Annotated in this window: 55 protein-coding genes (2 of these 55 cut by a window edge); 33 read left to right on the forward strand and 22 right to left on the reverse strand. The window is 72.8% G+C overall.

From position 1 onward, the window contains the following. From IO33_RS0125165 to IO33_RS0125180, 4 genes are all read left to right on the forward strand, one after another. Positions 1-1,058, forward strand: the 3' portion of a protein-coding gene (locus IO33_RS0125165) for a bifunctional transcriptional activator/DNA repair enzyme AdaA (protein WP_031168852.1). Its footprint begins 310 nt before the window's first position; the window shows 1,058 of its 1,368 coding nt (coding positions 311-1,368); its start codon lies off the left edge, out of view; it ends in the stop codon at positions 1,056-1,058. A 41-nt stretch (positions 1,059-1,099) separates the two neighbouring features. Continuing rightward, the gene (locus tag IO33_RS0125170) at positions 1,100-1,948 is read left to right on the forward strand and encodes an isocitrate lyase/PEP mutase family protein (RefSeq protein WP_031168854.1); all 849 of its coding nucleotides are present in this window, start codon (positions 1,100-1,102) and stop codon (positions 1,946-1,948) included. Positions 1,949-2,113: 165 nt separating this feature from the next. Then, a complete protein-coding gene (locus tag IO33_RS44485) occupies positions 2,114-2,734 on the forward strand; it encodes a lamin tail domain-containing protein (RefSeq protein ID WP_063765784.1) in 621 nt (206 codons plus the stop codon). A gap of 170 nt (positions 2,735-2,904) precedes the next feature. Further along, complete coding sequence (locus IO33_RS0125180) at positions 2,905-7,089, forward strand: bifunctional nitrate reductase/sulfite reductase flavoprotein subunit alpha (protein ID WP_031168858.1); 4,185 nt, start codon at positions 2,905-2,907, stop codon at positions 7,087-7,089. A gap of 180 nt (positions 7,090-7,269) precedes the next feature. Here IO33_RS0125180 and IO33_RS0125185 read toward each other — a convergent pair whose 3' ends face one another. Further along, positions 7,270-8,781, reverse strand: coding sequence for an MFS transporter (locus tag IO33_RS0125185; RefSeq protein ID WP_031168860.1), 1,512 nt, complete (start codon positions 8,779-8,781; stop codon positions 7,270-7,272). A 166-nt stretch (positions 8,782-8,947) separates the two neighbouring features. Here IO33_RS0125185 and proP point away from each other — a divergent pair, with 166 nt between their 5' ends. Continuing rightward, positions 8,948-10,444: a glycine betaine/L-proline transporter ProP gene (gene proP / locus IO33_RS0125190; RefSeq protein WP_031168863.1), complete on the forward strand. Its 1,497-nt coding sequence runs from the start codon at positions 8,948-8,950 to the stop codon at positions 10,442-10,444. 47 nt (positions 10,445-10,491) lie between these two features. Here the strand turns inward: proP and IO33_RS0125195 are convergent, their stop codons facing one another. Next, positions 10,492-11,079, reverse strand: a complete 588-nt coding sequence (locus tag IO33_RS0125195) for a TetR/AcrR family transcriptional regulator (RefSeq protein WP_031168865.1) — start codon at positions 11,077-11,079, stop codon at positions 10,492-10,494. 87 nt (positions 11,080-11,166) lie between these two features. On the opposite strand from IO33_RS0125195, the gene IO33_RS0125200 reads away from it, so the two are divergent. From IO33_RS0125200 to IO33_RS0125225, 6 genes are all read left to right on the forward strand, one after another. Then, positions 11,167-11,595: a nuclear transport factor 2 family protein gene (locus tag IO33_RS0125200; RefSeq protein WP_031168867.1), complete on the forward strand. Its 429-nt coding sequence runs from the start codon at positions 11,167-11,169 to the stop codon at positions 11,593-11,595. Beyond that, positions 11,592-12,443 carry an NAD(P)H-binding protein gene (locus tag IO33_RS0125205; protein ID WP_031168870.1) on the forward strand — a complete coding sequence of 284 codons (852 nt, stop codon included), beginning with the start codon at positions 11,592-11,594 and terminating at the stop codon, positions 12,441-12,443. The genes IO33_RS0125200 and IO33_RS0125205 overlap by 4 nt, the downstream gene beginning before the upstream one ends. A gap of 93 nt (positions 12,444-12,536) precedes the next feature. Next, positions 12,537-13,241: a response regulator transcription factor gene (locus tag IO33_RS0125210; protein ID WP_031168872.1), complete on the forward strand. Its 705-nt coding sequence runs from the start codon at positions 12,537-12,539 to the stop codon at positions 13,239-13,241. Then, entirely contained in the window at positions 13,238-14,695 is a 1,458-nt protein-coding gene (locus tag IO33_RS0125215) for a sensor histidine kinase (RefSeq protein WP_031168874.1), read from the forward strand. Before IO33_RS0125210 ends, IO33_RS0125215 begins: the two co-directional genes overlap by 4 nt. A 57-nt stretch (positions 14,696-14,752) precedes the next feature. Then, on the forward strand, positions 14,753-15,157 hold the full coding sequence (locus IO33_RS0125220) for a hypothetical protein (protein ID WP_031168876.1): 405 nt from the start codon (positions 14,753-14,755) through the stop codon (positions 15,155-15,157). Next, a complete protein-coding gene (locus tag IO33_RS0125225; protein ID WP_157857900.1) occupies positions 15,157-15,393 on the forward strand; it encodes a hypothetical protein in 237 nt (78 codons plus the stop codon). The genes IO33_RS0125220 and IO33_RS0125225 overlap by 1 nt, the downstream gene beginning before the upstream one ends. Before the next feature lie 140 nt (positions 15,394-15,533). Here IO33_RS0125225 and IO33_RS0125230 read toward each other — a convergent pair whose 3' ends face one another. Further along, positions 15,534-16,112: a TetR/AcrR family transcriptional regulator gene (locus tag IO33_RS0125230; protein WP_031168881.1), complete on the reverse strand. Its 579-nt coding sequence runs from the start codon at positions 16,110-16,112 to the stop codon at positions 15,534-15,536. 218 nt (positions 16,113-16,330) lie between these two features. Between IO33_RS0125230 and IO33_RS0125235 the strand changes: the two genes are divergently transcribed. The 7 genes from IO33_RS0125235 to IO33_RS0125265 all read left to right on the forward strand — a co-directional run bounded on the left by IO33_RS0125235 (position 16,331) and on the right by IO33_RS0125265 (position 23,512). Continuing rightward, complete coding sequence (locus IO33_RS0125235; protein WP_031168883.1) at positions 16,331-16,912, forward strand: (2Fe-2S)-binding protein; 582 nt, start codon at positions 16,331-16,333, stop codon at positions 16,910-16,912. Continuing rightward, a complete protein-coding gene (locus tag IO33_RS0125240) occupies positions 16,909-17,901 on the forward strand; it encodes an FAD binding domain-containing protein (protein WP_031168886.1) in 993 nt (330 codons plus the stop codon). The genes IO33_RS0125235 and IO33_RS0125240 overlap by 4 nt, the downstream gene beginning before the upstream one ends. Then, positions 17,898-20,036: a xanthine dehydrogenase family protein molybdopterin-binding subunit gene (locus IO33_RS0125245; protein WP_031168887.1), complete on the forward strand. Its 2,139-nt coding sequence runs from the start codon at positions 17,898-17,900 to the stop codon at positions 20,034-20,036. Before IO33_RS0125240 ends, IO33_RS0125245 begins: the two co-directional genes overlap by 4 nt. After that, complete coding sequence (locus tag IO33_RS0125250; RefSeq protein WP_031168889.1) at positions 20,029-21,204, forward strand: XdhC family protein; 1,176 nt, start codon at positions 20,029-20,031, stop codon at positions 21,202-21,204. The genes IO33_RS0125245 and IO33_RS0125250 overlap by 8 nt, the downstream gene beginning before the upstream one ends. Positions 21,205-21,305: 101 nt before the next feature. Continuing rightward, positions 21,306-22,538, forward strand: a complete 1,233-nt coding sequence (locus IO33_RS0125255) for an FAD-dependent oxidoreductase (RefSeq protein ID WP_031168891.1) — start codon at positions 21,306-21,308, stop codon at positions 22,536-22,538. 87 nt (positions 22,539-22,625) lie between these two features. Beyond that, complete coding sequence (locus IO33_RS0125260) at positions 22,626-23,093, forward strand: MarR family winged helix-turn-helix transcriptional regulator (RefSeq protein ID WP_051926941.1); 468 nt, start codon at positions 22,626-22,628, stop codon at positions 23,091-23,093. Then, the gene (locus IO33_RS0125265) at positions 23,090-23,512 is read left to right on the forward strand and encodes an SRPBCC family protein (protein WP_051926942.1); all 423 of its coding nucleotides are present in this window, start codon (positions 23,090-23,092) and stop codon (positions 23,510-23,512) included. Before IO33_RS0125260 ends, IO33_RS0125265 begins: the two co-directional genes overlap by 4 nt. Here IO33_RS0125265 and IO33_RS0125270 read toward each other — a convergent pair. From IO33_RS0125270 to IO33_RS0125300, 7 genes are all read right to left on the reverse strand, one after another. Next, positions 23,502-24,935, reverse strand: coding sequence for an aminobutyraldehyde dehydrogenase (locus IO33_RS0125270; RefSeq protein WP_031168898.1), 1,434 nt, complete (start codon positions 24,933-24,935; stop codon positions 23,502-23,504). The genes IO33_RS0125265 and IO33_RS0125270 overlap by 11 nt on opposite strands. After that, on the reverse strand, positions 24,928-26,241 hold the full coding sequence (locus IO33_RS0125275; RefSeq protein ID WP_031168900.1) for a flavin monoamine oxidase family protein: 1,314 nt from the start codon (positions 26,239-26,241) through the stop codon (positions 24,928-24,930). Before IO33_RS0125275 ends, IO33_RS0125270 begins: the two co-directional genes overlap by 8 nt. Before the next feature lie 25 nt (positions 26,242-26,266). Beyond that, positions 26,267-27,337, reverse strand: coding sequence for an ABC transporter ATP-binding protein (locus tag IO33_RS0125280; protein WP_031168902.1), 1,071 nt, complete (start codon positions 27,335-27,337; stop codon positions 26,267-26,269). A 3-nt stretch (positions 27,338-27,340) separates the two neighbouring features. After that, a complete protein-coding gene (locus IO33_RS0125285; protein WP_078963883.1) occupies positions 27,341-28,222 on the reverse strand; it encodes an ABC transporter permease in 882 nt (293 codons plus the stop codon). Next, a complete protein-coding gene (locus IO33_RS0125290; RefSeq protein WP_031168906.1) occupies positions 28,219-29,112 on the reverse strand; it encodes an ABC transporter permease in 894 nt (297 codons plus the stop codon). The genes IO33_RS0125285 and IO33_RS0125290 overlap by 4 nt, the downstream gene beginning before the upstream one ends. A gap of 1 nt (position 29,113) precedes the next feature. After that, on the reverse strand, positions 29,114-30,238 hold the full coding sequence (locus tag IO33_RS0125295; protein WP_245235882.1) for a polyamine ABC transporter substrate-binding protein: 1,125 nt from the start codon (positions 30,236-30,238) through the stop codon (positions 29,114-29,116). A gap of 172 nt (positions 30,239-30,410) precedes the next feature. Further along, positions 30,411-31,586, reverse strand: coding sequence for an aromatic ring-hydroxylating oxygenase subunit alpha (locus tag IO33_RS0125300; protein WP_051926943.1), 1,176 nt, complete (start codon positions 31,584-31,586; stop codon positions 30,411-30,413). Positions 31,587-32,055: 469 nt separating this feature from the next. Between IO33_RS0125300 and IO33_RS0125305 the strand changes: the two genes are divergently transcribed. Genes IO33_RS0125305 through IO33_RS0125340 form a run of 8 tightly spaced genes read left to right on the forward strand, consistent with a single transcriptional unit; the run spans position 32,056 to position 40,064 of the window. Continuing rightward, complete coding sequence (locus tag IO33_RS0125305) at positions 32,056-32,484, forward strand: hypothetical protein (RefSeq protein WP_031168909.1); 429 nt, start codon at positions 32,056-32,058, stop codon at positions 32,482-32,484. Beyond that, positions 32,481-33,737: an NADH-ubiquinone oxidoreductase-F iron-sulfur binding region domain-containing protein gene (locus IO33_RS0125310; protein WP_051926944.1), complete on the forward strand. Its 1,257-nt coding sequence runs from the start codon at positions 32,481-32,483 to the stop codon at positions 33,735-33,737. The genes IO33_RS0125305 and IO33_RS0125310 overlap by 4 nt, the downstream gene beginning before the upstream one ends. 58 nt (positions 33,738-33,795) lie before the next feature. Beyond that, a complete protein-coding gene (locus IO33_RS0125315; RefSeq protein WP_031168912.1) occupies positions 33,796-33,987 on the forward strand; it encodes a ferredoxin in 192 nt (63 codons plus the stop codon). A 1-nt stretch (position 33,988) separates the two neighbouring features. Next, positions 33,989-36,043, forward strand: coding sequence for an acetate--CoA ligase family protein (locus IO33_RS0125320; protein WP_031168913.1), 2,055 nt, complete (start codon positions 33,989-33,991; stop codon positions 36,041-36,043). Positions 36,044-36,077: 34 nt separating this feature from the next. Then, on the forward strand, positions 36,078-37,250 hold the full coding sequence (locus tag IO33_RS0125325) for an acyl-CoA dehydrogenase family protein (protein ID WP_031168914.1): 1,173 nt from the start codon (positions 36,078-36,080) through the stop codon (positions 37,248-37,250). Positions 37,251-37,282: 32 nt separating this feature from the next. Next, positions 37,283-38,455, forward strand: a complete 1,173-nt coding sequence (locus IO33_RS0125330; protein ID WP_031168916.1) for an acyl-CoA dehydrogenase family protein — start codon at positions 37,283-37,285, stop codon at positions 38,453-38,455. 35 nt (positions 38,456-38,490) lie between these two features. Further along, positions 38,491-39,405: a 3-hydroxybutyryl-CoA dehydrogenase gene (locus IO33_RS0125335; protein ID WP_078963884.1), complete on the forward strand. Its 915-nt coding sequence runs from the start codon at positions 38,491-38,493 to the stop codon at positions 39,403-39,405. Positions 39,406-39,452: 47 nt separating this feature from the next. Then, positions 39,453-40,064, forward strand: a complete 612-nt coding sequence (locus IO33_RS0125340) for a TetR/AcrR family transcriptional regulator (RefSeq protein WP_031168920.1) — start codon at positions 39,453-39,455, stop codon at positions 40,062-40,064. 461 nt (positions 40,065-40,525) lie between these two features. Here IO33_RS0125340 and IO33_RS0125350 read toward each other — a convergent pair whose 3' ends face one another. The 3 genes from IO33_RS0125350 to IO33_RS0125360 form a co-directional block, all read right to left on the reverse strand. After that, on the reverse strand, positions 40,526-40,741 hold the full coding sequence (locus IO33_RS0125350; RefSeq protein WP_031168922.1) for a hypothetical protein: 216 nt from the start codon (positions 40,739-40,741) through the stop codon (positions 40,526-40,528). Positions 40,742-40,846: 105 nt separating this feature from the next. Beyond that, positions 40,847-41,089 carry a hypothetical protein gene (locus IO33_RS0125355; RefSeq protein ID WP_209438916.1) on the reverse strand — a complete coding sequence of 81 codons (243 nt, stop codon included), beginning with the start codon at positions 41,087-41,089 and terminating at the stop codon, positions 40,847-40,849. Positions 41,090-41,200: 111 nt separating this feature from the next. After that, on the reverse strand, positions 41,201-41,845 hold the full coding sequence (locus IO33_RS0125360) for a TetR/AcrR family transcriptional regulator (protein ID WP_063765778.1): 645 nt from the start codon (positions 41,843-41,845) through the stop codon (positions 41,201-41,203). A 131-nt stretch (positions 41,846-41,976) separates the two neighbouring features. Between IO33_RS0125360 and IO33_RS0125365 the strand changes: the two genes are divergently transcribed. From IO33_RS0125365 to IO33_RS52685, 3 genes are all read left to right on the forward strand, one after another. Then, on the forward strand, positions 41,977-42,387 hold the full coding sequence (locus tag IO33_RS0125365; protein WP_245235883.1) for a nuclear transport factor 2 family protein: 411 nt from the start codon (positions 41,977-41,979) through the stop codon (positions 42,385-42,387). A 63-nt stretch (positions 42,388-42,450) separates the two neighbouring features. Then, positions 42,451-43,203, forward strand: coding sequence for a hypothetical protein (locus tag IO33_RS0125370; protein ID WP_031168931.1), 753 nt, complete (start codon positions 42,451-42,453; stop codon positions 43,201-43,203). A 133-nt stretch (positions 43,204-43,336) separates the two neighbouring features. After that, a complete protein-coding gene (locus IO33_RS52685) occupies positions 43,337-43,876 on the forward strand; it encodes a hypothetical protein (RefSeq protein WP_245235884.1) in 540 nt (179 codons plus the stop codon). 201 nt (positions 43,877-44,077) lie between these two features. Here the strand turns inward: IO33_RS52685 and IO33_RS51295 are convergent, their stop codons facing one another. The 4 genes from IO33_RS51295 to IO33_RS51755 all read right to left on the reverse strand — a co-directional run bounded on the left by IO33_RS51295 (position 44,078) and on the right by IO33_RS51755 (position 48,192). Continuing rightward, positions 44,078-44,233 (reverse strand): DUF6131 family protein, encoded by a 156-nt coding sequence (locus tag IO33_RS51295; protein WP_167349468.1) that lies wholly within the window; start codon positions 44,231-44,233, stop codon positions 44,078-44,080. Between the two features lie 154 nt (positions 44,234-44,387). Then, on the reverse strand, positions 44,388-46,823 hold the full coding sequence (locus tag IO33_RS0125385; RefSeq protein ID WP_031168935.1) for a SpoIIE family protein phosphatase: 2,436 nt from the start codon (positions 46,821-46,823) through the stop codon (positions 44,388-44,390). A 161-nt stretch (positions 46,824-46,984) separates the two neighbouring features. Further along, the gene (locus IO33_RS0125390) at positions 46,985-47,200 is read right to left on the reverse strand and encodes a DUF4177 domain-containing protein (protein ID WP_031168938.1); all 216 of its coding nucleotides are present in this window, start codon (positions 47,198-47,200) and stop codon (positions 46,985-46,987) included. A 137-nt stretch (positions 47,201-47,337) separates the two neighbouring features. Continuing rightward, positions 47,338-48,192, reverse strand: a complete 855-nt coding sequence (locus IO33_RS51755; protein WP_051926946.1) for a mannosyltransferase YkcB-related protein — start codon at positions 48,190-48,192, stop codon at positions 47,338-47,340. A gap of 105 nt (positions 48,193-48,297) precedes the next feature. Here IO33_RS51755 and IO33_RS52690 point away from each other — a divergent pair, with 105 nt between their 5' ends. Then, positions 48,298-48,645: a hypothetical protein gene (locus IO33_RS52690; protein ID WP_051926947.1), complete on the forward strand. Its 348-nt coding sequence runs from the start codon at positions 48,298-48,300 to the stop codon at positions 48,643-48,645. 136 nt (positions 48,646-48,781) lie between these two features. Here IO33_RS52690 and IO33_RS52695 read toward each other — a convergent pair whose 3' ends face one another. The 5 genes from IO33_RS52695 to IO33_RS53585 form a co-directional block, all read right to left on the reverse strand. Next, positions 48,782-49,186, reverse strand: a complete 405-nt coding sequence (locus tag IO33_RS52695; protein ID WP_051926948.1) for a glycosyltransferase family 39 protein — start codon at positions 49,184-49,186, stop codon at positions 48,782-48,784. Next, positions 49,162-50,100, reverse strand: coding sequence for a serine hydrolase (locus IO33_RS0125400; RefSeq protein WP_157857901.1), 939 nt, complete (start codon positions 50,098-50,100; stop codon positions 49,162-49,164). The genes IO33_RS52695 and IO33_RS0125400 overlap by 25 nt, the downstream gene beginning before the upstream one ends. 91 nt (positions 50,101-50,191) lie before the next feature. Beyond that, entirely contained in the window at positions 50,192-51,973 is a 1,782-nt protein-coding gene (locus tag IO33_RS0125405) for a glycoside hydrolase family 15 protein (RefSeq protein ID WP_031168942.1), read from the reverse strand. Between the two features lie 104 nt (positions 51,974-52,077). After that, complete coding sequence (locus tag IO33_RS0125410) at positions 52,078-52,923, reverse strand: lipocalin-like domain-containing protein (RefSeq protein WP_031168945.1); 846 nt, start codon at positions 52,921-52,923, stop codon at positions 52,078-52,080. Positions 52,924-53,103: 180 nt separating this feature from the next. Then, positions 53,104-54,138 (reverse strand): Lrp/AsnC family transcriptional regulator, encoded by a 1,035-nt coding sequence (locus IO33_RS53585; protein WP_031168947.1) that lies wholly within the window; start codon positions 54,136-54,138, stop codon positions 53,104-53,106. 114 nt (positions 54,139-54,252) lie between these two features. Between IO33_RS53585 and IO33_RS0125420 the strand changes: the two genes are divergently transcribed. From IO33_RS0125420 to IO33_RS0125430, 3 genes are all read left to right on the forward strand, one after another. Then, the gene (locus IO33_RS0125420) at positions 54,253-55,413 is read left to right on the forward strand and encodes a lactate 2-monooxygenase (RefSeq protein ID WP_031168949.1); all 1,161 of its coding nucleotides are present in this window, start codon (positions 54,253-54,255) and stop codon (positions 55,411-55,413) included. Between the two features lie 205 nt (positions 55,414-55,618). Further along, the gene (locus tag IO33_RS0125425) at positions 55,619-56,338 is read left to right on the forward strand and encodes an FAD binding domain-containing protein (RefSeq protein WP_031168951.1); all 720 of its coding nucleotides are present in this window, start codon (positions 55,619-55,621) and stop codon (positions 56,336-56,338) included. 345 nt (positions 56,339-56,683) lie between these two features. Next, positions 56,684-56,775, forward strand: partial view of a carboxylate-amine ligase gene (locus IO33_RS0125430; protein WP_063765779.1) — the 5' end (the start) only. Its footprint extends 1,090 nt past the window's final position; the window shows 92 of its 1,182 coding nt (coding positions 1-92); the start codon lies at positions 56,684-56,686; its stop codon lies off the right edge, out of view.

Genomic DNA, 56,775 nt, shown 5'->3' on the forward strand with positions numbered 1-56,775 from the left:
GGGTGACCCCGGACCAGCTCGCCCGCTCGCGCCGCGCGCACTTCGCGCGCCGCCTGCTGGACGACACGGATCTGCCGGTGGCCGACGTGGCGTTCGCCTCCGGATTCGGCAGCGTACGGCAGTTCAACCGGGACATGCGGTTGGTGTTCCGGGCCGCGCCGCTGGAACTGCGCAGCCGGCGGCGGCGCGCGGACCGGCTCGTGGCGGACGGCGGGCTGGTGATGCGGCTGCCGTTCGCACCGCCACTGCACTGGCCGGCACTGCTCGCGGCCCTGGCCGAACGGGCCGTACCCGGCGTGGAGTCGGTGCGGGAGGACGGGTACCGGCGCACCATCAGCCTGGACGGCGAGGCCGGGCTGCTGGAGGTGCGCCCCGGCGGAGCGGACCATCTGCTGCTGCGGGCCCATCTGCCGTTCTGGGAAGGGCTGATCCATGTCGTCGAACGGGCCGGCCGGATCTTCGGCGTGGCCGCGGACATCGCCCCGGCGCAGACCGCCCTCGCCGGTGACCCGCTGATCGGCCCGCTGATCGCGGCCCGACCGGGGCTGCGGGTGCCCGGCGCCTGGGGAGCCTTCGAGATCGCCGTGGACGCCGTGCTCGCCCAGTACGCCGCCCGGCCACGGGCGCGGGAGCAGATGGCCGCGTTGGTCGGGGCCGCCGGACAGCCGGTTCCCGGGCTCGGCCACGGCCTGACCCACCTCTTCCCGTCCGCCGCGACAGTGGCCGCGGCCGACCTGCGGAGCGCCGGAATCCCGCGGGACACGGCGGACACGCTCGGCGCCCTGGCCCGCGCCGCCGCACAGGACGAGACGCTGCTCGACGGCGCCTCGCCCCTGGCGGACTTCGTGCGTGCCGTGGGATCCGTCCCCGGCGTCACCGAGGACACCGCACACCGGATCGCGCTGCGACTGGGCTACGACGACGCCTTCCCGGCCGTAGCGCGCATCACACGGACACCGGGCGAGGACAGCGCCGGGGCCGCCGCCGCGTGGCGCCCCTGGCGTGCCTTCGCCGCGACCCACTTGGCCGTGGCGCAGCTGCCCACGGTGCCCGCCTGACCGAACCGACCCGACAGCCATCCGTACCGAAGGGATCGAACATGCAGACCGCCCAGAGAGAACGGGCCGACGTCCTGCGTGCATTGCACGCACCCTCCGAGGGGCGCGCACTGGTGCTGCCCAACGCGTGGGACGCCGCGAGCGCGGCGCTCATCGCCCAGGCGGGTGCCCGGGCGATCGCGACGACCAGCGGAGGCGTCGCCTGGTCGGCCGGACGACCCGACGGCCACGGCCTGACACGGGAGGAGATGGCCGCGGCCGTACGGCGGATCGCCGACGCGGTCGACGTGCCGGTGAGCGCCGACATCGAGGGCGGTTACGGACCCGCCGCCGACGACGTCGCGGCCACCGTCCGCGCGGTGATCGCGGCCGGCGCGGTCGGTGTCAACCTTGAGGACTCGCAGGCTCCGGGCGGTCCGCTGTACGAGGTGCCCGCCCAGGCCTCACGCGTGCGCGCGGCCCGTGCCGCCGCGGAGGAAGCGGGGTTGGCCGGTCTGTGGATCAACGCACGCACGGATGTGTTCCTGTTCGGCATCGGCGCCGCGCAGGACCGCGTGGAACATGTGCTGACCCGGGCCGCGGTCTACGCCGAGGCGGGCGCCGACAGCCTGTTCGTCCCCGGCCTCGTCGACCTGGACACGGTGGCCGAACTGGTCCGCCGCAGCCCCCTGCCGGTCAACGTCATGACGGGTCCGGGCGCGCCACCGGTGAAGGCGTTCGAGGCGGTCGGCGTCCGCCGCGTCAGCGTGGGCACGGCGCTCGCCCAGACGGCGTACGGCACCGTCCAGCGGGCCGCCGCCGAACTGCTGGACGCGGGCACCTACGACGCGATGACGGGGGCGGCCGACTTCGGCACCGTGAACAACGCCGTCACCGGACGTACCGGCTGATCCTCCTGGTTCAGGTGCCAAATGGCGATTTCATGCGACGGTTAAGGATTGCTGCGGGATTCGTAATGCCGTGCGCGCTTCCCGCGGATCAGCGGGCAGGGGCTGCAGGGTGTGGGAGTGCGGCCGACCGGCCGCCTGTGCGCAATCCCTGTGAAGGGGGACCTCGTGTCCGCTTCTTCTTCCGTCCGTCGTACGACCGCCGTCGCAGCCGCTGCCACCGCCCTGGTGGGTGCCGTGACGCTCCCGGCAGCGGCTGCCGGACACCGGCCGGTCCGTCCGCACGCCGTGGTGTTCATCAGCGGCGTGCAGCACGACCGGCTGGTCCGCAACGACCGTTCCCCCCGCTCGCTGAACGAGCAGTGGGTGGACATCACGAACGACTCCCGCCGGCCCGTGAGCCTGGACAACTGGACGCTGACCGACCGGGACGGCCACGTCTACACCTTCTCTCACACGCGGCTCGCCGGCCGGGCCACCGTCCGCGTGCACACCGGTGCCGGGCGGGACACCAGGACGGACCTCTACCAGGACCGCCGCACCCGTGTGTGGGACGTCAACTCCGACACCGCCACCCTGCGCGACGCCCGCGGCCGCTTCGTCGACTCCGTGTCCTGGGGCCACGACCGCCACGATGGGACCACCGACCGCCGCGACGCAGCCGCCCGGCACCAGGCCGACCCTCACCGCGGCCTCGACGGCCGCCGCCACGGTCTCGACGGTCACCGTGGCCTCGACGGTCACCACCACGCTCTCGACGGTCACCACGACCGCGGCCACCGCCACTGACCCGCCCGCCCGCACCCCCGCGAGCCCAGCCCCTGCTCACACCCGCCTTCCGTGCCCTGTGCGGTGCGCTTAACCCCTGATGATCAGGGTCGGAGACACCCACGTAACGAGCGATTCGTACGGTCACAGAAGGCGGGAACAGGTCGAGCACAGTAAGAGGGGAGGCGCCCGTGGCCGCGCCGGGCTCGCGGAGCGAGGGCACGACGAGGGTGCGGACGGTCTGCTCGTACTGCGGGGTGGGCTGCGGCCTGGTCCTCGACGTCGGCAGGGGGCCGGACGGGCGGCGTACGGTCCTGAAGGCGTCCGGGGACAAGCAGCACCCGGCGAACTTCGGCAGGCTGTGCACCAAGGGCGCGACCACCGCGGACATGCTCGCCGCGCCGGGCCGGCTGACCACGGCCCTGGTCCGGCCCGAGAGGGGCGAGGAACCGGTCCCGACGGGCGTGGACACGGCGGTCACCGAGACGGCCCGGCGGCTGCGGGCGATCGTCGACGAACACGGGCCGGACGCGATCGCCTTCTACGTCTCCGGTCAGATGAGCCTTGAGGCGCAGTACCTGGCGAACAAGCTGGCCAAGGGGTTCGTGCGGACCAACCAGATCGAGTCGAACTCGCGGTTGTGCATGGCCGCCGCGGGGACCGGTTACAAGCTGTCGCTCGGGGCCGACGGGCCTCCGGGGTCGTACCAGGACCTCGACAAGGCGGATCTCTTCTTCGTGATCGGCTCCAACATGGCCGACTGTCACCCGATCCTCTTCCTGCGCATGATGGACCGGGTGAAGTCGGCGGGGGCCAGGCTGATCGTCGTCGACCCCCGCCGCACCGCCACCGCCGAGAAGGCCGACCTCTTCTTGCAGATCAAGCCGGGCACCGATCTGGCCCTGCTGAACGGGCTGTTGCACCTGCTGCACGAGAACGGCCACACGGACGCCGACTTCGTCGCCCGCCACACCGAGGGCTGGGACGAGATGCCCGCCTTCCTCGCCGACTACCCGCCCGCCGCCGTCGCCGAGATCACCGGCCTCGCCGAGGACGACATCCGCGAGGCGGCCCGGCTGATCGGCGAGGCGGGGGAGTGGACCAGTTGCTGGACCATGGGCCTCAACCAGTCCACGCACGGCACCTGGAACACCAACGCCCTGGTCAATCTGCATCTCGCCACCGGCGCCATCTGCCGGCCCGGCAGCGGGCCCTTCTCCCTCACCGGCCAGCCCAACGCCATGGGCGGCCGCGAGATGGGCTACATGGGACCCGGGCTGCCGGGCCAGCGCTCGGTGCTCGTCGGCGAGGAGCGGGCGTTCGTGGAGGAGCTGTGGGAGCTGGAGCCCGGCAGCATCCGCGCGGACGGGGTCGGCAAGGGCACGATCGAGATGTTCCGCAGGATGGCCGACGGCGACATCAAGGCCTGCTGGATCATCTGCACCAACCCCGTCGCCTCCGTCGCCAACCGCAGGACGGTCATCGAGGGTCTGGAGGCGGCCGAGTTCGTCGTCACCCAGGACGTCTTCGCGGAGACGGAGACGAACGCGTACGCCGACGTGGTCCTGCCCGGCGCGCTGTGGACCGAGACCGAGGGCGTCCTGATCAACAGCGAACGCAACCTCACCCTGGCCCGGCCGGCCGCGGATCCGCCCGGCGAGGCGACGGCGGACTGGCGGATCATCGCCGCCGTGGCCCGCGCGATGGGCTACGACAAGGGCTTCTCGTACGGCAGCGCCGAGGAGGTCTTCGAGGAGATCAAGCGTGCCTGGAACCCGGCGACCGGCTGGGACCTGCGCGGTGTGAGCTACGAGCGGCTGCGCAAGACGCCCGTGCAGTGGCCGGCGGCCGGCGCCGACGGCCCCGACCGCAACCCCGTCCGGTACGTCGGTGAGGACGGCTCGCCGGCCTTCCCGACGGCAAGCGGACGCGCGGTCTTCCACGCCCGCCCGCACATCCCGCCGGCGGAGATGCCCGACGACGACTACCCGTACGTCCTCAACACCGGCCGCCTCCAGCACCAGTGGCACACCCTGACCAAGACGGCCAAGGTGGCCAAGCTCAACAAGCTCGCCCCCGGCCCCTTCGTGGAGGTGCACCCGCAGGACGCGGCCCGGCTCGGACTCACCGACGGGGACTCGGTGGAGGTCGCCTCACGGCGCGGACGTGCCGTGCTGCCGGCGGTCGTCACGGACCGGGTGCGGCCGGGCTGCTGTTTCGCGCCGTTCCACTGGAACGACCTGTTCGGTGAGTATCTGAGCGTCAACGCGGTGACCAGCGACGCCGTCGACCCGCTGTCGTTCCAGCCCGAGTTCAAGGTGTGCGCGGTGTCGCTGACCAAGGTGGCCACTCCGGTGACGGTACGGGCACCGGCCCTGGCGGGCGCCGTGGTCACGACGCCGGCGGCGGAGGGCCCCACCGCGTCACCCGCCGCCCTTCCCGCCCCGTCGGCTCTCCCCCCGTCCGCCGCCGGCCCGTTCGGCCTGGAACCCGCCCCGCCACCGGTCCTGGCCGCGCACGAACGCCGCTATCTGACCGGCTTCCTCGCCGGCATCCCCGCCGGTTTCCCCGGCGTACCGGTGCTGCCGCCGGACGCCCCGTTCAGCCCGGAGCACGCCCTGTGGGTGAACGGCGTACTGGCCGGGATGTACTCCAGGACCGAGGCGCCGCATCCCACCGCGCACGGCCATGCCGCATCCCCGCGATCGTCCGCTGCGTCCCCGGACGCCACGCGCCGCCAGGTCGTGATCCTCTGGGCGTCACAGACCGGGAACGCGGAGGAGTTCGCGGCCACCGCGGTGGAGCGCCTCAGCGCTGACGGCCATCCCGCCGCCCTCCTGCCCATGGAGGAGGCGGACCCGGCCGCGCTGCCGCCCGACGCCGACCTGCTGCTGATCACGAGCACCTTCGGCGACGGCGACGCCCCGGACAACGGCGCCGGATTCTGGGACGCCCTCGCCGCGCCCGAGGCACCCCGCCTGGAGGGCAGGCGCTACGCCGTCCTGGCCTTCGGCGACTCCTCCTACGACGACTTCTGCGGCCACGGCCGGCGTCTCGACCGGCGCTTGGAGGAGCTGGAGGCGGTACGGCTGGCACCGCGCACCGACTGCGAACCGGACTACGAGACCGCCGCCGGGGCCTGGCTGGAGCAGATAAGCACCGCGTTGGAGCCCACGAAGCCACCGCCCCCCGCCCCTGCCCCCGCCCCTGCCGCCGCCCCGGCCCCCGCGTCCGCCACGCCGCCCCGGCCGAACCGTCCCGCCCCCGTCACCGCCCGCCTCACCGGCAACCGCCTGCTCAGCATGCCCGGCGCGGGCAAGGAAGTCCGGCGCTTCACCTTCGACACCCGTGACAGTGACACGCCGCTCGCCTACGAGGCCGGGGACGCCCTGGCGGTGCACCCGGTCAACCGGCCGGAGCTCGTGGCGGAGTGGCTGGCCGTCACCGGCCTGGACGCGGACGCGAGCGTGCGGACCAGGAGCGCGGGGGACGTGCCGTTCGCCGAGGCCCTGCTGCGCCACCTGGACATCACCCGCATCACTCCCGACCTGCTGCGCTTCGTCGCCGGCCGCGCCCGTGACCCGCGCGAGCTGCGGAAGCTGCTGCGGCCGGACAACAAGGGCGAGCTGGCGCAGTGGTCCTGGGGACGCCAGGCCGTCGACGTGGCCACCGAGTTCGGCATCCGTGCCGCGGCCCAGGACTGGGCCGACGTGCTGGGCCGGCTGCAACCCCGCCTGTACTCCATATCCTCCAGCCCGCTGACGGACCCCCACCTGGTGTCGCTGACGGTTTCCGTCATCCGCTACGAGAACCTGGCCGGCCGCCCCCGCCAGGGCGTGTGCTCGCCCTTCCTCGCCGACGCCGAGCCGGGCACACCGGTGCCGGTCCGTGTCCAGCGGGCCCCGCACTTCCGCCCGCCCGCCGACCCGGCCACACCCGCGGTGATGGTGGGCCCCGGTACCGGTGTCGCGCCCTTCATCGGATTCCTGGAGGAACGCCGGGCCCGCGGCCACCGCGCCCCGAACTGGCTGTTCTTCGGCGAACAGCACCGCGCGACGGACTTCTACTACGAGGAGGAGCTGACCGGGTTCCTGGCCGAGCGCACGCTCACCCGCCTGGACACCGCCTTCTCCCGTGACCAGCGCGCCAAGGTCTACGTCCAGGACCGCATGCGCGAACACGGTCCGCTGCTGTGGTCCTGGCTCAAGGACGGCGCCCACTTCTACGTCTGCGGCGACGCCTCCCGCATGGCCAAGGACGTGGACCGGGCCCTGCGGGACATCGCCGTCGTCCACGGCGGCCTGGACGAGGCGGAGGCGGCGGCCTACGTCAAGCAACTCGCCGCCGACAAGCGCTATGCGCGGGACGTGTACTGACCACGGCCGGCCCCCGGTCACCGGGCGCGCCTGCGTGATCGCTTCGGAGGCCCGCAGGGCGACGTCCGCCGCCTCGCGGAGATCGGCCGGTACGGCACGGACCTGGACGCCCGCCGCACGCAGCGGTGCGCCGCGTGTTCCGCGAGCGGCCTGTCGCCGTCCAGGCGATCCGGAGGGGGCTCAGGTCTGCCGGGCGTGTACCGGGTCGTTGGCGACCTCGTCGGGACACTTCCGGTGCCGTGAACGCGCGTGCCGGTCGCGCTGCCGGTCGAACGTCGCCAGAGCCAGCGACGCCGCCATGCCGACGAGGGCGGCGCCCAGCGCGGTGACGAGGGCGGCGCGGTAGTCGCCGCCGTTGCCGAGCACCAGGTAGAAGAGGCCGGGCAGCGCGGCCGTCCCCACCGCCGCACCGAGCCGCTGCCCGGTCTGCAGGGCGCCGCCCGCCGCGCCCGCCATGCGCACCGGCACATCCTGCAGGGTCATGGTGATGTTGGGGGAGACGACGAAGCCGCCGCCGATGCCGCCGAGGAACAGGACGGGGGCGGCCACCCACCAAGCGGTGCCGAGCGGTGCGAAGCGGAGCAGCAGCGCGGTTCCGCCCAGGCCGGCGATCACCGCCGTGAGCCCGCACACGGTGAGCAGGCGGCCGAACCGGTCCACCAGCCGGCCCGCGACCACGGCCGCGCTCGCCGAGCCGAGGGCGAACGGGGTCACCGCGAGGCCGGAGCGGAGCGGGGAGTAGCCGAGGCCGTGCTGGTAGAAGAGGGCGAAGACCAGCCAGACGCCGCTGAAGCCGATGAAGTACAGCGTGCCCACGCCGGCGCCTACGGCGTAGCCGCGCACGGTGGTGAACAGGCGCGGGTCGAGCAGCGGCTGCGTACCGCGGGCGACGAGGCGGCGCTGCCACCAGGTGAAGACGGCGAGCACCGCGCCGCCGACGGGGAACAGCCACCACAGACCGCCGAGGCCGCCGGAGTCCGCCTGGACCAGCGGGTACATCAGTGCCAGCACGCCGAGACCGAGCAGCAGCACGCCGGGTACGTCCACCCGGCCCCGCCCGGACCGCCGGGTGCGCGGCAGCAGACGACGGCCGAGGAGGACGGCGAGGATGCCGATGGGGACGTTGACGTAGAAGATCCACCGCCAGCCCTGCTCGCCGGAGGCGAGGGCCAGGACGGCGCCGCCGGTCAGGGGCCCGGCGGCGGACGAGATGCCCACGGTGGTGCCGAAGAATCCGAAGGCCCGGCCGCGTTCGGCGCCCCGGAACATCTGCTGGATCAGCGCGGAGTTCTGGGGCGCCATGAAGCCGGCCGCCAGGCCCTGGGCGAGGCGGGCCGCCACCAGCAGCGTGATGTCGGGGGCCGCTCCGCACGCCGCGCTGAAGACCACGAAGCCGCCGAGGGCGAGCAGGAAGATACGGCGCCGGTCCAGGGCGTCGCCGAGCCGGCCGGCGGTGACCAGCGCGAGGGCGAAGGTGAGGGCGTATCCGGAGACCACCCACTGGACCTGTGCCGGGGAGGCGTGCAGGTCCCGTTGGACGGTGGGCAGGGCGACCGCCACGATCGTGACGTCCAGCAGGCTCATGAAGCCGGCCACCAGGGTCACCCACAGGGCCCGCCACCGTTGCGGATCCGGTGCGGACCCGTCCTGTCGGGTGTCCGGGCCCCGACCGCTCGCGGCTGACGCTGTCACAGGGGCTCCTCTCACCGGGCCGGCCCCCGGATCACCGGGACCGTACCCGGTCGAACCAAGTTCCCGTGCCGAGGCGTGACCACACCTCCCGGACCGCGAGGGGACGTTTGATCACGCGAGAACTGTGCAGGCGTGAGGAACACGACCGACGAAAGGACATTCCGTCATGGCGGCGACCGACCCGGACGAGTCGGTGGATCCCGCGGCGGTCCGGCGCCACCGGGTGCTGTTCCGCGCGATCGAGAAGCGACGCCACCCGAAGCTGCGCCGCAGCGACATCACCGTGACCGACGAGGCGGCGGTCAGACGCGCCACGAAGGCCGCCGCGCTCGGCAACGCGATGGAGTGGTACGACTTCGGCATCTACAGCTATCTCGCCTCGACCATCGGGAAGGTCTTCTTTCCCTCGGGGAGCGAGACCGCCCAGCTGCTCAGCTCGTTCGCCACCTTCGCGGTGGCCTTCCTCGTACGCCCCGTCGGCGGCATGGTCTTCGGGCCGCTCGGCGACAAGGTCGGCCGCAAGGCCATCCTCTCCGTCACCATGATCATGATGGCGGTGGGCACCTTCGCCATCGGCCTCATCCCCTCGCACACCGCCATCGGCCTCTGGGCCCCCGGCCTGCTGATCTTCTTCCGGCTGGTGCAGGGGTTCTCGACCGGTGGGGAGTACGGGGGTGCCTCGACGTTCATCGCGGAGTACGCGCCCGACAAGCGGCGCGGCTTCTTCGGCAGCTTCCTGGAGCTCGGCACGCTCGCCGGATACGCCGGAGCCTCCGGTCTCGTCGTCCTCCTCAGCGGCTTCCTCGGCGAGGACCAGATGCTGCAGTGGGGGTGGCGGATCCCCTTCCTGGTCGCGGCCCCGCTCGGCTTCATCGGCCTCTACCTGCGGCTCAAGCTGGACGAGACGCCCGCCTTCCAGAAGCTGGAAGGCGGTCACGTCAAGGCGAGTGAGGCCGCCGACCCGGTGGAGACCTCGGCCACCGCCGACCTCGGCAGGATATTCACCCGCCACTGGCGGCCGCTGCTGCTCTGCCTCGCGCTCGTCGCCGCGTACAACATCACCGACTACATGCTGCTGTCGTACATGCCGACGTACCTGTCCGACGAACTCGGCTACGGGACCGACCACGGACTGCTGATCCTGCTCATCGTGATGGTCCTCCAGATGTGTGTCATCAACCAGGTCGGCCGGCTCTCGGACCGTTTCGGGCGCAAGCCGCTGCTGATGACGGGGATGCTCGGCTTCCTCCTCCTGTCCGTGCCGTCCTTCCTGCTCATCCGGCAGGGCGGCGTCCTCCTCGTCACCCTCGGCCTGCTGCTGATGGGGCTCTCCCTGGTGGCGATGCTCGGCACGATGTCGGCGGCGCTCCCGGCGATCTTCCCCACCCAGGTCCGCTACGGCTCCCTGTCGGTCGCCTACAACCTCTCCACGTCGCTCTTCGGCGGCACGACTCCGCTGGTGATCACCGCCCTGATCGGCGCCTTCGGCACCACTCTCATGCCGGCCTACTACGCCACGGCCGCCGCCGTGGTCGGCGTGGTCGCCGTCCTGTGCATGCGGGAGACCGCCAACCGGCCGCTGGCCGGCTCCCCGCCCTCCGTCGAGACGGAGGAGGAGGCCGCCGAACTCGTACAGGTCCAGTTCCCCGGCCCCAGATTCTGACCCTGAGTGGACACGCCGTGCGGGACGGTGCGACACGCGCCGGCCGGTCATGCCGCGTCGGTGCCCAGGAGTCTGGCGGTGAACCCGGCGAGCCGGTCCCGCAGCTCCTCCCGGGCCAGACCCCGGTCGCCGGCCAGGTGTTCGACGAGGTCGGCCCGGGTGGCCGCGAGCAGGGCATGGGCGGTGAAATCGCTGTCGGCTAGGCCGGGAACCTGGTCCAGCAGGGTGCGGAGCAGCGTGTGCCAGCCCGCGTAGTGTTCCGTGCGGTAAGGGCTGTCGCTGCCGGTCTGTTCCAGGGCCAGCGCGAGGTGACGGTTGTCCAGCTTGAAGCACAGGACGGCGTCGAGCAGCGCCGGCACCCGTACGAGCGGCGGGGTGGCGGGCCCCAGGGGCGGCGGGCCGTCCTCAACGGCGTTCTTGATCGGTGCGAGCCGTGCCGCGTACAGCGCGCGGATCAGCCCGGTGCGATCACCGAAGGCGCGGAAGAGGGTGGCCTTGCCGACGCCGGCCGCGGTCGCGATGTCGGCCATGGTGACGCCGTCCGGGCTCTCGCACCGGGCGAACAGTGCGTCGGCGGCGGCGAAGACGGCCGCCCGGCTGCGCACCGCGTCCTTGCGGGGTCTGCGCTCGGTCACGTGGTTCCTCCTTGCGATCCGGACCGGCGGTCCGTATCGTCCGTCAAAGCGGACCGCTGGTCCGTATCGTATGGGACGGAGGACCTCATGCCCACACACCCCTCACCGGAAGAGCTCTACCGCCACAGCCTGCGCCTGCTCCTCGCCAAGGACATTCCCGCCTGGGTCGGCCTGTGGGCCGAGGACGGCGTCATGGAGTTTCCCTTCGCACCGCCGGGCCGGCCCGAGCGGCTGGAGGGCCGGCAGGCCGTCGCCGCCTACATGCGCCACTATCCCGACCACATCGATCTGCACGACTTCCCCGACGTGCGCATCCACCGGACCGTCGACCCGGGCACCATCGTGGTCGAGATGCGCGGCGTGGGCCGCCTGGTGCAGACAGGGCGCCCCTTCGACATGACCTACATCGCCGTCGTCCGCGTCGAGGACGGACGCTTCACCTCCTACCGGGACTACTGGAACCCCCTCGCCGTCCAGCAGCCCGGCCTGGACTTCGCCGGGAGCGACGCCCGATGAACGACACCGGCACCACCCTGGTCATCGGCGCCACCGGGACCACCGGCAGCCGCACCGCGGCTCAGCTGATCGCCGCGGGCCACCGCGTCAGGGCCGCGAGCCGCCGGGCGACGCGGTTCCCGGGCGCGGAACCGGTCCGCTTCGACTGGTACGAACCCTCCGGCCACGGCGACGCCCTCGCCGGAGCCGACCGCGTCTACCTCGTCCCGCCGGTCGGCGATCCGGAACCGGCCGCGGTCATGCTGCCCTTCCTCCACCAGGCCCGTGCCGCGGGCGTACAGCGCGCCGTACTCCTCAGCTCCTCGGCCGTCGCCGCTTCAGGCCCGGGCGTGGGCGTGGTGCACGAGGCCCTGCCCGGCCTGTTCGACCACTGGGCGGTACTGCGCCCCTCCTGGTTCATGCAGAACTTCACCGGCACGCACCTGCACGCCCGCACCATCCGTGAGGACGGCCTCATCCTGACCGCGACCGGGACCGGCCGGGTCGGCTTCGTCGACGCCGACGACATCGCCGCCGTCGCCGTCCGCGCGCTGACCGACGACCACGCGCCCGATGCCGACCTGGTGCTCACCGGGCCCGAGGCGCTCGGCTACGACGACATCGCCGGCATCGTCACACAGGTCACGGGACGCTCCGTGGCACACCGCAACCTGACGTACGAACAGATGCGAGACCGCCTCGCCGGCTCCATGCCGCGGGAGTTCGCCGCCCTGCTGGCCGGGATGGACCGCGCCATCGCCGGGGGCGCCGAGGACCGCACCACCGACACCGTCCAGCGCCTCACCGGCCGACCGCCCCGCAGCTTCCGCACGGTCGCCGAACGAGAACTGACACCGGGCCCCGCGTGAACGCCCTTGCCGTGCGGCCCGCACCACCCCGGCCGGCCCCCCTGCCGCGGGTCCCGCGAAGGCACGTACCCTGACCGGCGATGAGGAGGGCGCATGAGGGAGGAAGCGTGCCCCGGTGCGGTGCTGGTCGTCGATGACGACGCGGCGATCCGGCGGTCGTTGGAGCGCGGGCTGAGGCTCAACGGCTTCGTGGTGCGGACCGCGGCCGACGGACCGGACGCGCTCACCGCGATCGAGCGGACACCTCCGGACGTCCTGGTGCTCGACGTGTCGATGCCGGGCATGAGCGGCATCGAGGTGTGCACCCGGCTGCGCGCCTCGGGCCGGGACCTGCCGGTGCTGATGCTCTCCGCCCTCGACGAGACCGCCGACCGTATCGCCGGACTCCAGGCGGGCGGCGACGACTACCTGGTCAAGCCGTTCGCCCTGCAGGAACTGGTGCTGCGGCTGCACGCGCTGCTGCGTCGCCGGCCGCCCGCCGACCGGGCGGTGCTCCGGGTCGCGGACCTGGTCGTCGACTCGGCGGCGCGCACCGCCGAGCGGGCCGGCCGCCCGCTGGAGCTGACCCGCCGCGAGTTCGAACTCCTGGAGGTGCTCGCCCGCAACGCCGGGCTAGTCCTGACCCGCGACCAGCTCCTGGAACGCGTGTGGGGCTACGACGTCGACGTACGCACCGACGCCGTCGACACCTTCGTCAGCTATCTGCGGCGCAAACTCGAAGCGGACGGCGGCACCCGGCTGATCCACACCGTGCGCGGGGTCGGCTTCGTGCTCAGGGAGGCCAGGGACACGCCGTGAGACTCTCGACCCGGGTCGGCCTCGCCGTCGGCTGCACCGTCCCGCTGCTGGTCCTGGCCTGCGGCTGGCTGCTGCTGGACCTGGTCGCCCGTGACCTGCACCGTGCCGAGGACCAGCAACTGCGCGAGCGGGCCACGGCCCTCGCCCCGGACGCCCGTTCGCTGCTGCGGGCCTCGGAGAACGGCCGGCCCAAGGCCGCCGACACCAGGGAACGCAAGCTGTTCAGCGCGGCCCTCGACGTCGGCGTACGCGTCGTCGGACCGGACGCCGACTTCAGCGGCGGCCCCCAGCCCGGGCCGGCCGTCCCCCTCCCGCCGCGGGCCGCCGGCCCGGTCACCGTCCGCGACGGCGCCCGCGGCTGGCGGGCCCTGGCGCGGCCCGTCCGGGGCACCACCGCCACCCTGTGGGTCTTCTCGCCCGACACCGCCGACCGCACCCGGCTCCGGCTCGTGCGGCGCCGCGTGCTCCTCACCGCGCTCCTCGCCGCACCCCTGTCCGGACTGCTCGCCTGGGGCCTGGCCGCCGGTGCCGGAGCCCCGCTGCGGCGCCTCACCCGCCGTACCGCCGGCCTCGACCCGCGCACCAGCAGCGCCCGGCCGGCCGACCGGCGCACCGGCGTGACCGAGGTCGACGAGCTGGCCGCCACCCTGCGGACCGTCCTCGCCCGCTACGACGAACAGGCCGCCCGTACCGCCGAGGCCCTGGACACCGCCCGCTCCTTCTCCGCCGCGGCGGCGCACGAACTGCGCACCCCGCTGATGAGCATGGGTACCAACCTCGACATCCTCGCCGACCACCCGGGCCTGCCCGCATCCGAGCGTGCCGAGGTCGTCGGCGATCTGCGGCGCGAACACGCCCGGCTGCTCGGCCTGTTGGTGATGCTGCGCGAGCTGGGCCGCGGGGACCTGGTGGAGGCGGAGGCGTTTTGCCCCGTCGACCTCGCCGACGTGGCCGAGGCGGCCGTCGCCGAGGCCCGACGCCGGGACCCGGACGCCGGGATCGTCCTGGACACCGCCCCCGGACTCGTCGTGCACGGCTGGGAGCCGGGCCTCAGGCTGCTGCTGGACAACCTGCTCGGCAACGCCCTGGCCCACGGGCGGGACACGCGGGGCCGGGCATGGGTCCGGGTGGGCGTGAGCGCGACCGCGGAGCAGGCCCTGGTCACCGTGGACGACCACGGACCGGGTGTGCCGCCCGACGCCCGGCCCAGGATCTTCGAGCGGTTCCGGCGCGGCCCGGACAGCGCCGGCTCCGGACTCGGCCTGACCCTCGTCGCCCAGCAGGCGGCGCTGCACCGCGGGAGCGTCACGGTGACGGACGGACCGGACGGCGTCGGCGCCCGCTTCGTCGTACGGCTGCCGTCGCACGGCGGCGGGCTGCCCGGACGGCGGGACTGGCTCATCGGCACAGCCGGGGCAGACCGGTCACAGAGTTTCCCCAAAGACGCTCCCTAGCCTCCCTCCCGGCGGACGGACGACCTGACCGCCCGCCACAAGTGAACGGAGAGGCAGATGTACGTACGACGACCGACACGCACGCTGCTCGCGGGGCTCGCTGTGTCAGCGGTCCTGGCGGGCACGGCGGGGGCCGCCTCCGCGGCCGACAGCACCCCCGCCGCGAAACCGGCCGGTGACGGGGCCCACGCGCTGTGCAAGCGGGTCCCGAAGATCGACCGCCGGATCGCACGGGCCCTGAAGCGGCTCGGCGCCGGAGCCGGGACACGCGGCTCCGTGGCGCGGCTGCAGAAGCGGGTCGACCACGCGAAGAAGGCGGGCCACACGGAGATCGCCGGCTACCTCCAGAACAGGCTGGACTTCCGCAAGTCGCTGCGGACCAGCCTGGTGCAGCGCCAGAAGGACCTCGCCGCCGTCAAGACGTGGTGCGCGGCCGACGGCAACGGGAAGGCGGCGAGCTGATGCAGGCCCGGCGCCCGGCCCCGCTGCTCACGGCGGCCGCCGCGCTGGCGATGGCGCTCACCGTGGGCTGCGCGCACCATGGCGGCGCCGCCCCGAAGGCCACGCCCGGCGCCGCGTCCGCCACGGCGCCGTCCGCCGGGTCCGCGCAACTGGCGCAGATGCGGAAGAAGGTGGACGCGGCCGAATCCGCGGCCGCCGCGGCCGACCGGGACGCGGCGGGGACCGCCGACCGCTGACCCGCGCGGGGAGCGCCGCCCGGCGCTCCCCGCCCGCCCTTCGCGCTGACGAGAGACCGACTCCCCGGCAGCCGGCACAGCCCGTTCGCCCACGTCGATGCCGTGACCTGGGCGCCGTTCCCCCCTCGCCGGGACCGCGCTCACATGCCGGGCGCGCCGGTGCGCAGGCCGTCCATGACCAGGTCGAGGAGCCGGGTGGCGCGTGGCCGCCAGTCGTCGCGCGGGTCGAGCTGCCACAGGCCCGCGATGGCGAGCATGAAGTCGTCCGCGGTGACCCCGGGCCGGATGGTGCCGGCCTCCTCGTTGGCGCGGAGCAGGAGTTCCGCCGCGGACGTCACCGGCGTGGGGGGTGGCTTGCCGGGGCCGCCCGGCGTACTGGTGGCCTGCCGGATCGCCTCGGCCAGTCCGGCCTTGGTCATGGCGAACTCGGAGAGCCGGTCCATCCAGGCCCGCAGGGCATCCTCGGGTGACCGCGTCTTGAGCAGATGGGCCGCGGCTTCGGCGACCTGCTGCATCTCGTGGCGGTAGATCTCCAGCACGAGCGATTCCCGGTTGGGGAAGTTCCGGTAGAAGGTGCCCTGTCCGACACCGGCCTTCTTGGCGATCGCGCTGAGCGGGGCGTCCGCGCAGCGCGACAGCTCGGTGATCGCCACGTCCAGAATGCGCTCGCGGTTGCGCTGTGCGTCCGAGCGCCGGGGTGATGCCTTCTGCTGCGGCACTCGTCCTCCTCGAGGGTCGTGACCGAACCTCGCCCTTGCTAAGCGGACAACTGTCCGTTAAGTTTTCCAGGTAGCGGACAGCTGTCCGTTTGTGCTCACCATAGCCGCGAACGCCGCCCCGCGGCAGTCGCCGGCCGCCACTGCTCGGTCCCCGTACCTCGCACCTTCGCTTCGCCGCCCGCCGCGGCACCGGCCCGTCCACGCGAAAGAAGCAGCTCATGGCCCCATCGACGTCCAGTGTCATCACCTTGGAGATCAACGGAGAGAAGCACACACTGCCCGTCGACCACCGCACCACCCTGCTCGACGCCCTGCGCGAGCGTCTCGATCTGACCGGCACCAAAAAGGGCTGTGACCAGGGACAGTGCGGTGCCTGTACCGTCCTGCTGGACGGCCGCCGGGCCGTCGCCTGCCTGCAGCTGGCCGTGGCGGCCGAGGGCCGCGAGATCACCACCATCGAAGGCGTGGCCGAGGGGGACCGGTTGCACCCCGTGCAGCAGGCATTCCTCGATCTGGACGGCTACCAGTGCGGTTACTGCACGCCAGGACAGATCTGTTCGGCGATCGGGATGATCGAGGAACACGCGGCGGGGTGGCCGAGCGCCGCCACCAACGACGTCCGCCCCGAAGCGGGACCCCCACCCCTGACCGCCGACGAGATCCGGGAGCGGATGAGCGGCAACCTGTGCCGCTGCGGCGCGTACGTCTCCATCGTCGAGGCGGTCGCCCGGGCCGCCGGGGAATCGGCCGCCCAGCGACGCGTCACGCCCGCGGCGGATGCCGAGGAGGCCGTGGCATGAGGGAGTTCGACTACCAGCGGGCCGCCGACGTCGCCGGTGCCGTGGCGCTGCTCGGCGCCGATCCGGACACCCGCTTCCTCGGCGGCGGCACCAACCTCGTCGACCTGATGAAGACCGGTGTCGAGCGGCCCGCCCGGCTCATCGACATCCGTGAACTCCCGCTCGACCGCATCGAGCCGACGCCGGAGGGCGGGCTGCGCATCGGCGCCACCGTCACCAACGGCGACCTGGCCGCCGACCCCGCGATCCGGCGCCGTTACCCCGCCCTGGCCCAGGCGGTGCTGGCCGGTGCGTCGGGGCAGCTGCGCAACATGGCCACGGTCGGCGGGAACCTGCTGCAGCGCACCCGCTGCGGCTACTTCACCGACGTCACCAAGCCGTGCAACAAGCGCGTCCCCGGCAGCGGTTGCCCCGCGATCGAGGGCGAGCACCACAACCACGCGATCCTGGGCGCGTCCGGCCACTGTGTGGCCGTACACCCCTCGGACATGGCCGTGGCCCTGACCGCCTTCGACGCCGTCGTCCACTTCGAGACGGCCGACGGGCCGGGGGAGTTGCCGCTCGCCTCGTTCTACCTGCCCGTCGGTGACACCCCGCACCGCGAGACCGCCCTGCCGCCGGGCGCGCTCATCACCGGCGTCACCCTGCCGCCCGCCCCGGTCGCCGCCGTCTCCCGCTACCGCAAGGTGCGCGAGCGGGCCTCGTACGCCTTCGCCATCGGCTCGGTCGCCGCCGCGCTCGACGTCCGGGACGGCGTCGTCCACGACGCGCGCCTGGCCCTCGGCGCAGTCGCCTCGCGTCCGTGGCGGGCCGCCGCCGCGGAACAGGTGCTGACCGGTGCGCCGGCCGGTGCCGAGACCTACGCCGCCGCGGCGGACGCCGAGCTGGCGGCGGCCCGGCCGCTGCCGCACAACGGATACAAGGTGGACCTCATGCGCAACCTCGTGGTGGCCGTCCTGTCCGAACTCGCCGAGGAGGCCGCCCGATGACCACCGTCGCCCCCGGAACAGGGACCCACGCGCCCTCCGTCGGCACCGCCCACACCCGGGTGGAGGGCAGGGACAAGGTCACCGGAGCGGCGCGCTACGCGGGCGAGGTGCCGTTCGCCGGCCTCGCGTACGGCTGGCTCGTGCTGTCCACGGTCGCCCGCGGCCGCATCCGCGCCCTCGACACCGACCCCGTCCTCGCCATGCCGGGGGTCCTCGGCGTCCTGGACCACCGCAACGCCCCGCGTGTCGACACCGACTACACCGGTCTGCTGGGCACGCCTCCGGACCCGACATGCGCGGTCTTCCAGCACGACAGGGTGCCCCACCTGGGCTGGCCGGTGGCCCTGGTCGTCGCCGAGACGTCCGAGCAGGCCAGGGAGGCCGCCGAGACACTCGTGGTGCACTACGAACAGGAGCCCCACGACATCGACTTCACGGGCGGGCGCCCGGACGCCTACCCGGTGGACGGCCACATGCCCGGGGTGACGGAGAAGGGCGATCTCGACGCTGCACTGGTCTCCTCGGCCGTCGTCGTGGACGCCGAGTACACCACCCCCGAAGAGCACCACAACCCGATGGAACCGCACGCGGCGACCGCCCGCTGGGACGGCGGCCGGCTGGAGGTGATCGACTCCAACCAGGGAGCCACCTGGGTCGTCGGCGAACTCGCGAACCTCTTCTCGCTGGACCCGGCATCGGTGCGCGTACGCTCCGAACACGTCGGCGGCGGCTTCGGCAGCAAGGGCGTCCGCGCCCACCAGGTGGCCGCGGTGATGGCGGCGACCGTGCTGCAGCGGCCCGTGCGCGTCGTCCTGACGCGCCGTCAGATGTTCTCGCTGGCCGGCTACCGCAGCCCCACCACACAGCGCGTCAGGCTCGGCGCCGACGCCGACGGACGGCTGCGCGCACTGGAGCACCGCTCGGTCAGCGTCACCTCCACCGTGCACGAGTTCGTCGAACCGAGCGCCGGGGTGGCCCGGGTGATGTACGACGCCGACGCCCACCACACCGCCAACCGCGTCGTACGGCTCGACGTGCCGACGCCGACGTGGATGCGCGCCCCGGGTGAGGCGCCCGGGTCCTTCGCGCTGGAGGCGGCCCTCGACGAACTCGCCGAGAAGTGCGGGATCGACCCGATCGAGCTGCGCCTGCGCAACGAACCCGACAAGGGCCCGGTCTCCGGCCTGCCGTTCGCCGGCCGCAACCTGGCAGCCTGCTTCCGGGAGGGCGCCCGCAGGTTCGGCTGGGCGGACCGGGACCCGCGCCCCGGACTGCGCCGGGACGGCCGCTGGCTGCTCGGCACGGGTACGGCGGCGGCCTCCTTCCCCTCGGGCGCCGCACCGTCCACCGCGACGGCGACCGCGCACCCGGACGGCACGTTCACCGTCCGGATCTCCGCGGCCGACATCGGCACCGGGGCCCGTACCGCCCTCACCCTGGTCGCCGCGGACGCGCTCCGGGTGCCCGTGGAGCGTGTCCGGGTGCGCATCGGCGACAGTGACTTCGGGCCGGCGATGATCGCGGGCGGTTCCATGGGCACCCGCTCCTGGTCCTGGGCCGTCACGGCCGCGGCCGGCGAACTGCGCGAACGGCTGGCCCTCGGTACCGGCATCCCCCCTGAGGGCATCACGGTACGGTCCGACACCACGGCCGCCATCGGCGCCCTCACCCCCGCCGAACGGCACTCGTTCGGCGCGCAGTTCGCCGAGGTCGCGGTGGACACGGCCACCGGCGAGGTGCGGGTGCGGCGCATGCTGGGCGTCTTCGCGGCGGGCCGGATCGTCAACCCGCTCACCGCACGCAACCAGCTCCGGGGCGGCATGATCTGGGGCATCTCCATGGCCCTGCACGAGGAGGCCGTCCGGGACCGCGCCTCGGGCGGCCACGTCGGCGCCGACCTCGCGGGCTACCACGTGGCGACGCACGCCGACGTACCCCGCGTCGAGGCCGACTGGATCGACGACACCGACCCCGCCGACCCGGTCGGCATCAAGGGCATCGGCGAGATCGGCATCGTCGGCGCGGCGGCCGCCGTCGCCAACGCCGTCTGGCATGCGACCGGCGTACGCCACCGCGGCCTGCCCATCCGCCCCGACCGCGTCCTGTCGGCCGCCGCGGGGGCGCCGGATGCTTGACCTCGCCGAGGAGCTGCACCTGTGGGCCGCGGAGGGCCGGGAGTTCGCCGTGGCCACGGTGGTGGCCGTCGGCGGCAGTGCGCCACGCGGCCCCGGCGCCGCCCTCGCCGTGGACAGCGCGGGCACCGTCATCGGCTCGGTGTCCGGCGGCTGTGTCGAGGGCGCGGTGTACGACCTGTGCCGCGAGGCGCTGCGGACCGGTGACAGCGTGCTCGAACGGTTCGGCTACAGCGACGAGGACGCCTTCGCCGTGGGGCTGACCTGCGGCGGGACGATCGAGGTGCTGATCACACCGGTGGCCGCAGCGGCCGGTACCGTCCTGGCGTCGGCTCTGTCGGCCGCCGCGCGGAACGAGCCGACGGCCCTCGTCCGGGTCGCCCGCGGCCCGGCCGGCCTCCTCGGGCACGCCCTGCTGGTCAGGCCCGACGGCACGTACGAAGGCGGCCTCGGCGGCCATCCGGACCTGGACCGTACGGCGGCGGCCGAGGCGCGGGCCCTGCTGGAGGCGGGCCGGACCGGCACGGTGGACATCTCGGCGAGCGGAGCGGGACGGGGGTCCCCGCGGACGGAGTCCGGGGGAGGCAGGCACTGCCCCGGCGGCCTGACCCTGCTGGTCGAGTCGAACGTGCCCCCGCCCCGCATGATCGTCTTCGGCGCCGTCGACTTCGCGGCGGCGCTGGCGCGGGCCGGAAAGTTCCTCGGCTATCACGTGACCGTGTGCGACGCCCGTCCCGTCTTCGCCACGCGGGCCCGCTTCCCCGACGCCGACGAGATCGTGGTCGACTGGCCGCACCGGTACCTGCGGCGCACCGGGACCGACGCCCGTACGGTCCTGTGCGTCCTCACCCACGACGCGAAGTTCGACGTCCCCCTGCTGAAGGAGGCCCTGCGCAGGCCGGCGGCGTTCATCGGCGCGATGGGCTCCCGCCGCACCCACGAGGACCGCGACCGGCGGCTGCGGGCGGAGGGCCTGACCGGACCGGAACTGGCCCGGCTGCGCTCGCCGATCGGCCTCGATCTGGGCGCCCGGACCCCTGAGGAGACCGCCCTGTCGATCGTGGCGGAGATCGTCGCCGCCCGGCGGGGCGGCACGGGCGTGCCGCTGACCGGCTCCGGGACGCCGATCCACCGCGACGCGGGAGAGGGCGGCGGGGCGACGGCCGCCTGACTCGGCAGGTGTCTCGTTCCGGGCTCTCCGGGTGCCAGACCCACGGGAGTACAATATTCACCAGGGGATGAATTACTTCTCTCGTGAAGGGCGGGACCGCCATGGAGGAGACCACCTGCTGTGTGGTGGGCGGCGGCCCCGCGGGCATGGTGCTCGCCCTGCTGCTGGCCAGGGCCGGTGTCGATGTGACGGTCCTGGAGAAGCACGGCGACTTCCTGCGCGACTTCCGCGGCGACACCGTCCACCCCTCCACCCTGGCGCTGCTGGACGAGCTGGGTCTGGCGGAGCGTTTCGCCCGGCTGCCGCAGCGTCGCGTACGCACCGTCCAGCTGCCGATCGGAACGGGCCGCTCGACGGTCACGGTCGCGGACCTGACGGTGCTGCCCGGTCCCTACAACTACGTGGCCATGGTGCCCCAGTGGGACCTGCTGGACCTGCTCGCGGACGAGGCCCGGCGCGAGCCCTGCTTCCATCTGCGCATGAGCACCGAGGCGACCGGCTTCCTGGTCGAATCCGGCCGGGTGACCGGAGTGCGCTACCGCACCGGTGACGGCCGCACCGGCGCGTTGCGCGCCGTCCTCACCGTCGCCTGCGACGGCCGGGGATCGCTGGCCCGTGCCCGCCCGGAACTGGGGCTGCACGGCTTCACCTGCCCGATGGACGCCTGGTGGTTCCGGCTGCCACGCAAGGAAGGCGATCCGCAGGGACTCGTCGGCGCGGCCGGTGACCGCTTCCTGACGGCGATGATCGACCGCGGCGACTACTGGCAGTGCGCCGGACTCATCCCCAAGGGCACGAACGCCCAGCGCCGCGCCGCCGGCCTCGACCGTTTCCTGGCCGAGTTCGCCGCCGCCGCGCCATGGGCGGCCGACCGCGTGCACGCCGTGCGCTCGTGGGACGAGGTGAAACTGCTCGACGTGCGCCTGGACCGGCTGCGCCGCTGGCACCGCCCCGGCCTGCTGTGCATCGGCGACGCCGCGCACGCCATGTCCCCGGTCTTCGGCATCGGGATCAACCTCGCGGTGCAGGACGCCGTCGCCGCCGCCCGCTACCTCACCGGGCCGCTGCGCCGGGGAAGCGTGAGTCCGCGTGACGTCCACCGGGTGCAGCGCCGCCGCCGTCCCACCACGGTCGCCACGCAGGCGCTCCAGCGCGCGGCCCACGCCCGCTTCATCGCACCCGTCCTGCAGGGCCGCCCGCCCCTCGGGAGTGCGGACCGGGCCCGGCGCGTGGCCCGCCTGCTCGCCGGGTCGCGATGGGTCCGCCGGCTGCCCGCGTACTTCGTCGCCTACGGCGCCCTGCGCGAGCGCCCGCCCGCCGCGGCCGTCCGGTAGCCGGAGCGGTCACGGGACCGACCGCTCTCCGTGCGCAGGCCCCAGTGTTGTCTTGACAAGAGTTGTCACGGCAACAATGATGGGTGAGTGACCACGATCAGCGGACTCCACGACCACCTCGGCTACTGGCTCCGTCGCCTGTCCGACGAGGTCCACAGCCGGTTCGAGGCCGAACTCGGCCGGCATGACGTCACCGTCTCCCAGTGGGGGGTGATGGTCAGCGTGTTCCACGGCCATGACACCACCAAGGCCGTGGCCGCCCACATGGACATCGATCCCGGCGCCGTCTCCCGCCTGGTCGACCGCCTCGCGGCCAAGGACCTCGTCCGCCGCGAACCCGACCCCGCCTCCCGGCGCACGGTCCGGCTCGTACTGACCGGCCGGGGGCAGGCCCTCGTCCCGGTGCTGGCGGAGCTGGCCGACCGCAACGACGCCTACTACTTCGGCTCGCTCGACCCCGGTCAGCGCCGACAGCTGGAGGAGTGGATCCGGCGTCTGATCGGCGAGGCCCACCCCGCGGCGCCGCCCGACACACCTGAAAGAAGCGCACCATGAGCATCAGCCCCTCCGTCACGAAGACCGTCGGCATCGACCGCCCTTGGCGGCAGGTCTTCGCCTTCCTCGCCGACCCCGCGAACTGGCCCCGGTGGGCCGTCGTCAACGTCCGGTCCATCGAGCCCACCGACGACCCCGACTGGTGGCGCATGTCCACCCCGCAGGGCCCGGCCAGGCTGCGCCTGCGCGCCGACGCCGAGTACGGCATCCTCGACCACGACTTCAACGACGACACCGCCTCCTGGCGGGTGCCGGCCCGGGTGGTCCCCAACGGCGACGGCGCCGAGTTCATGATGACCTTTCACCGGCCGCCGTCGCTCACCGACTCCGTCTTCAAGGAGCAGACCGACCTGGTCGACACCGAACTCGCCGCCCTCAAGGAGATCCTTGAGACCGGGCCGGCCGACGTCACAGCATGACGTGTTTGACCTGCGTGTAGTCCAGCAGGCCGGCAAGGGAGAGATCGCTGCCGTAACCCGAGTGGCCCACGCCCCCGTGCGGCATCTCCGAGACCGTCGTGCCATGTGTGTTGACCCAGACGATGCCGGTGTGCAGCGCCCGGCTCGCGCGCATGGCCCGGTCGTGGTCGCGGGTCCAGACACTCGCGGCCAGCCCCTGGGGAACCCCGTTCGCCAGCCGGAACGCCTCGGCCTCGTCGGCGAAGGGCTGGACGGTGACGACCGGGCCGAACACCTCGCTCTGCACGATCTCGTCCTCCTGCCGGACCCCGGCGATCACCGTCGCGGCGTGGAAGCAGCCGGGGCGGTCCAGCGGCCTGCCGCCGGCGACCACCTCGGCGTGGCCCGGAAGGCGGGCCAACAGGTCGGTGACGGAGGTGAGTTGAGCCTGGCTGGCGAGAGGTCCGAAGTCGGCGAGTTCGTCGTCGGGGCCTCCGGTCCGGCGCCCTGCGGCCCGTTCGGCGAAGGCGGCCAGAAAGGTGTCGTGGATCCGGCCGTCGACGAGGATCCTGGTGGCCGCCGTGCAGTCCTGCCCCGCGTTGTAGAAGGCCAGCGACGACAACTGCGCGACCGCGTCCTCGACATCGGCGTCCTTGTGGATCAGCACCGGTGCGTTGCCACCGAGTTCCAGGTGCAGCCGCTTGAGATCGGCCGCCGCCGCGGTGGCGATCTCCCGCCCGGCGCGCACACTGCCCGTGACGGCCACCAGCCGGACGAACGGATGGGACACCAGGGAGCGCCCGGTGTCACGGTCGCCGCAGACGACGTTGAGCACACCGCCCGGCAGGTGCTCGGCGGCCAGCCGGGCCAGGAGGACGGCTGAGGACGGCGTGGTGTCGGACGGTTTGAGCACGACCGTGTTCCCGGCGGCGAGAGCCGGAGCGATCTTCCACACGGCCATCATCAGCGGATAGTTCCACGGGGTGATCTGGGCGCAGACCCCGACGGGCTCGCGGCGCAGCACGGAGGTGCGGCCCGGCGTGTACTCGGCCGCCGCGGCGCCCGGCAGATTCCGGGAGGCCCCGGCGAAGTACCGCAGCACGTCCACGATCGCAGGCAGTTCGTCCGTGAGGAACAGCACCCGGGGCTTGCCCGTGTCGGTCACCTCGGCGTCCGCCACCGCGTCGGCCTGCCGCTCCAGGGAGCCGGCGATGCGCAGCAGGGCCGTCTGACGCTGTGCGGGCGTCGTGGCCGACCAGCCGTCGAAGGCCCGCTGAGCCGCCCGGCAGGCCGCGTCCACGTCCTCGCCCCCGGAGAGCGGGGCCAGCCCGTGCCGGAGTCCGCTCGCGGGGTCGATCAGTCGCAGGGTGGCCCCGGAGGCGGCCGGGACGTCCTGGCCGCCGATGTGGTTCCGCAGCGTGGTGAGGCGGTCGGTGTCAGCCACGGCGCAGTGCCTCCTCGGCGGCGGCGCGACCGGTGCGGACCGCGCCCTCCATGTATCCGGCGACCCACTGGTCGGAGCCGCAGACGTAGAACGGTGGTTCATGCGTGCCGTGCAGCGGGCCGACCGCCATCACCTCGCCCGGCGGCCACTGGGTGACATAGCCCTGGGTCCACGGGTCGGTGCCCCACAGCCGCAGATGACAGGCGGCCGGTCGCAGTGCCTCGTCGCCGAACAGCGCGGCCATCTCGGCGAGCAGCTCCGGCGTGCGCAGCTGGGGCGGGGTGCCCAGCAGCACGCCGTAGCGCTCGGGCGGGATCAGCGCCGACAGCACGCCCTCGTTCTGCGGCCAGGTGCTGCCCAGGACCCCTTCCGTCTCGGACAGGCCGTTCAGGCCGTCGGCGCGCCAGAAAGGACGGTCGTACACGGCGGCGAACTTCGCGGCCGTCGCCTGCCGCTGCCGGTGCAGCGAGGCCAGGCGGGCGTCGCTCACACCGGTGACGGCGACCGACCGCAGCGGTCCCACCGGCAATGCGCTCACCACGGCCGCCGCGGTGAGGACCTCACCCGTGACCAGCCGCACGGCGCAGCGCCCGGGGCGGACGTCCAGCGCGGCGACGGCCGAGCCGAGGCGGATGCGCGGGCCCAGCTCGCGGCCCACGACCTCGGCGAGGGTGGCGGAGCCCGCCGCCAGCCGCAGCCCCTCCCAGGCGTCGTAGTCGTAGTCGCCGGTGCCCGGGACCGCCGCGCTCTTGCGCAGCGCGGCCAGCAGCGAGATCCGCTCGTACGAACCGCCCGCCAGGGCCAGTTGGCCGATGTCCCACAGCCGTACCACGGCCGGTGCGGCGTGGCGGGAGCGCAGCCAGTCGGCCACGGACAGCCGGTCCAGGGCGTCCGCCTCAGGATGCGACCAGGGGTCGTCGGGGTCGACCGTGGCGGCGAGTTCGCCGAACTCCTTGCTCAGCTGCTGGTGCTGGGCCATGTCGCCGGGGCCGAACCAGTGCGGCGGGTCGCCCGCCGAGAGACCCTCCGGGGTGGCACGGGTCATGCGGCCGGGTTCGGCGACGTAGCTCGGCACGAGCTCCAGGCCGAGCTCCCCGGCCAGCCGCAGATACGCGGTGTGGGCGTGGCCGACCACTTCGCCGCCCAGCTGCACGGTGCGGCCGTCGGGGGTGCGGGTCTGCTCGACCCGGCCGCCGACGCGGTCCCGCGCCTCCAGGACGAGTACGTCGGTGCCCGCGGCGGCGAGGTCCCGGGCGGCGGCGAGGCCGGCGAGCCCCGCCCCGAGCACGATCACGTCGTGATGCATCGGTTTCGCTCTCCTGTACGGGGTGTCAGGCCAGGACCAGGCAGTGTTCGGGCCGCCAGCCGAACTCCACCGTCTCGCCACCGCTCCAGCGGTCCTCCATGCGGGCGCGGGCCGTGTTCTGCTCCAGCACGGACAGCGTGACGCCGGGGGCGAGCTCGATCAGGTACGTGGTGGTCGGGCCGCTGTAGACGGTCTCGCGGATCACTCCGCTCAGTATCGACATGCCTGGTTCGAAGTCCGACAGCCAGATCTTCTCGGGGCGTACGGAGACGCTGACGGCGGTGCCGTCCGCGATGCCGGGCCGTGCGCCGACCGGCAGGGCGGGCCCGCCGTCCAGGGCGACCTCACCGCCCCGGTAGGTGCCGCCCATCAGGTTCGAGGTGCCCATGAAGGAGGCCACGAACCGGCTGGCCGGATGCTCGTAGACGTCCTCGGGGGTGCCGCACTGCTCGATGCGGCCCGCGTTCATCACGGCGATCCGGTCGGACATGGTCAGCGCCTCGTCCTGGTCGTGGGTGACGAAGACGAACGTGATGCCGACCTCGCGCTGGATCTGCTTGAGTTCGACCTGCATCTGCCGGCGCAGCTTCAGGTCGAGGGCGGCCAGCGGCTCGTCCAGGAGCAGTACGGCCGGACGGTTGACGAGCGCTCGGGCGAGGGCGACGCGCTGGCGCTGGCCGCCGGAGAGGGTACGGGGCTTGCGGTCGGCGAGGCCGGAGAGCTGGACCAGCTCCAGCATCTCGCCGACCCGCTGGCGGAGCTCGGCCTTGGCGACGCCCGTGCGCTTGAGGCCGAAGCCGACGTTGTCGGCGACGCTCAGATGGTCGAACAGCGCGTAGCTCTGGAAGACGGTGTTGACGTTGCGCTTGTTCGGCGGCAGCGCGGTCACGTCCTCACCGGCGAGCAGCACCGCACCCTCGGTCGGGTCGCTGAACCCGCCGATCATGCGCAGTGAGGTGGTCTTGCCACAGCCGGAGGGGCCCAGCAGGGAGAAGAAGTGGCCGGCCTCGATGTCGAGGTCGAGACGGTGGACGGCGTAGGAGTCCCCGAACTGCTTGGAGACGCCGTCGAGCCGGACGGCGGGGGTCGCGTCCATGGATCACTCTCCGGAGAGGATGTCGAGGCCGCCGCGGCGGCCGAAGAGGCGCGGGATGAACAGGGCCAGCGCGATCAGGCAGATGGATCCCGCGAGCATCAGCGTGCCGACGGCGTTGATGGTGGGCTGCAGCCCGAAGCGGATCGCGGAGTAGATCCGCACCGACAGCGGCTGGGGGTCGACACCGGTGGTGAAGTAGGCGAGGACGAAGTCGTCGAAGACGAGCGCGAAGATCAGCACGGCCGAGGCGAGCACGGCGGGCAGCAGGGCCGGCAGGGTCACCAGGCGGACCGCCTGCCAGCGGGTGGCGCCCAGGTCCATCGCGGCCTCCTCCACCTCCGGGTTCAGCGCCGCGACCCGGGAGCGCAGGATGACGGTGACGTAGGAGATGGAGAAGGTGATCTCCGAGAGCATCACCGTGCCGGTCGACAGGGCCACGCCCAGGCCCTTGAACAGCAGCATCGAGGCCACGCCCGTGACGATCTCCGGCGTGATCAGCGGCACCAGCATGATCAGGCCGGACAGCGAACCGAGCCGGGTGCGGCAGCGCACCAGACCGAGCGCGAGCGCCACGCCGAGGACGACCGAACCGGCCATCGCCACCAGGGAGATGCGCAGACTGGTCCCCAGGGACGAGATCAGCACGTCGTCGTGGACGAAGGCGCGGTACCAGCGCAGGCTGAACCCGCCGAACACGGTCAGCGACTTCTTGGAGTTGAAGGAGAACAGGGCCACCACGGCGATGGGCAGGTACAGCAGGGCGAAGAACAGCCCGGTGACGGCGATCAGGATCCGCGGTCTGCGGTCGGCGCGCCCGCGACGGGTGCGGGTCCGGGCCGCCGGGCGCGCGGGAGCGGTGGAGGAGGGCAGGCGCAGCAGGGTCATCGGCGGGCCTCCGCCTCGTCCTTGCGGGTGCGCCGCAGATAGCCGAACATCCCGACCAGCAGCACCAGCATCAGCAGCATGGTGAGCGCGGAGCCCAGCGGCCAGTTCTGGCCCTGGAAGAACTTGTCCTGGATGAGGTTGCCGATCATGATCTGGTCCGGGCCTCCCATGAGCTGTGCGCTGACGAAGTCGCCCATGGCGGGCAGGAAGACCAGGACGAGCCCGGCCGCCGCGCCCTGCCGGGTGGCGGGCAGGGTGACGAAGAAGAAGGTGCGGACGGGGCCGCCGTACAGGTCGCGGCCGGCCTCGATGAGGGAGACGTCCAGGCGTTCCAGGGCCGCGTACAACGGGATGATCATGAAGACGACGAAGCCGTAGACGAGCCCGGCGACCACACCCGCACCGGTGTTGAGGATCTTCGTGTCGCCGTCGGCCAGCCCGACGGCGCGCAGGGCGCGCAGCACCGGTCCGTCGTCGGAGAGGACCACCGACCAGCCGTACATGCGGACCAGGTAGTTGGCGAAGAACGGGACGACGATGGCCGCGATCAGCGCGTGTTTGTACCGTCCGCCGTGCAGGGCGATGGTGTACGCCACCGGGTAGGCGATCAGCAGGCAGATCACACAGGTCAGCAGGGCGTAGCCGAGTGAGCGGGCCAGGACCTCGGTGTAGGCCGGGTCGGCGAGGGCACGCACGCCGGCCAGGTCGAAACCGAAGCGCGGGTTGCCGAGGTCGTCGGTGGTGCCGACCGCGAGGACGGCGACAAGGACCAGCGAGGCGATGAGGAACCCGGTCATCCACAGGGTGCCGGGCAGCATCAGCCAGGTCCACATGCGGTCGCCGTCGGCGCCGCGCCGGCGGGTGCGCGAGGAGCGGGGGAGCAGTGCCATGTCAGCCCGCCTTCACATGGGTCCAGGCGGTGTCGCGGGCGTCCTCCGCCGTGCGGCTGCCGTTGCGGAAGAACAGGTCCCCCTTCAGCTCGTCCTCGGTGACGAGGCACTCGGGGAAGGGCTTGACCAGGTCGGCGTAGGTCTTCTCGGAGCCGGCCACCGGCATCGGGTAGCCGATGTACTCGATGTTCTTCTTCACGTTCTCCGGCCGCAGCATGTAGTCGATGAACAGCATCGCGGTGCCCGGGTGCGGGGCGTTCCAGGGGATCGCGTAGCAGTCGGAGTTGATCGGCGTGCCCTCCTTGGGGGCCGCGAAGCCGAACACCGACGGATCCTTGGCCTGGTTGAGCATGGCGGCCATGTCGCCGCTCCACGCCTGGGTCATGACCGCGTTGCCGTTGAGCAGGTTGTTGTAGCTGTCGCTGGAGAAGCCGCGCAGCCGCGGGCGAAGGGTGCTCAGCAGGGAGGTGATGCGGTCGAGGTCAGCGGGGTCGCCGGTGCTGACGTTCAGGCCGAGTTCCAGGGCGCCCATGCCGAGCACCTCGTCGCGGTCGTCCAGCAGGAAGACCTTGCCGCGGGCCTTGTCGCTCCACAGGTCCCGCCAGGAACCGGTGAGTTCGCCGATCCGGTCGCGGCGCCAGCCGATGCCGGTCTTGTACGCGGTGAACGGGACGGTGTGCGCGGAACCCGGGTCGTACCAGGGATCGGCGAAGTAGGTGTACGTGCCGAATATCGCGTGCGCGTTGGGGAGCTGGGAGTGGTCTATCCGGCGCAGCCGGCCCGCGTGGGCCAGGCGCTGCGCCCACTTGGCGGAGGGGAAGACGACGTCGTAGCGGTTGCCGGCGTTGAGCTTGGCGACCATGCCTTCCATCGAGTCGAAGTTCGACTGGACGACCCTGACGCCGTACTCCTTCTCGAAGCCCTTGAACACGGCCGGGTCGACGTAGTCGGCCCAGTTGAAGTAGACGAGATCGCCGTCGACGCGCGCCGGGACCGGGGCGAGCTGCTTGGCGTCGGGCGTCCTGGCGGGCATGAACCCGCAGCCGCCGGCCGCGGCGCCCAGCAGTCCGCAGGCGCCGGCCCGCAGCATGGCGCGTCGGGTGGGTGGGGGTACCTCGGGGGACACGGAACGTCCTCTCCGTCGAGGAACGGCACAACTCCAGGGCTGGACCGGCTGGTCGGCTCACGGAGGCCCTGACTCCGTAGGGAAGACCGGTCTGGGGAGGGTGCGAGCGTGTGTCAGCGGGGGAGGGGTAAGCCCGTCCGGAGACGTACGGTGTGGGGCGCGCGGGAGCACGTCACGGCGTGCGGCCCTCCAGGTCGTCCCGGACCCGGCGGGCGAACCAGCCGACAGCGGCCTCACGCTGCGACAGCGGCCCCGGTTCGAAACCGGGCGTCGTCAGCCCGGCCTGGACCCGCTCCACCAGCTCGGCGTCCTCGTCGTTGGTGACCCAGCCGATGTGGATGTTCAGCCGCCGGGCCAGCCGGGTGCGGACGCTCTCCCCGTGCTTGGTGTAGAAGGCGCCGGGGATCGCCGCCCGGTCCTGGGCGGTGGGCAGGGCGGTCCAGGCGAGCACGTGGTCAGGGTAGAAGTCGATGAGCGTGTTCGGGTAGATCACGGCGTACCGCCACACCCGCCGGTCGGCCTCGGCCAGCCCCGGCATCGGGGCCGCCAGCCGCTGGTAGAGCCGCTCGGTCCAGTTCGAGGAGGGCTTGTCGCGCAGCGGTGACTCGAACAGCACGTAGTGCTCCTGCACGTCCACCGTGTACGCCTGGTAGTCGAGCAGCCGCATGAGCGCGGGGTGGGCCACGGGGACGTGGTACCCCTCCAGGTAGTTGTCGACGATCACCTTCCAGTTGGCGTTCTGCTGCTCGCCGCCGGACAGGTCGTGGATGCGGTGCTTGCCGACGGGGACGAGGTCCGCCCCGGCGTAGCGGCCCACGGCCTCGGCGAGGCCCTTGCAGGATTCGGCGAGTGGCGTCGCCTCCATGTCGAGGTTGACGAAGACGAATCCCAGGAACGACTCCACGTTCACCGGGTGCAGGCCGAGCCGGGGCTTGTCCAGGCAGGGGATCCGCCGTGCCTCGGGGGCGCCGACGAGGCGTCCGTCCAGCTTGTAGGTCCAGCCGTGGTACGGGCAGCGGATCGCCTTGCCGGCCGGCTCGGGTGCGGTGACCAGGCGGGTGCCACGGTGCCGGCAGACGTTGAGGTGGGCGGCGAGGCCGCCGTCCTCGGTCCGGACCACCAGGACCTCCCGGCCGGCTGCGGTGGCGGTCAGCCGGGCGCCGGGGCCGGGGAGGTCGGACTCGTGGCAGACGAGCTGCCAGGACCGGGCGAAGATGTGCTCGGTCTCGGCCTCGGCGATGGCCGGATCCGTGTAGTAGCGGGCCGGCAGTGCTTCCCCGGGCTGCTCGGGGGGCGGCTCCGGTGCATCGGCGGTGCCGGCGGCCGGCCGGGTGGGCGTGGGGTGCATGGGATCCTCCTCCGCGCCGCGGCGGCGATGGGCGGTGAGGCTACGCCGGGGAAATGGGCAGGTCCAGGCCTTCCGACCTGCCGGGATCCGGCTGACTAATTGGTTAGTCAGAGTGCGTCCGGGGTGGCGCCAAGTCAAGACTTGTGGGCTGACTAATTAGTTAGTTAGTGTCGTGGCAGGCGGAAGGCCCGGGCCCGCAGCGCGCTCCCGGACCACCCGCGCATCCCGATCCGCGCCCCCAGGCGTCCGATTCCGGACACCCCGGTCCGGGCGGTGCACGGCTCCGGCCAGTCACCTCGCACCGCTTGGGACACCCGCTGTCCACGCGTGCACGGCCCCGGCGCCTGCACCCCGCACCCGCTTCCCCGCCCCTCTCACCCGGGCGCCGGAGCACCTCCCTCCCGACCCCGCCCTCGCCGCGCCACCCCGTTCCGGGCCGTCCGGACACGGTGCGACCCAGGAGGCACGCATGAGCGCTCGCCGACGTCTGGTATGGCTCGGCCTCACGCCGGAGCCCGAACAGGAACTGCCCGCCGCGGTGGCCGCCCTCCGGGACCCCGCGGACGGCCACCCGCCCCCGGCACTGGTCGCCGCCGAGCGCCACCGCGTCCAGCGGCTGGTGCTGCGCGGCACCCAGGGCAGTTGGCTGCGCTACCTCCGCGAAGTCACCGACCTGGTCGTCGGGGCCGCGGCGGGACCCGCCGCGGCCGATCCCCGGCCGGCGCTGGTGGCCGGTGAGGTCGTCCTCGACCACCACCGCATGCTGATCGGCCTGCCCGGCACCGCCTACGCCCGAACGGCCGTGCAGCGGCGGGAGCTGGAAGAGGCGCTGGCCCGGCTGAGCGCCCGCAGCCGTCCCACCCACCGCGGCCACACCGAGCCCAGGAGGACCGTATGACCGGCGTCCGCTCCCTTCTCCCCGAAGGACAGCCCGGCCTGCTCGTCTCACCGGTGTTCGGCGACGAGCCGCACCAAGGGGTCGAGGACCTCGCCCGCTACCTCGCCACCGGCGGGTACACGCCGCTGACCTCGCGGGACCGACTGCTCGACCGGATCGCCGGCCTCGGACTGCGGGGCCGCGGCGGTGCCGGCTTCCCCGCCGCCGTGAAGCTGCGCGCCGTCCGCGACGCACCCGGCCGGGCCGTCGTCGTCGCCAACGGCGAGGAGGGCGAGCCCGGCTCGGTCAAGGACCGGTGGCTGCTGCGCCACCGGCCGCACCTGGTCCTGGACGGCCTGCGGCTGGCCGCGGCCCTGACCGGTGCCGGACACGGCTGCGTCTACCTCTCGGACCCCCTCGCCGAGCAGGCCGTCCGTAACGCCCTCGCCGAGCGCCCCGCCGCCCTGCGCGTCGACGTCGTACGGACGCACCCCGCCTACGTGGCGGGGGAGGAGTCCGCGGTCGTACGACGCATCGACGGCGGTCCGGCGCTGCCCACGGCGAAGCCCCCGCGCCCCTTCGAGGCAGGGGTCGGCGGCGCCCCCACGCTCGTCGCCAACGTGGAGACACTGGCACGGATCGCGCTGATGCACGCGTGCCCCGACGCCGCGGCGGCCGTCGCCGCCGCCCATCTGGTCACGCTCTCGGGACCGGGAGGCACCGACGCCGCACTCGTCGAGGCACCCTTCGGCACCCATCTGAAGGCCCTCGCCGACCTGTGCGGGCACGGCACGGCCGAGGCGGTCCTCCTCGGCGGCCTCTTCGGCGGGCTGTACGGCCCCGGCTGGACGGACCTGCCGCTCGACCACGACCGGCTGAAGGCCGCCGGCGCAGCGCTCGGCTGCGGGGCGCTGCACTTCCTGCACCCACAGGACTGCCCGGTGGCCACCGCCGCCGAGGCCACCGCCTACCTCGCGGCACAGAGCGCCCGGCAGTGCGGCGTGTGCGTCTCCGGAACCGGAGCGCTGGCCGGCACCCTCACGGCCGTCGCACGCGGCGAGGCGGGCGAGGACCCGGCCGAGAAGCTGCACCGCTGGTCGCGGCAGCTGCCCGGGCGCGGGGCCTGCGGGCTCCTCGACGCGGCCACCCGCATCGTCGCCACCCTCCTCACCCACTTCCCCGACCGCATCGGCGCCCGGCACGGCTCCGGCTGCCCGGCGTGCACCCACGTGGTGGCCGACGACGGCCGCCGGTTCACGGTGACCGTGCCCTGACCCCTCAACTCCCCGCGACGCCACGCCCCGAAGCCCGCGCTCCCGAAAGGACCCCACCGTGAAACTCCTGCTGGACTCCACCCGCTGCCAGGGCTACGGCCTCTGCAAGGAACCCGCGCCCGAGCTGATCGACCTCGACGAGTGGGGGTATGCGCAGGTGCCCCTGAGCGAGGTGCCGGCCGGGGGCGCCGACGCCGCCGAAGCCGCCGTGGCAGCCTGCCCCAACTCCGCGCTGCGACTGGTGAAGTGACATGGGACGCGACCTGTCGGCACTCTTCGACCCCGTCTCCGTCGCCGTCGTCGGAGCCAGCGACGACCCCGCCAAGTACGGCCACGCCATCGCCGCACAAGCCCTGCGCGCCGACGGCCGCCGCCCCCTCCACCTCGTCAACCGGCGCGGCGGCACGGTCCTCGGCCGCACCGCGGCCCCCAGCCTCAGCGCGATCGGTGAACCCGTCGACCTGGCGGTGGTCTCCGTACCCGCCGCCGGCTTCGAGGACGCCGTCGACGAGGCCCTCGCCTGCGGCGCCCGGGCCATCGTCGCCATCACCGCCGGCTTCGCGGAGACCGGCGACGCGGGACGGACCCGCCAGCGCGCCGTCGCCGCCCGCGTCCGTGCCGCGGGTGCCGTGATGGTCGGACCGAACTGCCTGGGGCTGGCCGACAACACCACGGACCTCTTCCTGGCCTCCGACACCTTCACCCCCGGCGGTGTCGCACTGCTCAGCCAGAGCGGCAACCTCGCCCTGGAACTCCAGCTCCGCTTCCGCCCGCACGGTCTCGGCTTCTCCCGCTTCGTCTCGCTGGGCAACCAGGCCGACGTCACCCTGGTCGACCTGCTCACCGACTGCGCCCGGCACGAGGGCACCCGCGCCATCGCGGTCTACGCCGAGGACTTCGCCGACGGACGCGCCTTCGCCGAGGCGGCCGCCGTGGCGGGCAAACCCGTGGTCCTGCTCACCGCCGGACGCGGCGACGCCTCCGCCCGCAGCGCCCAGTCCCACACCGGGGCGCTGACCACCTCCGCCGACGTGGTGAGCGCGGCCTGCCGGGACGCCGGTGTGGAACTGGTCGCCACGCCGCGTGAACTCACCGTCGTCCTCGCCGCGTCGCACGGCGCACGACGCGCGGCCGGCCGCCGGGTCGCCGTCCTCACCGACGGCGGCGGCCACGGTGTCATCGCCGCCGACGCCGTCGAGTCGGCCGGCCTGACCGTCCCCGAACTGCACCCGCCGACACGGGACCAGCTGCGCACGGTCCTGTGGGAGCAGTCGGCCCTCGCCAATCCGGTGGACCTCGCCGGGATGGGCGAGCAGGACCCGGGCTCCTACGCCCAGACCGTCGCCGCGCTGCTGGCGGCCGAGGAGGCCGACGCCGTCCTCATGACGGGCTACTTCGGCGGGTACGCGGCCGCCGACGGCGGGCTCGGCGGAGGCGGCACGGTCCTCGCGGACGGCGAACAGGCCGCCGCGCGCCGCATCGCCGACCTCCACCGCGCCACCGCCAAACCGCTCGTGGTGCAGTCCATGTACCCCGCCTCGCCCAGCTGCCGCACCCTCGCCGCCGCCGGGATCCCGGTCTTCTCCGCCACCGAGGACGCCGCCCGCGCCCTCGCCGCCGCGGCACCCCGCGCCGCGCACAACGGCGTGACCCCCCTTCCCCTCCCCGCCGCCCCCCTGCGCGAGAGCGGCTACCTGCAGACCCGCGGCGCCCTCGAAGCGGCTGGACTCCCCTTCCCCGCCGCCCGGGAGGTCCACGGCGAGGCCGAACTGCTGGCCGCCACCGAGGGGTTCACCGGACCGTACGTCCTCAAGGCCCTCCATCTGCTGCACAAGTCCGATGCCGGCGGCGTGGCACTCGGCCTGGCCGGACCCGACGAACTCCTGGCCGCCTTCCGGGAGATGCACGCCCGCCTCGGCGCCCCCTCCTACTCCGTGGAGGCAATGGCGGACCTGACCGACGGCATCGAGCTGATCGTCGGCGTCAACCGCGACCCCCGTTTCGGCCCCGTCGCCATGGTGGGCCTGGGCGGAGTGCTGGCAGAAGCCCTCCACGACGTCGCCTTCACCCTGGCCCCCGTGACCGCCGACCGCGCCCTGCGGCTGCTGCGCGGGCTGCGCACCGCCGCCCTGCTCGACGGGGTGCGCGGCAGACCCCCCGTCGACGTCGCCGCGGCCGCGGCGGCCGTCGAGACGATCACCGCGTTCGCCGCCGCACACCCGGAGATCGCCGAGATCGAGGTCAACCCGCTGCTCGTCAGCCCGCACGGGGTCCTCGCCCTCGACTCCCGCGCCGTACTCGCCTGACCACACCCGCCGTGACCCGACCGAAGAAGGCCCCATGGACATGCGCTACACCCCCGAACAGGCCGGCCTCAAGCGCCGCGCCGCCGCCTACGCACGGCTGCTGATGCGCTACGAGGACCAGTCCGAGCAGGCCGGCGGCCCCCTTCCGCGGGAACTCGTCACCGAACTGACCCGGGCCGCCATGGACGCCGGCGTCTACGCCATCAACATGCCCGCCGAGTGGGGCGGCGCCGGTCTCAGCCTCCTCGACCAGGTCATCGTGGAGGAGGAGTTCGGCAAGGTCACCAACTGCCTGTGGGACATCCCCTGGCGGCCCGCCAACGTCCTCGCGTACGGCGACGAACGCCAGCGCGAGAAGTACCTGCTGCCCGTGATCCGCGCGGAGAAGTTCGACGCGTTCGCCGTCACCGAACCCGGCGCCGGCTCGGACCCCTCCTCCGGCACCTCCACGGCCACCCGCACCGACGGAGGCTGGCTCCTCAACGGCGAGAAGTGGTTCGTCACCTGCGGCGACATCGCCGACTTCCTGCTGGTGCAGGCCGACGCCGGCCCGGACCGGCTGCCCACCCTCTTCTTCGTGGACAAGGCCGCCCCCGGAGTCACCATGACCCGGCTGCCGCACTTCATGCACTCCGCGGTCAACGGGCACCCCGAGTTCACCTTCACCGACGTCTTCGTGGCCGACGAGGACGTGCTCGGCGGCGTCGGCAACGGCTACGAGCTGACCAAGGAATGGTTCACGGACGAACGCCTGATGATCGCCGCGCGCACCGTCGGCGCAGCCGAGCGCGCCCTGCAACTGGCCCGTGACTGGGCGGTGGAGCGCGAGCAGTTCGGGGCGCCGATCGCCTCGTTCCAGCTGATCCAGGCCATGCTCGCGGACTGCGCCGTGGACATCGCGGTCAACCGCGCGTACACCCACCAGGTGGCCTGGGAGGCGGATCAGCCGGACACCGACCGCAAGACGCTGCACGCCAAGGCCTCCACCGCCAAACTCGCCGCCAGCGAGGCCGCCGGCCGGGTCGCCGACCGCTGCCTGCAGATCTTCGGTGGCCGTGGCTACGACCGCACCTACCCCGTCGAGCGCATGTACCGCGAGCTGCGCGTCGACCGGATCTGGGAGGGCACCTCCGAGATCCAGCGGCTGATCATCGCCAACGAGCTGATCAAGCGCGGCACCCGCGCCCTGGCCCTGCCCACGCACTGACCCCACCCCTTCACCGCAAAGCGAGGACCTCCATGGACTTCCGTCTCACCCCGCGCCAGGCACAGCTCAAGGCCGACGCCCGCGCCCTCACCGACGTCATCGCCGCCTACGAGAACCAGTGCGAGGAGAACAACGGACTGCCCGCCGACGCCCACGCCAAGATCCGCGACGCGGTGCTCGACTCCGGCCTCCAGGCGGTCAACATGCCGGCCGAATGGGGCGGCGCCGGACTCACCATCGCCGAGCAGGTCACCGTGCAGGAGGAACTGGGGCGGCTCACCGGCGCCCTGTGGGACATGGTGTGGCGGCCCGCCAACGCGCTCCGGTTCTGCACCCCCGAGCAGCGGGAACGCTTCCTCATCCCGGTGATCAGGGGCGAGCGCCGCGACTGCTACGCCGTCACCGAACCCGGCGCCGGCTCGGACCCGCAGAACCTGGCCACCACGGCGACGAAGAACGACCGGGGCTGGGCACTCAACGGCGAGAAGTGGTTCGTGACCGTCGGCGACCACGCCGACTTCATGATCGTCCTGGCCGCCGCGGGACCCGAGCGCGCACCGACGCTGTTCCTCGTCGACAAGGACACCCCCGGCATCGAGATGACACGCGTGCCGCGCTTCATGCACACCTTCGTCTACGAGCACCCCGAGTTCACCTTCACGGACGTCCAGGTCGCCGAGGACGCGGTGCTCGGCGGCATCGGCGAGGGCTACGACATCACCCGCTCCTGGTTCACCGAGGAACGGCTGATGATCGCGGCACGCACCACCGGCGCAGCCGAGCGCGCCCTGGAGCTGGCCCGTGACTGGGCGGTGGAGCGCGAGCAGTTCGGGGCGCCGATCGCCTCGTTCCAGCTGATCCAGGGCATGCTCGCGGACTGCGCCGTGGACATCGCCGTCAACCGCGCCTACACCCACCAGGTCGCGTGGGAGGTCGACCAGGCCTCCGCCGACGACCGCAAGACGCTGCACGCCAAGGCCTCCATCGCCAAGCTCGCCGCGAGCGAGGCCTCGGGCCGCGTGATCGACCGGTGCCTGCAGATCCACGGGGGCCGCGGCTACGACCGTACGTACGCCGTCGAGCGGCTCTACCGGGAGCTGCGCGTGGACCGGATCTGGGAGGGCACCTCCGAGATCCAGCGGCTGATCATCGCCAACGAGCTGATCAAGCGCGGCTCGGGTGTCCTGGACCTGCCCACCGCCTGATGACAACGGCTGACACGGACCGAAGGGGACCTCGCATGAGCGGCATCGAACGCGTCGGAGTCGTCGGCTGCGGCCTGATGGGTGCGGGCATCGCCGAGGTCTGTGCGCGGGCTGGCCTGCCCGTCACGGTCGTGGAACGCGACGCGCAGGCGGCCCGCGCGGGCCGCCTGCGCATCACCCGCTCACTCGACCGGGCCACCGCTCACGGCCGGCTCACCGCCGAACGGCGCGAGGCCGCCGCCGATCTGATCACCGTGGTCGACGAGATGGCGGCACTGCACGACCGCGACCTGGTGATCGAGGCGGTGGCGGAGGACGAGCGCCTCAAAGTCGACGTCTTCACCCGCCTCGACCCCCTGGTCACGGGCGAGCACACCGTCCTCGCGACGAACACCTCCTCCATCCCGGTCATCCGGCTGGCCTCCGCGACCAGCCGCCCCGACCGCGTCATCGGTGTGCACTTCTTCAACCCCGTACCGGTCCTGAGCCTGGTCGAACTCGTCCCGTCGCTGCTCACCTCGTCCACCACCGCGACGCGGGCCGAGCGGTTCGTGACCGGCACCCTGGGCAAGGAGGTCGTGCGCACCCGGGACAGGGCCGGGTTCATCGTCAACGCGCTGCTCGTGCCCTATCTGCTGGCCGCCATCCGCATGGTGGAGTCGGGCAGCGCGAGCGTGGCGGACGTCGACCGCGGCATGGTCCTCGGCTGCGCGCACCCGCTGGGACCGCTGGCCCTGGCGGATCTGATCGGCCTGGACACCACCCGGGCCATCGCCGAGTCGCTGTACGCGGAGTTCCGCGAACCGCAGTACTCACCGCCGCCCCTGCTGTCCCGGATGGTGGAGGCCGGACTGCTGGGGCGGAAGTCCGGGCGCGGTTTCCACACGTACGACGGACCGCCGCAGCGTGAGACGGCGGCACCGGCGGGGCCCGCGGTGAGGGAAAGCTGAGGGAAGATGGTCATGGCGTACGACCACCGAACGAGGGGAGCCGCAGGGTGTCCACCAAGGTGCGCACGGCAGACACGCGCGAGCGCATCCTGACCGCGGCGTGCGAGGCCATCGCCGAGATCGGCTTCGAGAAGATCCGGATGCGCATGGTCGCCGAGCGGGCCGGCGTGTCGACGGCCCTGCTGCACTACCACTTCGATACGCGCGAGAAGCTGTTCACCGAGGCGATGACCCACTCCTTCGCCAACACCGCCACCGATGTGGAACGCGACGCGGGGACGGCGCCTGCGGCGGTGATCCTGGCCCGCATCGTGCGCAACCTGCTGCCGACCGATCCCGAACTGCACCAGGACTGGCGGCTCTGGCAGGAACTGTGGGTCCGGGCGTTGCGCGACGAGGCCACCCGGACCTACGCCGTGGACCTGTACGCGCAGCTGCACACCTGGGTGGCCGACGCGGTACGGCGCGGCATCGCCTCCGGCGAGTTCGAGCCGACCGACGTGGACGAACTCTGCACACTCGTGCTGTCCCTGAGCGACGGCTACGGCATCCGCCTCATGCTGCGCGACCCGGCGGTCACCCTGGACAGCGCCCTCGCCTCCATCTGGCGCCATGTGTCCACGGCGCTGGGCCTGACCGACGGCATACCGGAGGAGTGAGTCCCGGGCACACGCACCGGTCGCCCGCCTGCACCGGGCCGTCGTGATCGGCCCCACCGTGCCGTCGCGGTCGGCCCCACCGGGCTGCCGCGGTCGGCCCCACCGTGCCGTCCGTGATCGGTCACACCGTACCGCCGCGGTCGGCCACTTCGACGGCCCGGCCGCCGTGTCGGCCCAGGCCGAGGCCGGCGTGGACCGGCTGGGCCGCCGCCCCCACCTGTTCCCCGCCACCCGCGCCTCGCTCCCGCGCGCGACCACGGTCGCGACGGGGAGGCCGCCGAGGCCGACCGCCGGGCCCTCCGCCTCACCGGCCCCGGCGAGCGCTCCCCGCTCGCGGTACACCTGCGCGTGCGCGGCAACGGCGGGAAGGCCGACGGCACTTGACGCCGTCCGCGGACTGCCGCCGGACCGGCGACGGGGGACGGCGAGGACGCATGGCGGAACGCGGAGTCCCCGGGGCGCTAGCCGGCTCCGCGGTCCAGGACACGGCGGGCCGCCTCGGCCTCCGCGGCGGGTGGGGACAGCTCGTCGAGGGTGTCGAGCTCGTCGTCCGCTTCCAGTTCCCGTTCCCAGGCCGCCGCGAGCATCTCCTGCTCCTCGCGCGGCTTGGCGCCGACCGCCTCCCGGTGATCCGGGGCGAGAGCTGCGAGGAATCGTCCTACCGGGTCCGTCGGCATACCGTGCTCCTTGTCGCCGGGAGGGGTGCCACTCTGGGCCAGTATGGCCGAATACGCCTGCACCGGCCGCCCGAGTCCGCCCGACCGGCGGCGGGTCACGCGCCGCTACTCGACGGCCGGGTCCTCCTGGGCATGCCGCACGGCCTTCTTCACGGCCTGCTCCACGTCGAAGCGGTTGGCCCCGGTGGCTCCGGCGTGTGCGGTGATGGCCGCCTGGACGGCGTCGGACGCCTCGCGCCAGCGACTCAACTGGGCGTCGTACTCGTCACCGGTCAGACCCGCGAGCTTCGCGCGCTCTTCCTCGGCGGATCGTTCCAGCTTGATCAACTCATCCGGGACCTCTGCCACGGGCACGGATCCTAAACGCCGCGTCCGCCGAGGCGACCACGGACGCACCGGCCGATCGGGTAGAGCCGTCGCGGGTCCCGCACAGGGCTGGAGCTGTCGTACCGCTGCCCTCTATGCCTCCGCGTGCCGCAGTGCGGACTCCAGGAGCGCGCCGGCCGCCCAGCGCATGACCTCCTTCGCCTCGTCCGTGTCGAGTCCGCACGCGTCGCGGGTCGATATGAGCGCCTCCACCCCGTACACCAGGGTGACCGCCATGGTCAGCCGACGGTGCTCGGCGGGCGGGAGGACGTCGGCGAGGGGTTCCAGGGCGGTGCGGGTCAGGTCCAGGCGGGTGCGGTTGCGGATGGGGATGTCGTCGGCCCGCTCGCCCTTCTCGACCTGCTGCCAGCGGTCCATGCTCGCCCGCAGCAACGCCCGCCACATGACCTCGTCACCGAGCTGCACATCCGCGATCCGGGAGACGACCGCGTCGAGCCGCTCGGCCGGTTCCTCCGGCAGACCGGCCAGGACGTCCGGGGCCCTCATGAGCGTGCGGGCTTCCAGCAGCAGGTCCGAGGGGCGGGAGAAGTAGCGGTACGCCGTGGCGGTGGACACCCGGGCGGTCTCGGCGGCCTCCGCGATCGTGACCGTCCGGCCTTCCCGCAGCAGGGCGACCGCGGCGTCGATGAGCGCGCGCCGGGTGCGCAGCTTCTGGTTCCGGCGACCCTCTCCCAGGCGCTTCGCGCCCTCAGTGCTTCGCGCGCCCCCATGCGTCATGAGAATGCCCTCTTGTTGTGAGAATTCTTTCTCATTACGGTAGCACTGTCTCACTACGGGGGTCGCGAGCCGTCAGGCGTGCGGCGCGAGAAGAGAGGGGGCCTCTCATGGGCTCCACCACACCCGAGGAAATGGAAGCTCTCATCCGGCAGCACATGGCCGCCGAGGAGCGCGGCGACCCGGAAGGGTCGGTCGCGATGTACACCGACGACATCGAGCACGACGTGGTGGGCGATCCCGGCGGCCCGAAGCGCGGGATCCCGGCGGCGCTGGAGTTCTACCGCCGGCTGTGCAAGGAATTCCGCGCCGAGAAGGAGGAGCGCACCCACACGTACTACGCCGAGGACGCCGTCACCATCGAGAACGTGATGACGGGTACGGTCCCGACCGCCTTCATGGGCCTCCCGGGCAACGGCCGGCGGATCTCCTTCCGGATCCTGCACGTCTTCGAGTTCCGGGCCGGCCGGATCTCACGGGAGAACGTCTGGCTGGACGGTGCGTCGATCGTCGCCCAGCTGACGGATCCGGCCCAGGCCGGCTGACACGCGTCATCTCGCGGAAACCTGTTCTTCCCCCGCTTCACCTCACAGAGAAAAGAGACGAGAGTGCGCCAGAAGTTACACGTCAGAAAGTGGCTCTCCGTCGCCGTCGGCGCCCTCGCGCTGGCGCTCGCGCCGAGCCTCGCCAGTGCGGTCACCACCGCTCCCGCCCACGGCGCCCCGCAACTCGCCGGCAGGTATCTGAACCTGCAGCAGTGCCTGTACTACTCGGCGTCGGCGGCCGACCACTTCACGACCTTCGTGCCGAGCCAGGACAACCGCTTCCTCGCCGGCACGAACGTCTCCGACACCCAGGACAGCGCGCCCACCTGCGGCGGCGGCGACGGAAACTTCGGCCTCATCGCACTGCTGTCGGGCGTCAAGCCGCTGGACCTGCGCGGCGGCCGCTATCTGAACCTGCACCAGTGCACCTACTACTCGGCATCCGCCGTCAACTACTTCACGACGGTGGTACCGAGCAGGGACGGCCGCTTCCTGGCCGGGACCGACATCTCCAACACGCCCGAAACGAGCGTCAGGTGCGGCAGCGGTGACGGAAACTACGCCATCGTCCCGAACCTGTCCTCGGTGAAGGCCCTGGACCTGACCGCCGGGAGCTTCCTCAACCTGCACCAGTGCGTGTACTACTCGGCCACGAACACCGACCACCTCACGACGGTGCTGGGCGGGGCCGGGCCCTTCTCGACCGGGACAAAGGTCTCCTCGACGGCCCAGACGACCCCGGTCTGCGCCGCCGGCACGCAGGGCTACGACCTCCTTCCCATCCTGCCGGGCGTCAGGGCACTCCCGCTGACGTGAGGCATGTCCACTCGGGGCCGAGCAGCTGATCGGACGCACCGGTCCGGTCGGTGATCAGCGGGAGCGATCCCGTTCGCGTGCGGCGGCGGGCCACCGCCGCCCTGACTCCCGACGGCCGCGGCACGATCACCTCGTGCAGCACGGCAGCTGGGCCCCGGGACTGGACTTCGGCCCTGACGGACACACGCTGGTGTCCGGCAGCGCGGACGACGACCAGGCCCCCTCATGGCCCAACTGCTCCTGTTGTCACAGCGGATGGTGCAGGCAGATGATCGTCGTGCTCGGCACTTCGGACGACGCGCTGGACACACCGAGCACCGGGATCACCCGATGGAACGAGAAGTACCGGCGTGACATGGGCCCATCCGACGTCGTTGACCAGGCTATGAAGAAGATCAATGCGCTCGCCGCGCTCACCGTGGCCGGTTTCGCCGTCGTCACCCCGGCTCACGCCGCCGACGACGCCGACGGCAGCCACCCCAACCACGGCCGCATCAATGTCGCCGGCCGGCCGTTCACCGCCGCCAACCTCTGCAAGCAGGCACTCGGACTGGTTCCCCTGGCCGCGCCGTGGACCGACGAATCGGTGGACGACGCCTGCAACAACCGCGAGCACACCGAACACATCCGCAACTGGTCCGACCAGTCCCGTTCCCTGTCCGAGCGGCGGTGACGCACCCGGACACCCGCGCTGCGCAGCCACCCCTGAAGGACACCAGAGGCTGTACCAGCGCGGTGAGTTTCTCCAGGGGCCACCGGGGCTGGCACGCGTCCGCCGGCGGGCCGGCGGGCTGTGTGCGCCGCCGTTCCGCCGGTGGCTCCTCGGACGCGAGCCGGGAGGTTCCGCCCCGGCGGCCGGGAGAGGGCTTGAGGGTTACCAGTAGTGGCGTCGGCCGGCGACCGCGTGCCCCATGGAGCCCAGGATCCAGAAGACCGCGCCGATGATCACGAGGATGATCCCGATGGTCCACAGGATCGACAGACCTGTGACGAAACCGACGATGAGCAGGATGATACCGAGGGCGATCATGACGCGCCTCCTGTTGAAGAATCGCTCCTACCCCTGCGGGTGCCCCGAAGTGGAACTTCTCATCATCCGCTGACCGGAAATCTTGGGAACCCGGACGCCGGTGGCCGGACCGAGCAGCACCGCACGCACCCGGCCACCAGCCCGGGGAGTCGACTCAGCGAGAGCCGCCGCTCGGCAACTGCTGCTCCGCCCAGATGGTCTTGCCCGTGGCGGTGTACCGCGTGCCCCAGCGCTGGGCGACCTGCGCGACCAGGAAGAGCCCGCGCCCTCCCTCGTCGGTGCTCTGGGCACGACGCAGATGGGGGGAGGTGTTGCTGGAGTCCGACACCTCACAGATGAGCGCCCGTTCGTGGATCAGACGCAGACCGATCGGTCCGCCCGCATGCGTGATGGCGTTGGTGACCAGCTCGCTCACGATCAGCTCGGTGGTGAAGGCGACGCTCTCCAGCCCCCAAGCGGCCAGCTGGCGGGCGGCGTTGTCGCGGGCCTCGTGCACCGCCCGGGGATCGGCGGGCACCTCCCAGGAAGCCACGCGGTCGGGGGCGAGGGCGCGCGTCCGGGCGATGAGGAAGGCGACGTCGTCGTGCGGATGGTCCGGCAGGAGAATACGGACCATGGTGTCGCAGATCTCCTCCAGCGGCCGGTCGGGGTGGGCCAGGGCGAAGCAGAGTCGCTCGAATCCGACGTCGACATCGCGGTCCGAGGCCTCGATCAGGCCGTCCGTGTAGAGCGCGACGACACTGCCCTCCTCCAGCTCGATCTCGGCCGACTCGAAGGGCAGACCGCCCAGTCCCAGCGGGGGACCGGCGGGGATGTCCGGCAGTTCGACCGGCTCGCTGAGGTGCGCGATGGCGGGTGTGGGGTGTCCGGCGCGCGCCACGCTGAGTTTTCGCGTGATCGGGTCGTAGACGACGTAGACGCAGGTCGCGCCGATCACCACCGGTCCGTCCGTGGCTGCCTCCGCCTCGTCCGCCAGACGCAGGACGAGGTCGTCGAGGCGGGCGAGGAGCTCGTCGGGGGGCAGGTCGAGATCGGCGAGCGTCTGTACGGCCGCACGCAGCCGGCCCATGCTGGCCGCCGCGTGGATGCCGTGCCCGACGACGTCTCCCACGACCAGGGCCACACGGGCGCCGGACAGCGGGATGACGTCGAACCAGTCGCCGCCCACGCCTGCCTCGGCGTCGGTCGGCAGATAGCGGTAGGCGACCTCGACGGCGCAGTGATCGGGCAGATCAGGGGGCAGCAGACTGGTCTGGAGGGCCAGGGCCGCGTGGTGCTCGCGGACGAAGCGCCGGGCGTTGTCCACGCACACCGCGGCGCGTGCCACCAGCTCCTCCACGAGCAGCAGGTCGTCCTCGTCGAACGGGTTGGGGTTCTCCCAGCGCAGCAGCGTGACCACTCCCATGGTCACGCCCCGGGCCCGCAGCGGCACCACCAGGTGCGTGTGCACACCGACGGAGACGAGCTTCGCCAGGCGCTGCGGATCCCCGGCCAGCCACCATGTGGTCGGTTCCAGCACCGGGTCGAGGATCGGCCGGCCCGTGGCCAGGCACCGTCGTTGCGGGGACATCGACGGATAGTCGGTGGGCTCGCCGATGGGCACGATCACCTCCGGCGCCTCCTCGCGGATCGACCGGTGCACCGCCCGCTGGAGCGTGCCACCGGTGACCGGCCCAGGGGTGAGGTCACGGGCCGCGAGGACGCCCTGGAAGAGGTCGATCGCCACGAACTCGGCGAGCTGCGGTACGAGGACCTCGGCCAGTTCCTGCACCGTCCGGTCGAGGTCCAGGGTGGTGCCGATGCGCTGCGCCGCCTCGTTGAGCAGGGCGAGCCGCTCGCGTGCCCGGTCCTGGGCGGTGAAGTCGACGGCGGTGTGACACACACCGAGCGTCCTGCCACCGACGTCCCTGAGCGGGAATGAGGAGCGGAGCCTGAGGTGTCCCTGCGCGTTTCGGCGGAACCTGCCGTGCGGGGGCGGCACGTGCTCCACGGCCGGCGTCACCCGACCCGACATCAGTGCCTGGCGCGCCTGCCAGTCCACGGCCGACGGTACCTGCCCCGGCCCGGTCGGTGCGACGGCGCGGTCGGCCCCGAGGTGGGCCGGCAGACCCTCCATGGTGACCAGCGCCTGGTTCACCCACTGGAAGCGCAGCTCACTGTCGAGCACGGCGATGCCGATCGGGGACTCCTCCAGAAGACCGCGCACGACTGCCTGGTCGAGCTCCCACCGGCGCGAGTCGGAGACGTCACAGGCCACGGCGAGCCATGCGGCGCCCTGCTCGGCGCTCAGCGGACACGCCCGCAGGGCCAGCTCGACGGGGTGGCCCGCACGGTGACGCGCGGTGATCACGCCCTCCCACCCCTCGCTGAGCCGCCGCGCCGTGGACAGCGCGGACGCCGGTGAGTCCTCGCTCATGAGGATCGAGGCCGCGGGGTGCCCCAGCACACTGGCCGCCGGATATCCGAGAAGGTCCTCCGCCCGCTGACTCCAGTAGCGGATCAGGCCGTGCCCGTCCACGAGGGCGACGGCGGCAGAGGTGATGCCGAACGGATCGTCCTGGTGCTTGTTGTCCGCATTCCTCAGACCCATGGTGTCGGCCGCATCCGCAGGCGGTTTTTCTCACACCACGGTCTCACATGCACCCGGGCGTGTCTTCGGACCGGCCGCCCGGTCCGGCGGGCGGTCCGCCGGTGTCATCCCGCGGCGAGCCGGCCGGGCACGCGGGCCGTGCCCGGCCGGCTCCGCACGGGTCACCCGCGCGGGCGCTCGAACGTCAGCAGCAGCCCCTCCACGGCTCCGGGGCCTATGCGGCCCTTGACGTCGGCGGAGGTGATGGCCTTCAGGCCCCAGCCGTCCTCGGCGTGCTTGTTCAGGACCTTCTCCAGCTTGTCGCTGTCCAGCGCGTCGCCGATCAGCGACTCCCGGAAGGTGACGACCTTGTACTCGTACGTGTAGCCGCTGCTCATGGTGCGGAGTCCTCCTGAACCCGGGCCGGGTGTCGTGTCATGGCGGGGCAAGCTAACCATCAACGGGCCGCGCGGCAGAAGGCGGTGGTGCGGTGCCGGCTGCCGAGGCGTCCCGTGACGGACCGTTCGGACCGGATTCACCGCCCGGGACGGCACCGGTACAGCGTCTGTTCGGGGGTCCGCGCAGCGCCGGGGTCCGTGGTGGAGGTGGTGACGCCGTAGGCGGCGGCCGGAATGTGACGGCAGGACGACTCGACCCACGCGGTGATCCGCCCCGTGGCCGTGCTCGCGCCGCCCGTACCGCGGCGGGTGCCGCTCAGCACGACGTACGTGAGCCTGCCGGAGCCGACCAGCCGCCGGAACCGGGCCGTGCTCGGGAAGGGCACCTGTCCGGTGAAGCCGCCGAGCGGCAGCACATGTGGCCCGGTGGCGAGGATGTACGGGGCCGCGCCGCTCCGGTCCGAGCCGGCGAAGTCGTAATCGGCGGTACCGCGGTGGGCGGACATGGGGAACAGCAACGTGCCCTGGTCATCGGTGAGTTCGCCACCTCCGCCGAAGCCGGTCGCCCCGAGGCCTGCCGTTCGGTTCCGCTGCGTGCCGTCGTCCCAGGACACCCGCCCGGTACGGCCGGCCGCCTGGGTCACCGGACCGTGGCCGTGGTGCGTGCCGGACGGGCCGACGGCGCCCATCCCGGAGTCCCGGTACGAGGGGCCGAGCACATGAGCCGCCCATGACGCCGGCGCGATGAACCCCGCCACGAGCGACGCGGTCAGGCCGACGAGGGCGAGCCTGCCGCCGGAGGCGGTACGACGACCGGGCCGGGCCGACACCAGCACGACGACGGCGGTGAGACCGAGCAGGCCCGCGACGGGCGCCAGCCACGGCAGGAACGCGGGGAAGCCGTCGGCGACGGACGCGCTCCACGCCGTCGTCGCCGCCACCGCACCGGGCAGCGCCCACGCCCGGCGGCCGCCCGCCCGGTGGGCACGCACATCACGGTGACACCGCCACCGGTGAGCGCGGCGAGGGGTACCGCGATCACGCCCATGTAGTGCGTGTGGCCGGCGACGCTGCCCGCGCTGAAGACAAGGAAGTACGTGGCCAGCCAGGTGCTCCACAGCAGGAATCCGGCACGCAGCCTGTCGGTGCGCGGCGTGCCGCGGCGCCAGAGGAGACCGCAGACACAGGCGAGGGCACCCATCGGGTACAGCCAGCCGGTCTGCGAGGCCGGCGACGCGCCGAACATCTTCGACCAGCCGTTCTGGTCACCGCCCCACCCGCCACCGGTCCATGGCGCCGGCCCCGGTTCCACCCGGCCGCCCGACCACCCGGCCTCCGGCACCCGGGGCGACAGGGGCACCGCTCATCCCGGTACGACGATGACGGCCGCCCGCGCGGCCCAGGGCACCGCCGGCCGCCCGCGAGGCCTGGCCGCTCCGGCCTGAGCCTCCGCCCCGAGTGGCGCTCACGCTGCCGGTGGAGGCGGCGTCGATGCCGAGCGAGGAGAAGCGGTTCAGGAAGTCGCGGCCGACCACCGTGCTGGACGCGGAGTTGTTGGTGGTGCCATCCACATAGGGCCGGTCACCGGCCCGGGACCAGCGTCACCGCGAGCATCCACGAAGCGGACACGGCGGTCATCACCACGGCGGACACCGCGAGGTGCGTCAGCCGTTTGCGCAGCGTGATCGGTGCCGACACCAGGTGGACGAGGGCAAGCGCCGGCAGCACCGCCCAGGCCTCCAGCATCTTGGCCTGGAAACCCACGCCGACCCACACGCCGGCGACGACCTGGGGGCGCAGCCGGCCGCCCGCGGCGGCGCGCTGGGTGGCCTCCGCCGCCAACAGCACGCACAGCGTGAAGGCGGGGTCCTCCATGGCGGTGCGGAAGAGCCCCACGGCCACCGGGGTCACCAGGTACGCCGCGTCGGCGATCAGTGCCGCGTGGGGACCGGCCCAGCGGCTCACCCTGCGGTGCAGGACCGGCACAGCCGCGTGGTGGGTTGCGCGGGCGGGACGTCCTCAGTGCTGTCCGCGCAGATGCTCGACACACAGCCGGGCGGCCGTGCCGATGACGGAATCGGCCTGGGGCGGCCGCGGACCGGGTTCGGCCGGTCTCGTGAACACGGCGACCGCGAAACGTCGTTGCTGACACATCCGGGAACGGTGCCCGACTTGGCAGCCACCCGCACCTCGTCACCCCATCCGGCGGCGATGCGCCGGGTCAGCCGCTGCTGGCCGAGGAGGGTCCGTACGGCCGCGCAGGCCTCGGCCGGACCGGCCTCGTCCCGCCAGATCAGTCTCAGCAGGGCCGCCATGTGGCCGGCCGTGGCACTCGTGACGCGCCCCGGCCGCAGGGACGGCGCGGACAGCACGCGCTGCCAGATGCGATCAGCCTCTTGTGGTGAGCCCGCCGCACGCATCGCGTGCTCCATCTCCGCCCACCCGCCGAAACCCGCGTCGCGGCCCATGGCCTCGAACTCCTGCCGGATGGTGCCCGCCAGCCGGATCCGGTCCAGCCCCAGCCCGGCCAGCCGGGCGTGGATCCGCGCCACCGACACCCGGCGGATCAGTACGCCGGCCGCGGTGTTGTCGCTGATCGTCACCCTCATCCGGGCGACATCGCGCAGCGACGCCTCGGCGTCGTCCTCGAAGACACAGAAGCCCTGACCGCCCGGTGTGGCCCGCGACGGGGAGAGGCGAACGCGCTCGGTCAGGTCCAGACCCCCCTCGGCGCCCTGGCAGAACAGCTCCAGAGCCACCGCGATCTTGAACGTGGACGCGGCGACGACCAGCTCGTCGTCGCCCAGCGCCACCCGTCCGGGTCCGTCGATGTCCAGGACGGCCACGCTGCCCCGGCACCCGGCCCCGGCGAACACCCGCTCCAGCCGGTCCTCGATCACCGGACCACGGTGGCCCACCCCGCGTACCTCCGGAGGCACGATTCGCCACCGGCGAACGCGCCCCCGTCCCCTGTGCGCGTGCGCAGGTGTCTCAGCGCGGCAGCACCGAGGCGCCGTTGAGGCGGACCGCGCACTCCAGCAGAAGAGCATGGACGAACGCCTGGGGCAGGTTGCCGCGCAGCTGGCGCTGACGCACGTCGTACTCCTCCGCGAACAGTCCGGACGGCCCGCAGGCGGCCCGGGTGCGTTCGAACCAGCGCAGCGCGCCGGCGCGGTCACCGAGGTGGTCGGTGGCCAGCGCCATGGTGAACCCGCACAGCAGGAAGGCACCTTCGGCCTCGCCCAGCGGGATGTCCTGGTGGACGAAGCGGTAGAGGTACCCGTCGTCGGCCAGCTGGTCCTCGATGAAGCGGCGGGTGAGCGCGTTGCTCGGGTCGTCGGCGGAAGGGAAGCCGCGGGCCAGCGGCGTCAGCAGCGCGGCATCCGGCCCGTCGTCGTCGGCGGCCCGCCGCCACCGGCCGTCGTCCCGCAGACAGCGGTGCCGCGTCGTGGCGAAGACGGCCTCGGCGAGGTCGGCGCACCGCTGCCCCGTCCCTGAGGGCAGCACCTCGGCCACGCGGCGCAGACCGCAGACCACACTCAGTCGTGACTGGGTCCACCACCGTTCGTCCAGTTCCCACAGTCCCGCGTCCGGCCGCCGCCAGTTGCGCTCCACCGCCTGGACCGCGACCGTGACCGCCTGCTCGGCCTCGGACGTGAGCCGGTCGTGGTGGGCCGCGGCGGCGAACAGCTGGAGCGCCTCCCCGAACGCGTCGAGCTGGAACTGATCGGCCGCGTGGTTCCCGATCCGGTCGTTGCCCCCCGGATAACCGGGGAGCGGGAGTCCTCGCTCCGCCGGCACCGGCCCGCCGTCCACGGTGTACGCGGGGTGCATGCCCTCACCGTCGGCGAGGATGCGGTCGGCGGTGAAGCGCACCGCGGTGTCGAGCAGCTCGTGCGGCCCATGTGCGGCGACCGCGAGGCCCGCGTAGCTCTGGTCGCGCAGCCAGGCGAAGCGGTAGTCGTAGTTGCGGCCGGTGTCGGCGCGTTCCGGCAACGAGGTGGTGACGGCGGCGACCATACCGCCGGAGGAACTCGTCAGCCCGCGCAGAACGGCGTAGGCGTGCCGGGCGTCGCGCGGTGCGGCCAGGCCGGAACAGTCGGGCACGGCCCGCCGCCAGGCGTCCTCCGTCCGCGCCCACAACCGCTCCGGATCCAGCCGGTCCGTGCTCTCCTGTTGCGACAGCTCCAGGACGAGGTCGTGCCGCTCGCCCTCGCGCAGGCGGAACTCACCGCGCAGGACCGACCCCGCGTCCCACGCCGCCCGCCCCGCGCCGAGCAGCCGCATCCGCAGACCGTCGCCGTGCGCGGTCCACACATCGGATGCGAGGCGAGGGTCGCGCATCCGGCCCGCCCCGAATCCGGGACGCAGGTCGAGGCTGAGCCTCAGGAGTGCCTCGCCCCGTTCGACACGCATCCGGCGCAGCAGCACGAGGCGGTCCACCGAGCCCGGCATGGCCAGCGCGTCACGGCACTCGACCACGGCGTCGGCGGTCACCCAACGGCTGACCCGGATCAGTGTGCCGTCCTCGTAGTAGCCGCCCCACACATGCCACGGGTCCTCCGGTACGACCCCGAAGTAGCCGCCGCCGCCGATCAGGGCGGAGAACACCGCGTCACTGTGCCAGCGCGGAGCGCACAGCCACACGATCCGGCCCTCGGGGTCCACCACGGCGCCGCGTTCGCCGTCGGCGAGGACGGCGTAGCTCCGCAGCGCCCACGGCGGGCAGGCATCGTTCGTCATGTGTGCCGGCTTGTCCGCTGTGTCACCCATGGCACTGCTGTTTTCCCGCCCGGCCCGCCGGGAAACGCCCACTGGGCCGGCGGAGGGGCGAGGACGGCCTCGTGTCCCGCGCCCCGCCGGTCGTCGGCGGGACCTCAGGAGCCGATGACGTCCGTGTAGCCGTGTCCGGTGATCTGCTCGCCCGCGAGGGTGCCGGTCACATGGCACGCGCCGGTGTAGGCGAATTCGGAGCCGGGCAGACCGCGGTGGGTGACGCCGAGGCATGCGTCGAGGGCGGGAACGGTCAGCACCCAGTGTCCGTCGTGGTCGGCCCGCCGCGCGTGGGTGATCAGGTGGGAGCCGTCGGCCCGCAGCTCGGTGAGCCAGGACGTGCCGTCCCCCACGGTGTCCCAGACACTCAGGTACCGGCCCTCGCCGAGGTCGAGTCCGAGCCAGGTGAAACGCGGCGGCTCGGTTGCCCCGGAAACCCACTGACGGTCGAGCCATGTGCGTCCGCTGACCTGACGGGTGGTGCCCTCGGCCGTGATGGTTCCCGACGCGACCAGGCCGGGCAGGGCGTACTGTCCGGTCGTGCCGCCGAAGAAGGGGAACACTCCGCTGCCGCCGCTGTAGAGGACGGGTTCCTCACGCCGAAGGGTGAGCCGCACCGACGCGGTGTCCGTCGCCCCCGAGATGTCGAGGTGGTCGAGGTCTCCGCTCACGGCGAGGACGGAGGTCTGTATGTGGAGCGCGTCCGCGGCCACCTTCACGTCGTCCATGGCTTCGACGGCCTGCTTGCCGCTGCTGTGGCCGTCTCCTTCCTGGAGCACCGCGACCGTGCTGTGACAGGCGCCCTGCATCAGCATCGTGTGGATCTTGACCCAGAAGGCTTTCTCGCCGTCGTGCAGCCTGGCGCAGAACCACCAGGAGTCCGCGTTGTCGGGGGAGGTGGGGGCGAGACCGTCGGCGGCGTCGATCAGTGTGGGGCGGGTGGTGGTCATCGAATCTCCTGTCACGGGGCGGCCGTTGCGGCACGAGGTCAACGGACGAAGGTGGAACCGCTGACCGGTGGGCCAGTTTGCCAGTCGGTGATCCGAACCGGCCCGCGGGGCCCGGCGGTTGACGAGGGCCGGCCCGGCGACCGGGTGAGGCCGGCGGGCGGGCGGTGCGATGACGGACCGTCAGATCGTGGGCTCGGCCCAGATGTCGGGCGGGACGACACCGGTGGAGCGGCCGTACGGGTCGAGCAGGCGCCCGAGGAGCTTGTCATGGCGCAGGGTGATGACGCGGTCGACGATGTCGAGGCCGGGGTGGGCGGCGGTGAGCTGGGTCTCCAGGCGCAGGGCGTCGTCCACGGAGTGCAGGCTGGCCTGCACGACGAGGTTGTGGGGGCCGGTGACGGCGGCGCAGTTGCGGGTTTCGGGCAGGCGGATCAGGGCGTGGCCGATGCCGGGCAGATCGGTGGGCGGGACCTTGGCCCAGAAGGTGATGGCGACGGGCCAGCCGCCGAGAGGGCGGGCGAAGTCGCAGCGGAAGCGCAGGACGTCGAGTCGGGTCAGCTGCTCGATGCGTCGTTTGACGGCGGACAGGCTGACGCTCAGGGCGGTGGCCAGGGCCTGGTAGGAGGCGCGGCCGTCGTGGGCCAGCCGGCCGAGGAGGGCGCGGTCGAAGGCGGTGAGGTCACTGGGTCCGGGCCGGGGCGACCGGGTGGCGGGCGGTGCGGTGAGCCGGGCACGCTGGTCGGGGGCGAGGGCGGCGATGCGCCAGCGGCCGCCCTCGGTGAACACGTGGGTGACGATCCGGGCGTGGACGGCGGTGATGCCGGGCACGTGCGGGAGCAGGTCGAGGGTGTAGTGGGACAGGGCGTGCAGATCGCGGGTGGCGACGGTGGCGAGGATGTCGTGGCCGCCGGCGGAGCGCTCCAGGGTGAGCATGTGCGGATGGCCGCCGAGGGCCTGGGCGACGGCGGCGGTGGCGCCGGGGGCACAGTCGATCTGGGCGTAGGACACACATGTCCGCTCCAGCATGCGCGGTCCGGGGGAGAGCCCGACCCAGGCCATGCCGTGCTCGGTGAGGCGGTGGAAGCGGCGGGCGACGGTGACCGGATCGACCCCGAGGACGCGGCCCAGCTCGGTCCACGAGGCTCGCGGCCGCAGCTGAAGCGCGTGGATCAGGGCGAGGTCCTCCTCGCTCAGCCGTTTCGCATCTTCCTGCACCAACACCGGTCCTCGAGCCAGAATCCTGCGTTTCTCCGGCCCTCAAGAGCCAGTCTCGCATGGTAGAGGTCCAGAGGTTCGCATCCGGCGGGCCGCGACAGTGGGGACCGGACCATGGCGTTCGCCGACTACCAGAACGAGATCTACCTGGCCGGGCTGCACGGGGTGGCACCGCGACTGCCGATGACCTGTGCCGAGCTGGAGCCCCTCGCCCAGGCCGCGATGCCGCCGTCGGTTCGCTCCTACGTCGCCGGCGGCGCCGGCGACGAGTTCACGCAGCGGGCCAACGTCACCGCCTTCGAGCAGTGGGGTCTCGTTCCGCGCATGCTGGTCGGTGCGAAGGAGCGGGACCTGTCGGTCGACCTGTTCGGGATGCGCCTGCCCTCGCCGCTGTTCATGGCGCCGGTCGGCGTGATCGGGCTGTGCGCCCAGGACGGCCACGGCGATCTCGCCACCGCACGCGCCGCCGCCCGCACCGGCGTGCCGATGATCGCCTCCACCCTGACCGTCGACCCGATGGAGCAGGTGGCCGCCGAGTTCGGTGACACCCCCGGCTTCTTCCAGCTCTACACCCCCACCGACCGGGAGCTGGCCGAGAGCCTCGTCCACCGCGCCCAGAAGGCCGGGTTCAAGGGCATCGTGATCACCCTGGACACCTGGATCACCGGCTGGCGTCCCCGTGACCTCGCCGTCAGCAACTTCCCCCAGCTGCGCGGGCACTGTCTGGCCAACTACACCAGCGACCCGGTCTTCCGCTCCCGCCTCGCCAGGTCACCCGAGGACGACCCGGCAGCCGCGGTGATGCGCTGGGCGCAGACCTTCGGCAACCCGCTCACCTGGGACGACCTGCCGTGGCTGCGGTCCATGACCGACCTGCCGCTGATCCTCAAGGGCATCTGCCACCCCGACGACGCCCGCCGCGCCAGGGACGCCGGCGTGGACGGCATCTACTGCTCCAACCACGGCGGGCGCCAGGCCAACGGCGGACTGCCCGCGCTGCACTGCCTGCCCGGCGTCGTCGAGGCCGCCGGTGACCTGCCCGTCCTGTTCGACTCCGGTGTCCGCTCGGGCGCCGACATCGTCAAGGCGCTCGCCCTGGGCGCGACCGCCGTCGGCATCGGCCGCCCCTACGCCTACGGCCTGGCCCTCGACGGTACCGACGGCATCGTCCACGTCCTGCGCTCGCTGCTCGCGGAAGCCGACCTCCTCATGGCCGTCGACGGCTATCCGACCCTGGCCGACCTCACCCCCGACACCCTCCGGCGCATCCGCTGAGACCGCACGATCCGTACGCACGCGACGCCCCGCTCGGCGAGGCGCCCGGAGCGCTCGGCAACCGCGCCGCGCAGCGCACATCGTGCTTGTGTGAGCCCTGTACGCGCCCCCGCCCGGACGAGAAGACTGCCTCGACGGTGGGTAGTCGGCCAGAACATCACCCACCGCCATGGGTTCGTGTTCTCCGGAAGGCAGGTCGGCTGCTGTGCTCTTGAGGCTGCCCACATCCATGACCGAGGCCCAGGACTGCCTGGCCGAGGGTGCCGTGCCGATCGGCGGGGCGACCCTCGTCTGGGCCGACTGGCAGCGCGAGGGATTCCCCGACCTGGCCATGTCCCTACGCGAGGTGCCGGAGGCCAACGTACTCGGACGGGAGACCGTGGGGGGCGCCGTGGTCCTGCACCGGATCGACGAGCGGGTACCCGACGTCCTCCGCCTGGCCGCCGCCAAGGTGGGCACGGGGGCCGTGCGGCGCACGGCGACGGTCGGCGGCAACCTCGTCGGCAGTACGCTGCGCTGCCTGCTGCCCGCGGCGCTCGTCCTCGACGCCCGGGCGACGGTGCTGGACACCGAGGGCATCCATGAGACGGACCTGGCCGAGCTGGTGGCCAAACGTCCCGTCCTCGTCAGCCTCCACTGGCGGGAACCGATCGCCTCCGCGTACCGCAAACTGGCCGGCGAGGCGGGCGGACCGCCACCCCTCGCCGTCGCCTCGGCGGTACGGACCGACACCCGCGGCAACCGCCTGCGGGTCGCCGTTCGCGACGGCTACGACATGCTCAGCGGCAGCGTCACATGCGATCCCGACGCCGACCAGACCCTGCACGCGCTGAGCGGGACCGCCCTCGCTGACCTGCCGACCTGCGCATGGGAAGTGATCCGCGCACAGGTCATCCACCTGCTGGGCGAGCACGACACCGACTGATGAGACGCATGGCCGGCCGCCTCGCCCGTCGCTGCCCGCTTCGGCCCCAAGCAGCTCGAACGCGGGCGCGTGGCGGCGGGCGGTCGGGCGGTCCGGACGGCAGAACCGCGGACGCGGCAGCCGCCGAACGCGCCGTGCCCGTGCCCCGACGGTGGCTTGGCAATCGCTTGCAGCGGACTCGGCCGAAGGCGCAGCATGGCGGTCCCCACCCGTTGTCCGGCAGGGAGCGGCCCATGCGCCCGACCTCCTCAGCATCGAGCACCAGACGCGCAGAGCCCGCGACGAGTGGATGCCGGTGTCCCGTGTCTCCCGAAGGGGATGGACGTGCCAGAGCCGCTTGATGCCGTGACTCCTGTTGTCGCCGGCGGGCCCGGGTTCCCGCCCGAGGCGACCGCACCGCCGACGGTCGGTGTGGAGGAGGAGTTCCTCCTGGCCGA

Origin of the sequence: Streptomyces durhamensis, assembly GCF_000725475.1 — a bacterium.
In the GTDB taxonomy this organism is placed as follows: domain Bacteria; phylum Actinomycetota; class Actinomycetes; order Streptomycetales; family Streptomycetaceae; genus Streptomyces; species Streptomyces filipinensis.

What these genes read in the sequence shown, in the direction of transcription:
- IO33_RS0125170 (WP_031168854.1), top strand. Translation starts at nt 1,100, where the DNA reads ATGCAGACCGCCCAGAGAGAACGGGCCGACGTCCTGCGTGCATTGCAC.
- proP (WP_031168863.1), top strand. Translation starts at nt 8,948, where the DNA reads ATGGCGGCGACCGACCCGGACGAGTCGGTGGATCCCGCGGCGGTCCGG.
- IO33_RS0125200 (WP_031168867.1), top strand. Translation starts at nt 11,167, where the DNA reads ATGCCCACACACCCCTCACCGGAAGAGCTCTACCGCCACAGCCTGCGC.
- IO33_RS0125205 (WP_031168870.1), top strand. Translation starts at nt 11,592, where the DNA reads ATGAACGACACCGGCACCACCCTGGTCATCGGCGCCACCGGGACCACC.
- IO33_RS0125210 (WP_031168872.1), top strand. Translation starts at nt 12,537, where the DNA reads ATGAGGGAGGAAGCGTGCCCCGGTGCGGTGCTGGTCGTCGATGACGAC.
- IO33_RS0125220 (WP_031168876.1), top strand. Translation starts at nt 14,753, where the DNA reads ATGTACGTACGACGACCGACACGCACGCTGCTCGCGGGGCTCGCTGTG.
- IO33_RS0125225 (WP_157857900.1), top strand. Translation starts at nt 15,157, where the DNA reads ATGCAGGCCCGGCGCCCGGCCCCGCTGCTCACGGCGGCCGCCGCGCTG.
- IO33_RS0125235 (WP_031168883.1), top strand. Translation starts at nt 16,331, where the DNA reads ATGGCCCCATCGACGTCCAGTGTCATCACCTTGGAGATCAACGGAGAG.
- IO33_RS0125240 (WP_031168886.1), top strand. Translation starts at nt 16,909, where the DNA reads ATGAGGGAGTTCGACTACCAGCGGGCCGCCGACGTCGCCGGTGCCGTG.
- IO33_RS0125245 (WP_031168887.1), top strand. Translation starts at nt 17,898, where the DNA reads ATGACCACCGTCGCCCCCGGAACAGGGACCCACGCGCCCTCCGTCGGC.
- IO33_RS0125250 (WP_031168889.1), top strand. Translation starts at nt 20,029, where the DNA reads ATGCTTGACCTCGCCGAGGAGCTGCACCTGTGGGCCGCGGAGGGCCGG.
- IO33_RS0125255 (WP_031168891.1), top strand. Translation starts at nt 21,306, where the DNA reads ATGGAGGAGACCACCTGCTGTGTGGTGGGCGGCGGCCCCGCGGGCATG.
- IO33_RS0125265 (WP_051926942.1), top strand. Translation starts at nt 23,090, where the DNA reads ATGAGCATCAGCCCCTCCGTCACGAAGACCGTCGGCATCGACCGCCCT.
- IO33_RS0125275 (WP_031168900.1), bottom strand. Translation starts at nt 26,241, where the DNA reads ATGCATCACGACGTGATCGTGCTCGGGGCGGGGCTCGCCGGCCTCGCC.
- IO33_RS0125280 (WP_031168902.1), bottom strand. Translation starts at nt 27,337, where the DNA reads ATGGACGCGACCCCCGCCGTCCGGCTCGACGGCGTCTCCAAGCAGTTC.
- IO33_RS0125285 (WP_078963883.1), bottom strand. Translation starts at nt 28,222, where the DNA reads ATGACCCTGCTGCGCCTGCCCTCCTCCACCGCTCCCGCGCGCCCGGCG.
- IO33_RS0125290 (WP_031168906.1), bottom strand. Translation starts at nt 29,112, where the DNA reads ATGGCACTGCTCCCCCGCTCCTCGCGCACCCGCCGGCGCGGCGCCGAC.
- IO33_RS0125300 (WP_051926943.1), bottom strand. Translation starts at nt 31,586, where the DNA reads ATGCACCCCACGCCCACCCGGCCGGCCGCCGGCACCGCCGATGCACCG.
- IO33_RS0125305 (WP_031168909.1), top strand. Translation starts at nt 32,056, where the DNA reads ATGAGCGCTCGCCGACGTCTGGTATGGCTCGGCCTCACGCCGGAGCCC.
- IO33_RS0125310 (WP_051926944.1), top strand. Translation starts at nt 32,481, where the DNA reads ATGACCGGCGTCCGCTCCCTTCTCCCCGAAGGACAGCCCGGCCTGCTC.
- IO33_RS0125320 (WP_031168913.1), top strand. Translation starts at nt 33,989, where the DNA reads ATGGGACGCGACCTGTCGGCACTCTTCGACCCCGTCTCCGTCGCCGTC.
- IO33_RS0125325 (WP_031168914.1), top strand. Translation starts at nt 36,078, where the DNA reads ATGGACATGCGCTACACCCCCGAACAGGCCGGCCTCAAGCGCCGCGCC.
- IO33_RS0125330 (WP_031168916.1), top strand. Translation starts at nt 37,283, where the DNA reads ATGGACTTCCGTCTCACCCCGCGCCAGGCACAGCTCAAGGCCGACGCC.
- IO33_RS0125335 (WP_078963884.1), top strand. Translation starts at nt 38,491, where the DNA reads ATGAGCGGCATCGAACGCGTCGGAGTCGTCGGCTGCGGCCTGATGGGT.
- IO33_RS0125350 (WP_031168922.1), bottom strand. Translation starts at nt 40,741, where the DNA reads ATGCCGACGGACCCGGTAGGACGATTCCTCGCAGCTCTCGCCCCGGAT.
- IO33_RS0125360 (WP_063765778.1), bottom strand. Translation starts at nt 41,845, where the DNA reads ATGACGCATGGGGGCGCGCGAAGCACTGAGGGCGCGAAGCGCCTGGGA.
- IO33_RS0125365 (WP_245235883.1), top strand. Translation starts at nt 41,977, where the DNA reads ATGGAAGCTCTCATCCGGCAGCACATGGCCGCCGAGGAGCGCGGCGAC.
- IO33_RS51295 (WP_167349468.1), bottom strand. Translation starts at nt 44,233, where the DNA reads ATGATCGCCCTCGGTATCATCCTGCTCATCGTCGGTTTCGTCACAGGT.
- IO33_RS0125385 (WP_031168935.1), bottom strand. Translation starts at nt 46,823, where the DNA reads ATGGGTCTGAGGAATGCGGACAACAAGCACCAGGACGATCCGTTCGGC.
- IO33_RS0125390 (WP_031168938.1), bottom strand. Translation starts at nt 47,200, where the DNA reads ATGAGCAGCGGCTACACGTACGAGTACAAGGTCGTCACCTTCCGGGAG.
- IO33_RS0125405 (WP_031168942.1), bottom strand. Translation starts at nt 51,973, where the DNA reads ATGGGTGACACAGCGGACAAGCCGGCACACATGACGAACGATGCCTGC.
- IO33_RS0125410 (WP_031168945.1), bottom strand. Translation starts at nt 52,923, where the DNA reads ATGACCACCACCCGCCCCACACTGATCGACGCCGCCGACGGTCTCGCC.
- IO33_RS0125420 (WP_031168949.1), top strand. Translation starts at nt 54,253, where the DNA reads ATGGCGTTCGCCGACTACCAGAACGAGATCTACCTGGCCGGGCTGCAC.